Genomic DNA, 56,432 nt, shown 5'->3' with positions numbered 1-56,432 from the left:
GCATCCCATCGTCCACCTTCCTCAGTGACGCTGTCGCAAAGATCGTCGCCGACCCTACGATCGGGCTCCTGCAACCGCGCGTCGAAGACGCCGAGGGCAAAGAGAATCCACGCCGGTGGATTCCACGCATTCGCAAGGGTGACCCACAACATCCGAGCAACGTCTTCTCCGTATGGGAAGGCACAGTGCTCATGCCTCGCCCGCTGTTCGACGAGATTGGCGGATGGGGCGACCCCTACTTCTATGCCCACGAAGGCATAGAACTCGCGTGGCGAGTGTGGGGCGCCGGAAAACGCGCGTGGTATGCGGGCGACCTGATGGCCAATCACCCTGCTATCGACCCCGCACGGCACAGCTATTACTACCGGCTCAATGCCCGCAACCGCATCTGGTTGGCAAAACGCAACCTGCCAGTCGTGCTCGTACCGATCTACGTTGCCAGCTGGACCACAATTCAGGTTCTGCGATCAGCCCGCAACCCCGTTGGCATGCGTGCCTGGTGGGGTGGCTGGTTCGCTGGGTGGAGAGAGAACCCGGGAGGCCGCCGCAGCATCAGTTGGGCGACCGTCGGACGGATGGCTCGCGCCGGCCGCCCTCCCGTGATCTAGGTTCGCTAACGCCAGTTAAATGGCTCTACGGCAGCCTCCACGTTTCCGCGATGAGACTGCCGTTGAGGCAATGAAATTTCTAGTAGCGCGGCTTGCGCGTCGGGCGATCTTCGTAACGGCTGCCGCTGTCGCGTGCAGCATCGTCACGAGGGCCCGAATCGCGCTTGTTGTAGCCGCGCGACTCTTCGCGTTCGCGGTTAGCGCGGGCGCCACCTTCGAATGAACGGTCGCGGCTGGGGTACTTACCGTCAGCGCCGCGTGCTCCGCCGCCATTTGCTTTGCGGTCGGGGCTGATCTCGATCAGCTTGCCGCTGATGCGAGTGTCGCGCAGGCGCTCAAGCACGTCCTTTGACATGTCGACAGGCAACTCAACGAGCGAGAAGTCGGGACGAATCTGGATGTGCCCGAAGTCATCGCGGCTCAGTCCACCCTCGTTGGCGAGTGCGCCAACGATCTGGCGGGGCTCAACGCGCTGACGCTTGCCGACCTCAATGCGGTACGCAGTCATCGGCTTGGTGGAACGGGGGCGACGCTCTTGGCGCTCCCCACGGTCACCGCCGCGGTCTCCGCCACGCTCAGGACGATCGTTGCGTGAGCTACGGTCATCACGCTCGCTGAAACGCTGGGCACGCTCTTCTTCAGCCGACAGCAGCAGGGGAGTCTCACCCTGAGCCACAACCGCAAGAGCGGCAGCAACATCCGCCTCTGGAATATCATGGTGCTCAACATAGTGCGCGATGATCTCGCGGAACGCAGAAATGCGAGGCTGCTGGTTGAGCGCCTCAGTGATTGCGTCATCGAAGCGGGTCAGGCGTGTGGAGTTGACGTCTTCAACCGACGGCAACTGCATCTGGGTAAGCGGCTGGCGGGTGGCCTTCTCAATTGCGGTAAGGAGGCGACGCTCGCGTGGGGTGACAAAGCTGATTGCCGAACCGCTGCGACCGGCACGACCGGTGCGACCAATGCGGTGCACGTACGACTCGGTGTCGACGGGGATGTCGAAGTTCACGACGTGGCTGATGCGGTCAACGTCGAGTCCGCGAGCAGCAACGTCAGTTGCTACGAGGATGTCGAGCTTGCCCGACTTGAGCTGGTTGACGGTGCGCTCACGCTGGGCCTGAGCCACGTCACCGCTGATTGCGGCAGCCGAGTAACCTCGCGCGCGCAACTTCTCAGCCAAGTTCTCAGTTTCGCTCTTGGTGCGAACGAAGACGATCATTCCCTCAAAGTTTTCGACTTCGAGGATGCGGGTCAGCGCATCGACCTTCTGCGGGTACGAGACAACGAGGTAACGCTGGCTGGTGTTCGCCGAAGTGGTGGTCTGCGACTTAACCGTGATCTCTTCAGCATTGTTCAGGTACTTCTTGGAGATGCGGCGAATCTGCGCCGGCATCGTGGCCGAGAACAGTGCGACCTGCTTGTCGTCTGGGGTGTCGGCGAGAATTGTCTCAACGTCTTCGGCGAAGCCCATCTTGAGCATTTCGTCGGCCTCATCCAGCACGAGGTACTTGAGCTCAGAAAGGTCGAGGGTGCCTTTGGCGAGGTGGTCCATGATGCGGCCGGGAGTACCGACAACGACGTGAACGCCACGACGCAGTGCAGAAAGCTGCACGCCATAGGCTTGGCCGCCGTAAACGGGAAGCACGTGCACGCCACGCATGTGGGTTGCGTACTTCTCGAACGCCTCACACACCTGCAACGCGAGTTCGCGGGTCGGGGAGAGCACGAGAGCTTGTGGCTTGCTCTGCGAAACGTCGAGGCGGGACAGGATGGGCAGCGCGAATGCTGCAGTCTTACCTGTTCCGGTCTGGGCGAGGCCGACTACGTCGCGCCCCTCAAGAAGAGTAGGAATGGTGGCGGCTTGGATCGCGGAAGGCGTCTCGTAGCCGATGTCACGGACCGCTTTCAGGACCGCATCGCTGAGCGCGAGGTCGGAGAAAGTGATCGCGGTCTCGGTGGTGTCAGACGGTGCGGTTGAATCAGAATCGGTCATTCTATCAATCGTACCTTCTAAACCTGCGAAAACCTGCGGCTTCCAGTACCCTGCCCCCTCGAACGCGGTATGGGCGAGGGCGGGTACTATCGAAACAGCGGCCCAATTTCACGCCACCGCATCAGCATCGGCTCGGTAACGGTGTGGTGGGAAGTGCGTTGCACCGGCCCTCCACCGATTTGATTGAGACCATGGCGCTTCTGAAAGATTTCAAGACCGCTCGCAAAGTGGTGCGCACAATGCTGCGTTCGCGCCGCAATCGGCGTCGCGTCGCGCACCTTGTCGGGGAGCATCCGCTGCCGACGCCCGGGTCAGTGAGCATCGCCGTCTACTTTGCAGACACCAAGGTGAATCTTTACCAAATGCGCCAGTGGTACGCGCCGCTCGCCGAGTTGTCGAAGCGTTTTCCGGTGACGATCATCGCGCGCTCACCAAGTTCTGTGCTAGCGCTGTGGGATGAGGCTCCGGTTCCGACCTTCTACCTGCGCAAAGTGTCAGAGCTTGATCAGTTTGTGTCTGAGCAGCCGCTGAAGATTGTTTTCTACGTCAATCAGAACTCCAAAAACTTTCAGATGTTCCGTTACGGGCGCATGTGGCACGTTTTCATCAACCATGGTGAGAGCGACAAAATGTACATGACCACAAATCAGTTCAAGGCCTATGACTTCAGTTTTGTTGCTGGCGAGGCCGCGCTCGAGCGTTTGAGCCACAAGCTGTGGGATTTCGATCTCGAGAAGCGGGCTATCCCGATCGGGCGTCCGCAAGCCGACCATTTTGCCGGTGAGTTGCCGTACACGCCAGACGACCGCATTGTTGTTCTCTATGCCCCAACCTGGGAGGGTGACCGTGAGGCTGCGGCCTACGGCTCAATCGCTACTCACGGTGTCGCGTTGGCGAAAGCTGTTCTGGCCAGTGACAAGCACCGCTTTATTTACCGTCCACACCCTCGCAGCGGTGTTGTCGACGACGAGTACAAGCGGGCGAATATCGCGATCATTGCGGCGATCGCCGAAGCCAATGAGACCGATCCTTCGGTTCAGCACATTTATGACGATGGCAAAGAGTTGGGTTGGCAGTTGGTGGCGGCGGATGTCGCGATCACTGACGTTTCGGCGATGGTCTATGACCGGCTCGCCACGGGTAAACCGCTCATCGTTGCTCGACCGGTGTCGGAATCGGCAGATATCGACGAGGCAGGCTACCTAGGAGCGTGCGAATGGTTGCGCGCCGACCAAGCCGACGACATCCTTTCGATCGTCAACCGTGTGCAGTTCGATGCTGAAGCGAAAGAACGTTTGGGATATTGGGCAGAGCGTCACTTTGGCGATACCAGCCAGGGATCGGCGACAGCGCGCTTTCATGATGCTGTCGAATCGCTCGTTGCGCGGTGGCATCGGCATGCACAACTCCACATTGGTGACCGTCACGGTAGTGAAGGCGATCCTTTTGAGGATGACGACGACGAGTCACCCGCTGCCGAATAGCTGAGCTACTCGCGTTCGTCGCGTTCGGCCTCGGACGTGAGGTCAGCCGCAACGTCAGCGGCGAGGTCAGGCTCGTGCTCGTGCTCGTGCTCGAGTTCAGCTGTGCTTTCGATCGCGATTAGAGCGTCGATATCGACATGGTTGTCGAGTTCCGCGAAGCTCTCGAGTTCAACCCAGCCCTGTCGTTTGCGCAGTTTGGGCAGCCGTGGCAATTGCGGCATCCGTTTGCGCTCAGCAAGTTCTTTGCGCACGCCGCGTTCCTTCGGCGCCCTGTGCGTTTTCGGCGTTTTCGGCGACTTAGGTGCCTTGACGACGAGTACAGGCTCAAGCCACGAGGGCAGAGTGGCAGGTGCAGGCCCGAAGCCTTGACGTGCTGTGCGGATGATTTGTCGCCCCAGGATGTGGTTGCCGCCGCCGCCGATTACGGCGCCAATGCCAAAGGGAACCAGTCGGCCAACAATGTTGGTGCCCTGGGCTGCCGCAAATTTCTTCAAGAAGGTGTGTTTGATGCGGTCGGCGAGGGGCCCCATGAGCGCGGTGGGAATGCCTTTGGCCAAAGTCTCGCCCCAGTAAGCGGAACGGGCAACGCCTGAGCCGGTGGCCTGGGCGGCAAGCTGCTTCACGAGGTCGCTGCCGGCAGTGCCGAGCACCATCGTCATTACGAGGGCCCGCGCGCGGTCCGGGTCGTCGACGACGATTCCGTGAACTTCGGTAACCGATTGAGCGAAGAGTGCACTTGCTTCAAGGAAGCCCGCCGTTTCAACACTCGAGAGTGCCAACGATGCTCCGGTGCCCACGGCAGGGATTGCTGCACTTGCGCCGACAAGCGCGCCACCGGTCGTCACCGCAGCCAAATAGCGGCGCTCGAGGATGCTGATGATCTCATCCGAGCTCGCGTTCGGCTTGCCCTTGCGGATGCTGCGAATGTGGGCGAGCACCACGGGGCGCTGCACCGTGAGCACACGGTCGATGCCGCGCACAACCATAGGGTGCGAGGTGTTCAGTTCGCTTGAGGCCATGCGTTAAAGCGTACCGGAGCGATCTGACGCCACCCCGAGAGTTGGGCAGCCGTTCAGGAACCGTAATCTGCGTTGTAGCGGGCCAATACGTCGCCGATGGGGCCGTCGAGAACTAGCTCGCCCTTGTCGAGGTAGAGGCCGCGGCTACAAAAGCGACGCAGGTCGCGTTCGTTGTGCGAGACGAAGAACAGCGTTCGGCCGCCCTCGAGCAGATCTTCAATGCGGCGGTAGCACTTCTCGCGGAACGCTTTATCGCCAACAGCAAGAACCTCATCCACCAAAATGATGGGTTCTTCGAGTCGTGAGATTACGGCGAACGCGATGCGCACCTTCATGCCACTCGAAAGATGCTTGTACGGGGTATCGATGAAACGCTCGATCTCGGCGAAACTAATGATTTCGTCGAAGCGATCGCTGATCTCGCGCTTTGTCATGCCGTGCAGGCCCGCCGTGAGGTACACGTTGTCGCGCACACTCAGATCTTCGACAAAGCCTCCCGTGATTTCGATGAGCGGGGCCACACCCTGAATGACTTGCACGTCGCCCTCGTCGGCAAGCATGACTTCGGCAACAAGCTTGAGAAGCGTCGACTTGCCTTGGCCGTTTCGCCCAACAACGCCGATTGCTTCGCCGGCGGTCACATCAAAGTTCACATGGCGAAGTGCCCAAAACTCATCGGAACGAGCTCGACGTTTGCGACCGGCAAACAGGTCTTTGAAGTTACGGCGTGATCGTCGATTGAGTCGAAAGCGGATGCCGGCATCCCGTACCTGAATCACAAAATTGTCGGCCACTAGATCTCCTTCAGCACGGCACGTTCGGTGCGCACGAAGACGAGGATGCCGATGGCAACCAGGATGAAGCTCATGAGCGCCGCAATGAGTACCGCGTACCAGTCAAGCTGGTCGGGAAAGAATGCTGCCCGGTAAAGCGAGAAGATTCCGGCGAGCGGGTTGAACGCGGCCACGCCGTCGAGCCCTAGTCTCTGCAAGTCGGGGATCCCGTAAATGATGGGGGAGGCATAGAAGAGAAACCGCAACGCCAGCTTAGTTGCGCGCTCTAGATCGCGGAAGAACACGACGAGGGGAGCAACGATCAGACCGACGCCAACAGTGAGGATCGCCTGAAGCACAACGCCGAGCACAAAGTAGACAGCTTCCCAGTGCAGCACCGCACCATTAACTATCGCGAAGAACGCGAGCACCGGAAGGCTGGCGATGAACTCGATCCCCTTAGAGAGCACGAGTCGCGCAACCCAGATGGTGCGAGGGATCTTGGTGGAACGGATGAGTTTGGCTTCGCGCAGATAGGCGCGGGTGGCATCCGAAACAGCACCGTTGAACCACATCCACGGCAGCAAAGCCGTCAGCAGGAACACGATGTATGGCTGCTCGCCGACCGGGCGGTCAAAGACCTGAGTGAAGACGAACCAGTAGATGCCCGCCATGACCAGAGGGTCGAGGATACTCCACACGTAGCCGAGGGCTGAGGTGGAGTACCGCACACGCAGGTCGCGGACAGTCAGCAACCAGAGAGTGCGGCGGTATCGGGTGATGGGTGACCATGCAGGTCGGCCTAGTGCTGTGTTCGCCACGCCCCTATAGTAGGCGCGCAAATGATGAAACGTCGGCACTGCGCTGATGCGCGTTACCGACGTTTCGTGTCTGTGGGCGCTAAAGCCGCGACAAAGCCTGCTTAGACGAAGAGGTTTGCGCGCTCGAGGTCTTCAGCAAAGTCGACCTCAATGGCATAGAGGTCAGAAATGTCGATGGGCTCGATGAGCAGGCGATCATCTTCAATAGCGAGTTCAATGCCACGCTCGAAGTAGTCCTGGTCGCCAACCTTCTTGAGGTGGCGCAGCAACGTTGCCTTAGCGTCCCGTGAAATGTAGTTGATGCCAACGGCTTCGCCCAGGCCACCCTTGACGGTCTTGGAGAGTTCCTTGATGAAACCCTCTGCGTCGGTCGTGTACTTGACCTCTTCATCAGAAACCTTGGCGGTATTGACGCTGACAAATGACTGGTCGCGAGCAACCATGACTGCTGCGCGCTCGAGTGCGGTCGGGTCGAAAACGACGTCGCCGTTCATCCAGAGCACTCCACCCGGAGTGGATGCCTGCAGTGCACGCATGAGGCTCTTGGAGGTGTTGGTCTGGTCGTACTGCTCGTTGTAAACGAACGATGCTTCGGGGAAGGCCTCGATGATGTGCTCAAGCTTGTAGCCGACAACGATGGTCACCTTGACGTTGTTGCCAAATGCGTGGTGGATGTTGTCGAACTGCTGCTTCATGATGGTGCGGCCATCGCTGAGCTCAGTGAGCGGCTTCGGAAGCGAACGGCCCAAACGGCTGCCCATGCCAGCAGCTAAAATAACGACTTGTGTAGTCATGGTGGTCTCCTCAGTAGTTCTGGGATCTGGGGATGAGGCGTCGTGGTTAACCTACTATTCACCCGAGATTGGTAAAATCGACACACCTTTGTGCGATAGTCAGGCTAGCTGTGCCCGCCGAGAACTCCATAGATTTTGCGGGGTTGTTGTCTATTTGTGATACTCGCTGATGCGCCCAGCATCTGATTGGTAGGTTTGGACAGTGGAAAACGCCCAAACACCCGACGAGGGCAAGAAGACTGTGGAAACGCCGGCAACGAAGCCCGCAACGAGCCCCCGGAAGCCCGTTGCGCCCCGAGGATCTCAAGCAAAATCGAGCACCGCCACGCCAACATCCTCTGCCACTCGCAAGTCCCCTGCCCGGAAGCCCGTCGTACCAAAGACTCCTGCGGTGAAGAGTGCGGCAACTCAGGCTGCGGCCCTCAAGGCTGCGGCACCAACGGATGCGGCCCCGGAAGCTGCGGCAGCATCGGCGGCCACGCCAACGGCTGCCCCAACGGCTGTGGATGGCGTGAAACCAACGACGCCGCGTCGAGCAGCAGCACCTCGGTCGACGACTCCGCGGGCGACGGCGCCCAAGTCGACTGCGCCCAAGTCGACTGCGCCCAAGTCGACCGTGCCTACACCGAGCGCGCCCAAGCCCGCCGCGGTTGCTGAGCCAGCAGCGGCTGCTATGCCGATCGCAGCGCCAGCAGAGTCGTTCGAAGCTGAGCCTCCCAAGCCCGCAGAAAAGCCGGATGCCGTACTTGCGGGCCTCGCTCGCTTGCGCGCGCTTGCGGCTCAGTTCACTGTTCCCGCCGCCGCTCCCGCCGCCGAGATTGCGCCTGACCCGCAGGCGGCAGACGTTGTGGCAGTACGCGACGCTGAGGGTGAAGTTGCGCCTGCGCCAGCACCGAGTTCCGCAGACAACAACGACGTAGCGGCTGACGCCCTGGCCGAACCGGTGCCAGCAACCGAGCCCGCAGCGGTCGCAACGCCTGAGATGGATGCCGTTACTGAGTCCACTCCGGTCACGGTGCCACAACGAAAGCCCAAAGCTAGGCCGAAGCGAGAAGCGGAGCCAGAGCCCAGAGCTGACCCCGCAGCAGAGCCGGCGCTCGAGCAGGAGCCCGAGCCACAATCCGACCAAGAGCCTGAGCTCGCGGGCAACGCAGTCGTTGCCGTGCGGCCGACGCTTTCGCACCAACTTGAGGCGACATCCACCGATATTGTTTTGAAAGTTCGTGGGCTTTCGAAGGGCTTTGGCGACACAGTTGCGGTCAACGACATTCACCTGAACGTGCGGGCGGGTGTCTTCTACGGCATCGTCGGCCCGAACGGTGCCGGAAAGACGACAACGCTTTCGATGATTACGGGCCTGTTGCGCCCCGATTCCGGAACCGCCAGTGTCAATGGCATCGACGTGTGGGATTCCCCCGAGATTGCCAAACGATCTATTGGGGTGCTCCCCGACCGCCTGCGTATCTTCGACCGGCTCACGGGTTCGCAGTTGCTCTACTACTCGGGAGTGCTTCGCGGTCTCAAGGCCGCCGAAGTGCGCAAACGCTCGGCAGATTTGGCGACTGCCTTCGGACTCGACGATGTGATGGGTCGCCTCGTGAGCGACTACTCCTCCGGCATGCTCAAGAAGGTGGCGCTCGCGGCCGCAATGATTCACTCGCCGCGACTGCTGGTACTCGACGAGCCGTTCGAATCTGTCGACCCCGTTTCAGCAACAACAGTGACCCGCATCCTCAAACAGTATGTGAACGCGGGCGGAACTGTGCTGCTCTCCAGCCACCGCATGGAAATCGTGCAGCGCGTCTGCAGTCACGTCGCCGTAATTGTCGAAGGCACGCTGCTGGCTGACGGAACAATTGATGAAGTTCGAAATGGAATGTCGCTCGAAGATCGTTTCGTGCAGCTGACCGGCAAGAACTCCAGCGGGGGAGGGCTCGAGTGGTTGAGCAGTTTCTCCGACTGAAACTGACCCTCCTCGCGAACACGTTCCGTCGAGGGCCACTCGTTGCAGCAAGCGTGGCGTTGGTGCTGCTCTACAGCGCCGTTCTGTTCGTCATCGCGGTCAGCGCCGTCGCAAACCTTCGCGAAACGACCCCAGAAGTCGCGGGCAGCACGCTCGTCGTCTTTGGCTCAATCGTGCTCGCCGGCTTTCTCATCATGCCCCTCGGCTGGAACGCGGATGACGCACTAGACCCACGCCGATTCTCGTACCTTCCCGTCAGTAGGCTCCGCCTAGCACTGCTCTTGCTCCTTGCCGGCGCCATCAGCATTCCCGCGCTGATGCTGGCTGGCCTGGCAGTTGCGCAGATCGTTGTCTGGTCAGGAGCTGTTGCATCCGCCCTCGTCGCTGTGCTTTCCGGCCTCATCGTGATCGCCACCGCAGTTATTGGTTCGCGACTGGCCAGCCTTATCGCGGCACGCTACTTGAGCACCCGTCGACTTCGCGAGAGCTTCGGCTTCGTCGCCATCGCCCTGGTCGTTGCATCGCTTCCCGTGGCAGTGCTCTTGGCACTCTCGGACTATCAATCGCAGGTGTTGCCTGTGCTTCGGCGCATTGCGTCCGTGCTCGAATGGTCGCCGCTGGGAGTCGCTTTTAGCGCACCAGCTGCCAGCGCTTCCGGGGATGCGAATGACGCCGCCGCTAAACTCGCGATCGCTTTCGGATTCCTCGTCGTGCTCGCCGCGGGCTGGTACTTCATGCTCGGCTACGTGCTCTCGCGCCCCGAACGAAGTGCCGTCGAAACGTATCGCTCAGGGCTGGGCTGGTTTCGGCTCATGCCGTCAACACCGCTCGGGGCGATTGCTGCGCGCAGCCTCAGCTACTGGGCTCGCGACGCCCGCTATTTTGTTGCGCTGGCCGCGATCCCGATCATCCCAATCGGAATGGTTGCAGCGCTGCTCGTCGGCGGAATCGGTGCCGATGTCATCGCGTGGATCCCGGTACCCGTCATGTGTCTGTTCCTCGGCTGGAGCGCCCACAATGATGTCGCGCACGACAACACGGCCCTCTGGACCCACGTCTCCGCCCACACGCATGGTGCCGACGATCGTTGGGGTCGAATCGTTCCTGGGCTGCTCGTCGGAATCCCGCTCGCCGTTGTCGGCAGCATTATCACCGTCGTCATCGTGGGCAACTCCGTAGCGCTGCCCGGGCTGATCGGACTCAGCCTGTGCCTTCTCTTTGCCGGGCTGGGAGTGTCTAGCGTCAGCTCTGCAGCGTTCCCGTACGCGGCGCCGCTGCCTGGACATGGCGCATTCATTCAACCGCAGGCGCTCGTCTCCAACGCTGCAACAGTTCAGTCCATCACCTTTGCGCTCACTCTTCTTTTTGGTGCGCCAGTGTTGGCCGTCGTGTTCTTCAACCCCTTCGTTGAACTCGAACCGCACTGGGCTGCGTTCCTCGTAGGTGTTCTCCTCGGGCTGATTGTGTTGTTAATCGGAGTGTCTTGGGGCGGTCGAATTATGGTGCGCCGCGGCCCAGAACTGCTCGCGCAGTCATCCCAGAACTAAATCAAAAACCACGACGTAGAATTGACGCATGGCTGACACCGATCACACTGGCGGCGGAACCGACACGCTCGACCGCGAACTTGAAGAACTGCTCAATCAGGAGCAAGTTGAAGAGGGCGACCACGAACGCTTCTCGCACTACGCGCCCAAGAACAAAATCATGGAATCGGCGCTCTCGGGCAAGCCAATACGTGCTCTGTGCGGAAAACTCTGGACGCCAGGGCGTGACCCGGAGAAGTTCCCTGTCTGCCCGACGTGCAAAGAAGTTTACGAAAAGATGAAGCGCTAGCGCCTCGTTCGCGGCTTCTGCCTCCGCCGTTTTTCTCCAGGGCGGTCGGGGCGAATCAGGTGCGTTTCGAGCTCGGTCGACTAGAGGTGTCGCGCTTCCGTTGAGAAACCGGGGGAATACTCCGGGCTGGTAGCGCCTTGTTAGACTGGGGACGCCGCTACTCGTGGCCTCCGTACATTCGGGGCAGTACCCGCGTAGCCCGCGCTCACCCCACCGAGTTCGTTAGGTGTTTCTTTCATGAAGCTAAGATTTTTCCCGGCTGCCGTATTGTCCGTCGTTGCGCTCACCCTCGCCGGGTGCTCCGGCTCGACCCCAGACAGCGATGTGGCCTCCGGCACCGACGACTCACTGAGCAGCGTGCTCGACTCCGGCACCCTCGTGATCGGCACCGAGGGCACCTATCGGCCGTTCTCGTTCCACGCAGAAGGCTCCGGCAACCTCACCGGCTACGACGTCGAGGTGGCACGCGCAGTTGCCGCTGAGCTCGGCGTCGACGCCGTGTTTGAAGAGACCCAGTGGGACGCCATTTTCGCCGGCCTCACTGCCGGCCGCTGGGACACCATCGCCAACCAGGTCTCGATTACCCCGGAACGCCAGGCCGCTTACGATTTCTCCACCCCGTACACCTACTCCACCGGCGTCATCGTCGTTCCCGCCGACAACACGTCGATCACGTCCTTTGCGAGCCTGAAGGGTTTGACCACGGCTCAGTCGCTGACCAGCAACTGGTATACCCTGGCCACTGAGAGCGGCGCGACTGTCGAAGCCGTCGAGGGCTGGGCCCAGTCGGTAGCCTTGGTCGAGCAGGGGCGAGTGGATGCCACGGTCAACGACAAGCTGACCTTTCTCGATTACCAGAAGTCCAACGGCGCTGACAACCTGAAGATTGCTGCCGAGACCGAGGACCGCTCGGAGAGTGCGTTCGCCTTCGCAAAGGGCGGCACCGCGCTGGCCGATGCGGTGAGCGAGGCGCTCGCGACCCTCACCGCCGATGGAACGCTCGCCGAGCTGTCCGACAAGTACTTCGGCGCCGACGTCAGCCAGTAAGCCGACGATTCGATGATTCAGCCTAATTGGGGGTTGTTCTTCAGCTCGTTCTGGCCGCTGCTCGACGGCGCGGTACGGGGCACGATTCCGCTTGCCTTGGCGTCGTTTGCAATCGGTCTGGTGCTCGCCCTGATACTCGCTCTTATGCGGTTGTCGACGAAGCGCTGGCTCGCCGGTATCGCCCGCGGCTATATCTCGATCGTGCGCGGCACCCCGCTGCTCGTGCAACTGTTCGTGATCTTCTATGGGCTGCCGTCGATCGGAGTGACGATCAGCCCATGGCCGAGCGCCGTCGTTGCCTTCTCGATCAACGTCGGCGGATATGCCGCCGAGGTGATCCGCGCCGCGATTCTTTCGGTACCCAAGGGCCAGTGGGAAGCCGCCTATATGATCGGAATGTCGCACCGCCGAGCCCTCACCCGCATCATCCTGCCGCAAGCGGCCCGGGTTTCGGTGCCACCCCTGTCGAACACGTTCATCAGCCTAGTCAAGGACACCTCGCTGGCCTCCCTGATTCTGGTCACCGAACTGTTCCGTGAGGCACAGCAGGTGGCAGCGTTCAGTCAGGAGTTCATGCTGCTCTACCTCGAAGCAGCATTGATCTACTGGGTCATCTGTCTGGTGCTTTCCACCGGGCAGAGTTTTCTCGAGAAGCGATTGGACCGCTATGTCGCCCGCTGATCTTCCGGCCGAGCCGTTTTACCGAGCGGATGACGCGGCATCGGCTGTCCTCCTGCGCGTTCGTGGACTGCAGAAGAGATTCGGCAACAATCTGGTGCTGGAGTCGGTCGATCTGACCGTGCACCGTGGCCAAGTGCTTGCCCTGATCGGCCCCTCCGGCTCGGGCAAAACCACTATTTTGCGTTGCCTCAACGGGCTGGAGCTGCCCGACGGCGGCACGATCGAGGTCCTTGCGACCGTTGATGCCGACCGCGCTGGCGCCGGGACGGCTGAGGGTCGGGGTGCCAATTCGGCCGAGACGGTGAGCATCGACTTCGCCGCCAAGACCACGCCCAAGCAGCTTGCGGCCCTGCGTGACCGGTCGGCGATGGTGTTTCAGCACTACAACCTGTTTCCGCACAAGACCGTGCTTCAGAACGTTATCGAGGGACCGGTCGTTGTGCAGCGCCGCCCGGTCGCCGAGGTGACGACCGAGGCGCTCGCCCTATTGGACCGAGTCGGCCTGACCGCCAAGCGTGACAGCTACCCGTTCGAGCTCTCCGGTGGCCAGCAGCAGCGCGTTGGCATCGTGCGGGCGCTGGCGCTGCGGCCGCAACTGCTGTTGTTCGACGAGCCTACCTCCGCTCTCGATCCGGAGCTTGTCGGCGACGTTTTGCGCCTGATCAAAGAGCTGGCCGATGAGGGCTGGACAATGGTGATCGTCACCCACGAACTCGAATTCGCCCGCGAAGTCGCGCACGAGATCGCTTTCGTCGATGGCGGCAACATCGTCGAGCGTGGCGATCCCCAACAACTGCTGAGACATCCCCGCCACGAACGCACTCGCCAGTTTCTGCACCGGCTGCTCAACCCCTTCGAGTAGTACAGTCGCGTTTATGGGTTGCGTTCGATGAGATGCTTCGGGAGCGAGTGGGACCTGATCGCCGGCTACTGCAACTTGATGAAGCTATTCAGTATGCGAACTAGGGCCGCTCTCGCAGTTGCACCGCCGCCAAGAACACGCCTCACAGTGAGATTATTCAACCGCTAACCCACACGGTTAGCGATAGATGGTCGGCACGACAGGTTCGCCACGAGACAACCGGAAAGCGTTCAGCGGCAGCTCTGCGAGAGCCTGCTCGCGGTGGTTGCGTGCGGCGAGAGTTCCGTCGTGACCCAGCCAGCGGGCATCCGCCGATCCATTCGTCATGAGCTCGACGATCAGATCGCGCCCCTCAGCATCGGGACGACCGTCGGATGCCTGATAGATCAACTCTGACGTGGCAAGGCCGCCTTCGAGAGTTCGCATCGCAGCCTTATGCCCGCCGATGCTGGCTTTGGCCGTGGATTTTTTCGCGACTGACACCCACTCGCCGGCGTCGTTGTGGTGAGCAACGAGTTTGTACACCATTCCCGCAGCGGGATGACCGGATCCGGTTACGACAGAGGTGCCGACGCCGTACGAGTCGACAGGGGCAGCCCGCAGAGCGGCAATCGCGTGCTCATCGAGGTCGTTGGTGACGGTTATACGCGTGTTGGTGGCACCCAGCGAATCCAGTTGTGCTCGCACGGAGGCGACTTGCACGGCGAGGTCGCCCGAGTCGATTCGCACCGCGCCGAGTTTGGTGCCGGCAACCTTCACCGCAAGATCGACAGCTTTCTCTACGTCGTAGGTGTCAACGAGCAGCGTTGTCGACGGCCCGAAGGCATCAACCTGCGCCTGAAACGCTTCTGCTTCTGAGTCGTGCAGCAGAGTGAACGAGTGGGCTGCGGTGCCCATCGTGGGTACGCCCCAACTGCGGCCAGCCTCAAGGTTGCTAGTGGCACTGAACCCGGCGATATACGCGGCGCGGGCGGATGCCACGGCAGAACGTTCTCCGGTGCGGCGTGATCCCATCTCTGCGATGGGTCGAGCATCGGCTGCAGACACCATGCGCGCAGCAGCGGAGGCGACTGCCGAGTCATAGTTGAGCACACTCAAGGCAAGAGTCTCGAGCAGCACGGCCTCAGCAAATGATCCTTCGACAATTAGCACGGGGGAGCCAGGGAAATACGCATCGCCTTCGCGGTAGCCGGTGATGTTTCCGGTAAAGCGATAGTTGGCAAGCCAGTCGATGGTGTTGGAGTGAACAATCTTGTTCTGCTGCAAGAACGACAGTTCTTCGTCGCCGAAACGGAACTGCTCGATCAACTCGAGCAGGCGCCCGGTGCCAGCGACAACGCCATAGCGGCGGCTGTCAGGAAGGCGGCGGGCAAACGCCTCGAACACACAGGGGCGTTCATGGCGGCCACTGCCGATTGCGGCATCGAGCATGGTGAGCTCGTATTGGTCAGTTAGCAGAGCGGTACTCACCTGATCAGCGTACGCGACAGACTCTGAAGGCTGTCAGGATCATCGCGCGCATCGACCGCTACGATTGAGGACGTGACTGATGCACCCATTGGCGTTTTCGACTCCGGAGTTGGCGGCCTCACCGTAGCCCGGGCCATCATCGACCAATTACCGCATGAGTCGATCGTTTATGTCGGCGACACTCTGCACTCGCCCTACGGACCTAAACCAATTGCGGATGTTCGGCGCTACGCCCTCGAAGTGATGGATCGTCTCGTCGACGATGGCGTCAAGCTGCTCGTCATTGCGTGCAACACTGCTTCTGCCGCGATGTTGCGGGATGCTCGGGAACGCTATACCGAGGCGTACGGCATCGAGGTAGTCGAAGTTATCCAGCCAGCTACGAGGGCGGCAGTGCGTCAGACCCGCAATAGTCGCGTCGGAGTGATCGGCACCGAGGGCACGATCAAGTCGCGTGCCTACGAGGATGCCTTTGCTGCGGCATCCGACATCGAATTGTTTACGCAGGCGTGCCCACGATTCGTCGAGTTTGTAGAGGCCGGCATCACGACCGGGCCTGAAGTTCTTGCGGTCGCTGAAGAGTATTTGGCACCGCTAAAGGCTGCCGAGATCGACACCCTTGTGCTGGGCTGCACCCACTACCCGCACATTTCCGCCGCGATTCAGTATGTGATGGGTCGTGACGTGACGCTCGTGTCGAGTGCTGAGGAGACCGCCTACGACGTGTACAGCACGCTCGTGGCACACAAGCTTTTGCGCGAATCGACCGAACCGGCTAAGCACATCTTTGAAGCCACCGGGCCAGACAAAGAAGGCTTCACCCGTTTGGCATCCCGCTTCATGGGGCCAAACATTGTGCGCGTCGAAACCTTTGATACTGGCGTCATTAGCTTGCCGACGCTGCCCAACTAGCCAGACTTTCCCCAGCCTGATTTATTGCAAGTCCGATTCACCACTAGCCAGAATTACCCGATAGAGAGAAGAGACATGACACGTCACGATGGTCGCGAAAACAACGAACTGCGCAAAGTCACGATCGAGCGCGGCTGGAGCGACCAGGCGGAAGGGTCAGCCCTGATCTCCTTTGGCAAGACCAAGGTACTGTGCACGGCATCGTTCACGAATGGCGTTCCACGCTGGATGGCAGGCAAAGGCAAAGGCTGGGTCACCGCCGAGTATTCGATGCTGCCGCGCAGCACAAACAGCCGGATGGACCGTGAAGCGGTCAAGGGCAAAGTGGGTGGCCGCACCCACGAGATTTCGCGACTTATCGGTCGCAGCCTGCGCGCTGTTGTCGACATGAAAGCTCTCGGCGAGAACACCATCGTGATCGACTGTGACGTTCTCCAGGCTGATGGCGGGACCCGCACAGCAGCCATCACCGGTGCGTATGTCGCGCTCGCCGACGCCATCGAATGGGGTCGCGAAAAGAAGTTCATCGGCAAAAACTCGAAGGCACTCTTCGATTCGCTCGCCGCAGTCAGCGTCGGAATCATCGATGGTGAGCCCATGCTCGACCTGGCCTACGTCGAAGACGTACGTGCCGAGACCGACATGAACGTTGTCGTCACCGGCCGCGGACTCTTCGTTGAAGTTCAGGGCACCGCCGAAGGCGCACCCTTTGACCGCCGCGAACTCGACTCCCTGCTCGACCTCGCCCTTGGGGGAGCAGTCGACCTCACCGCAATGCAGGTTGCGTCGCTCGCTGACGGCACCGCTGGATCCACCACCGCAGGGGTCGGTTCACACTAATGCAGGTCGTACTTGCCACCCACAACGCCCACAAAGTTCTTGAGCTTCGCCGCATCCTCGGCCCAGCCCTCGATGGACTCGAGCTCGTCGCCTACGACGGCCCTGAGCCGGTTGAGGATGGCGAGACCTTCGCGGCAAACGCGCTGATCAAGGCGCGAGCGGCATCCGCCCACACGGGGTTGCCGGCGCTCGCCGACGACTCCGGTGTTTGTGTTGATGCGCTGGGTGGTGCCCCCGGCATCCATTCGGCTCGGTATGCGGGCACGCGCAATGACAGTGACAACCTCGAACTGCTGCTGAAGAACCTTGAGGGGGTGGATGACCGTGCCGCGCAATTTGCGTGTGCGGCGGCTCTCGTGGTGCCGGCGGGTGTTGCTGCGGGTGCGTCGGATGTCGCTGGCAGCGCTGAGTCGCGAGAGTTCGTTGAGCTTGCACTGTGGCCTGGCACGATCGCGGCGCACCGCAGCGGTGCCGCGGGTTTCGGCTATGACCCCATTTTCTGCCCGGATGGGCAGCAGGGTACGTCGGCAGAGCTGACGGCTGAAGAGAAAGATGTGCTCAGCCATCGAGCTCAGGCATTCACCGCGATTATGCCAATTGTGCGTGCTCAACTGCTGGGCAATGGCTAGCGAACGCATGTCGGTCGGCACTCGCAGCGCAACAACGTAGGGTTGAGGCGTGTCTGAACATGATGATCCCCACGCAGTAGATCTTGACCTCCCCATCGCAGCCCGCATCGCGGCAGCTAGCGAACGACATGGCGAAGCCGTTATTGTCGAGCGCGCCGTATCGCTGATCCAAGGCAACAACGAGGGCAAAGAGTTTCTCCTGATTGTCGGTGGCGAGCACGCTCAGGGCATCCTCGACGGTGCCCCTGTGCTGTACTGGCCTGAACTGTGGGGAACTCGCGCACTGCTGCACGCGTGGGATAACAGCGCTGCGGATGCCGTACGCGCCGCCCTCAGTAACCAGGCGTGGCGTGTGCGAGAGATGGCAACGCGTGTTGTTGCTACTCGCCGACTCGACGCTCGCGAGCAGCTTGTAGTGCTCCTCGAGGACGAAACTCCCCGCGTTCGCGCGGGTGCCGCTCGCGCCTTGGGCACTGTCGGAACCGCTGATGACATTGAAGCGATGTCAGCGCTCGTTAAAGACGAAGATATTGAAGTTCGTCGCAGCGCTCAGCAGTCTGTGGCAGCTCTCCGCAAGCGTTTGGCGCAGTAGAACTCGCTAGCACCCGCTCGCACCCGCTCGCACCCGCTCGCACCCGCTCGCACCCGCTCGCACCCGCTCGCACCCGCTCGCACCCGCTCGCACCCGCTCGCACCCGCTCGCACCCGCTCGCACCCGCTCGCACCCGCTCGCACCCGCTCGCACCCGCTCGCACCCGCTCGCACCCGCTCGCACCCGCTAGCACCCGCTCGCACCCGCTCGCACCCTGAGCGCAGAAGCGACCGCTGTCGATGCCTGCTCCAGATGCCTGCTGTCGACGCCTGCTCCAGCTGCCTGCTCTAGACGCCTGTCGGGCTAGTCGTCGAGGTTCTGATCGAAGTCTTTGGGGTGCAGCGAAAGCTGTTCTGCTTCGGCATCGCTGATCGCCTCTGCCCGGCCCCCTTCGCGCGCCTTCCTTGCTTTGTAGGACGAGCGGATGAGGTGGTAGACAGTGGGAAGTACTGAGACCGTGACGGCGGCGAGAAGAATCAGGTCGATGTATTTGACGATGAAGTCGCTGAGCCACGGAATGTAACCCAAGAGATAACCGCCGAAGGTGAGGCCTGAGCCCCAGAGCAGTGCGCCGATCGCGTTGTAGAACGAGTACTTGCGGTAGTCCATGTGGCCGACTCCGGCGGCGACTGGGGCAAATGTGCGCACGACGGGAACGAAGCGCGCCAGGATCACGGCGAGGCCGCCGAACCGAGTGAAGAACGCGTTGGTACGTTTAACATTCTCGACGCTAAAAAGACCTGTCTCTTTGCGTTCAAAGATTCTTGGGCCCACTTTGTGCCCGATTAGGTAGCCGACCTCGCCGCCGAGAAATGCGGCAATACTGATCGCGAGACACACCCACCAGATGTCAAATTCAATGCCGCCTGGAGTAAAGGTCAGAATTCCCGTGATGACGAGCAAGGTGTCGCCCGGCAAGAAGAAACCGGCGAGTAGGCCAGTCTCCGCAAACACGATGAAGACGACGCCGAGCAGGGCAAAAGTTCCGAAACCTTCAATAAGGTTTTGGGGATCGAGCCACGGAATAAGAGCGGTGCCTATCAAGGGGGTCTCCAGAATCGTCGGCTAGGTGCGCGAAGTCGGCGACGTTAGCAATGAACTAGAGAAGAGTATCGCGAGTTGCGGGGTTCCCGCTGTGGGGACCCCCCCCGGACCCTCTTGTTGTGCGGAAGGCGGTGCCTGGTTTCTAGACATAGTTCACATATGTCTCCAGACATCATTCACAGTGTTGAGATGTGTCGAAAAATCGAATCATCGTGACCTCAGTCGTTATCGAAGGCCGCACGAAAGCTGCTGTGGCCCGCGACTACGGTGTGACCTACCGCTGGGTCCACACCCTCGTAACCCGCTACCTCACCGGCGGATGGGACGCGATCGAACCACAATCTAGACGCCCCAAAACCTCGCCCAGTCGCATCAGTGCCTCGCTGGAAGCCGAGATCCTCCAGCTTCGACACGAACTCACCGCGGCCGGTCACGACGCCGAGCCCCACACCATCGCCACGCACCTCCACCGACACCACGGAACAACACCAGCAGTCTCCACCGTCTGGAAAACTCTCAAACGCCACGGACTCATCACCGCGCAACCCAAGAAACGGCCCCGCTCTTCCTACCTCCGGTTCGAAGCAGAACTCCCCAACGAAACCTGGCAATCAGACTTCACCCACTGGAAACTCGCTAACGGCACGGGCATGGAGATCCTCACGTTCCTTGATGACCACTCCCGACTTGCACTCTCGGTAACCGCCTACCGGGTCGTAACCGTCACCCACGTTCTGGCCGAATTCCGAACCACAGTCGCCCAATACGGGCCCCCAGTATCCACCCTCACCGACAACGGCCTCGTATTCACGACCCGCGTTCGCCAGGGCAGGAACACCTTCGAGAACGAACTCAACCTCCTCGGAATCGATCAAAAGAATGGCCGCCCGAACCACCCTCAAACCCAAGGCAAAGTCGAACGCTTCCAGCAAACCCTCAAAAACTGGCTCACCAAACAGCCCCGAGCCGACACGATCGAAGAGCTGCAGCAGCAACTCAACACGTTCACCGACTACTACAACACCGTCAGGCCGCACCGTTCCTTGGACCGCACAACCCCCGTCGAGGCCTACACCGCGCGCGGAAAAGCAACGCCCGCTGGCACCGACGGCCACTGGCGCATCCGAGATGACCGCATCGATGAATCCGGAGTCGTCACGCTGCGCTACAACTCAAGACTCCACCACATCGGAATCGGCCGCGCCCACAAAGGGGAACGAATCAGACTCCTCATCCACAACCGAGACATCCGAATAATCAACACCCGAACCGGTGAACTACTCCGCGAACTAACCCTCGACCCCGAGATCGACTACCAACCCCAGAAAACACAAAACGCCCTCCCGAAGGAGAGCGAAATGTGAACCATGTCTCGAGACATGACATTGTGCGGAAGGCGGGACTTGAACCCGCACGCTCGAAAGCACAGGAACCTAAATCCTGCGTGTATACCAATTTCACCACTCCCGCTGGCCGGATAATCTTATCGCGTCTCTGGCCACTCTGGTTTCGCCTTTGAGATTGCTTGATCTTTGCTGTGGGCAGCCCTGTTTGGCCCCGCCATCCTCGTCTTTTGGTGGTCTGAGGGTGTAATTTGAGATATGTCTTCCCTATGGAGACGAAGTCCGCGATCGCGCCTGCCAAGAGCCAATCAAGCCACTGCTTGCGCGCCGCACGAAGCAAGGAGAGCGACATTACCGTTCACGAGCTCCAATCGAGCCTGTTCACTCTCGATTCGGCCAACGCCGAAGCGATCCGTACCGCTGCAGAGCGTATTACCGCTCACCCTAATGAGAGCCCTGATGACTTCGGTCGCCAGGCTCTTGCTGCAGCGTTCAGTTTGCCTGAAGAGGTCCGTGCAGCTGTTCTGAATTTTGCTGAAGTCGGCTCTGAGGCCGGCATCATGGTTGTGCGTGGTCTGTATGTCGATGAAGACCTGTCAGACACCCCGCTAGACAACAAGAGCGGACTCGGTGCTCGCACCGTTTTCGCTAAAGAGATGGCAATGCTTGCCCACCTTCTCGGAAGCATGGTTGCTTACGAGGCTGAAGGCAACGGCCACCTCATCCAGGACATGGTTCCGAACCCGAAGCTTGCTGTCACCCAGCAGTCGCAGGGCTCGAAGGTTGAACTTGAAGCTCACACCGAGCAGTGCTTCTCTGACTTCAAGCCTGACTATGTCATCCTCGGTGCACTCCGCGGCGATGAGAACGCTAAGACTTATGCGTTCTCGGGGCGCAAGCTTGTGCAGCACATGTCAGCAGAAGATGTCGCCAAGCTGCGCCAGCCACTGTGGGCAACCACGATCGACGAATCGTTCCAGCCGTACATTCCTAGCCCGGATGCCGTGCGTGGCCCGTTCCCGATCCTCACCGGTCCAGAAGACGACCCATACATTCTTGTCGACCAGGACCTCATGCACGGCATCACCGCTGAAGCTCAGCGCCTGCTCGGTCGCGTCGTCGAGACGTACATCGAGAACCGCGACGCCCACGTGTTGCAGCCGGGTGACCTGCTCATGCTTGACAACTTGCGCGCCATGCACGGCCGCTCGATGTACACGCCTCGTTTCGACGGCAAGGACCGCTTCATCGCGCGCGGCTTTGTGGTGCGCGACCGTCGCAAGCTCTGGCCTCAGTTGCTCGAAGACCGCCGCACACTCGCAGCGGTTCACAGCTAAAGCAACTCAGCGAAAAGCTAGCTAGTTCGTTACGACGCGGGTCGTCTGCTCAGGCAGGCGGCCCGCGTTTGTGCGTCGCGGGACAATTGCGAGGAACAACGCGACAACAGCGCACACCTGACCGAACATCCCGAGCAGGGGGCCGGAGCTGGCAGAGTCGCCTCCGCCGACGGAGAAGGTGTCCGCGAGGCCCATCCCCATCGAGAAACCGGCGATCCAATGGAAACCAGCGGTGAGGCTCACGATCGCGAGGCCGCTGACGAGCATCCCGCGCATCCTGATGATCTGCGCAAACACGGGCGACACTGTGAGCGCACCGAAGGCAAGAGCGACAAGCGGCCAGAAGATCGCCCACACCCAGCTGAAAAAGTCTTGGGGGAGCTCATGGGCGGCCGTCATTGCGGCATAGATTTCGTCGAGCGAGAGATTTGGCATCTTGCTCTGCGGGTTCCACGCGTAGATGTGCAGAATCCCGATAGCAACTACGCCAACGGTGGTGAGGAAAGTGGCGGCGCTCACAAGTAGCCGAGACCGCTTGCTGGGCGGTTCAGGAGTCGACGCTGTCATAAGGGAAGGTTCTGGCTCGGGCATCTCGTGCGGCAGCGCCGAGAGGCGTCGAGAAGCTCGCGTGTGCGCGACGATAGCGCCTACGGTCACCATGACAGCAAAGGTCAGCAGGATGAGCGACAGAATTCCGAAGGCGGTAGTTGCAGTAGCCATTAGTGAACTAAACGGCGATCGCTGACCATCGGGCGCAGGATACGTGCCCCAAAGGAACTGATTCACGCCGAGGACTGCCGCACCCAGATAGGCGGCTGTTGCCCAGCGGGCGCGGTGAGAAGCGGGTGGTGAGAGCTGGGCCATGGATCAACTCTAGGCGCGCGGCATCCGAAGTCGAGAACTATTCAGCCGAGCGGGCGAGCCGGGTAAGAATCCCACCTGCTCGGCTGAACGTACTACTTGCTGTGACGACCGCGTAGGCGAGCGAAGAACCCGCGAGGTGCCGGCGCCGGAGCTGGGGCGCCGATCTCGTCATCGCTGGCGCCCGGAAGTACCCGCAGAATATTCATGAGGCTGAGTGCTGCAACGAGTGCGTGTGCCGAACTCGGTTCGGTTCCTGCGATCGCCGAGAGTTCCTTCGCCGACAGCGGTGCGTGGCTCAGGATTGACGTCATGCGCAGCTGATCGGCGTCATGCGGCAGGCTCGTGATGTTGGGCCAGCGGCGCAGGCGGTAGCGTGCGCCGTCGGTGAGCCAGGGGGCAGGAGAGTGGGCGTAGCCGTTGAGGCCGACCATCCACAGCAGGGCGCTCAAATCGAAACCGGCGCCGGTAGGCATGATCACGTGTTCGCGGACGTGGCTGCGGATGTTGATGCTCACCGGGGTGGCGGGGAAGCCCGTGATTTCCGCCTTCCACCAGTACGAACGCTCGAACACATCAATGACGAGCATCGGAAAGCTGGATGAGGTGATCGCCAACACGGTCGGCTGCTTGTTGCTTGACGCGATCTTGATTGCCTCAGCAACCTGCGCCCATTCCGAGGCGACAACAGTGAGGTCACCCTCGTCCTCGACAGAGTCGCGGAAGCCGACCGTTGGGTCGCCAGCGGTGGTCGAGTCAACAGCTTCTTCGGGCAGCGGCGCTTCGAGCTGGCGCAGCGTGCTCGTGAAGGTTGTTTCAGGAGGAACGGCGCCACCCGTCGTCGCCGACTCGGGTTCGGCAGCGGCGTGTGTGGTGGCGTCGTCCTCAAGCAGGATGGGGTCGGCAAAGTCAACGATTTGGTGCACGAGTGGTGCACGCGCTCCAGAAATCTGGTCGGTCCACGTGTGGTTGTCCCACCAGCGCAGCTGGGGGAGTCCAAGCGGGTCGGGGTACCAGCCGGCGGGGATCTGAGTTGTGTATGTAGTCATCTTCACGCCTCCTGCGTGAATTGCTGTGCGGTGCCGAGGGTGCACCGCGGTCATGCTTGCGGGTAAAATCCTCGATTCAGCTGGCGATCTGTGGGTTAGACGGGTGATCGTTCGCTGTTCGTATTTCCTAGTTCTGCTTCGGGTTGTTCGGGTTGTTCGGGTTGTTCGGGTTGTGCTGGTTGTTCGGGTTGAACGGTGGGGTCCTATTCGACCGTGAGAAAAACGGTGAGCCTTCGTGCGGTTCGCCGAGCAGCAGCAAGTGACTTGCCGATGGTTTGTTTGTCGGTGAAGAGGGCTGCGAGTACCAGCGGGTGGCCGTCTACTCGTACCTGCACGACGTGGCCCTGCTCGGCCGCGACGATCACAAACTCGTTGTCTCCGAGTTGCAATTCCCTTGCGACAGCATCGGCGAGGGCCTGAGTCGAACTGGCCATGCTCGCGAATCGATTGCTGTCGAGTTCGTTGCCTTCCACGCTGACTACGCTGAAACCGTCTTCGGTGAGGATGGTGGCGTAGCCCAGCGATGGGGCAAGATCTTTGAGACCGCTGAGGGCAAGTTCACCGCGCGATATGTAGGTGGGGTCGAGGTGGGTCGCGATAGTCATCGTGCCCTCCCTGATGTGAGGCGCGGGTTGGCTGTGACGGCCTGTCTGAGCTCGACATTCGCGACCAGCGTCATTAGCAGCACGTTCATGTCAGCGTTTGAGCGGGCATCCACCGTGAATACGGGGATTAGAACGTCAGGCATTTCGTCTGCGAGGGCGTTGGCGTACTCCTCGATCAGTGTCTGGGGCACAAGGTCAGCGCGAGTGAGGCCGATGACAATTCCGCCACGCTCATAGAGCGCGAAGAACTCTTTGACGAACTCGATCGCAGTCTCGACAGGGTTCTGGGCGTCCGCGTTGACGAGCAGCACTAGGCCTTCGGCGCGTTCGGCGAGAATGCTCCACATGAAGTCGAAGCGTCGCTGACCGGGGATGCCGTAGAGGCGAACTTTCTCTGCCGCGTTGACGCTGATTTCGCCGTAGTCGAGAGCGACGGTGGTGGTTGCCTTGTCGGCAGAAGCGCGGTCGCTGTTTGTGGCCTCAGTGCTGACGACTTCGATCTCGCTGAGGGCACGGATGGCAGTGGTCTTTCCTGCACCCATGGGTCCTGCAAACAGGATTACATGTTCTGACATCTGATACCTCCCCCCAGAAGTTGTTCTTATGCTTCTTTCTTACTGAAGCATGCAAGCCCCCGATGCGGGGTAGTAGACCCCCGTTTGGGTGTCGGTGGAAATCGCCCTTATAAACACTGGATAGAACGTTCTGTCTGTCCCCTCAAAACGTGGCAAGTTTCCCGGTAGTTCGGGCGATTTCTAGACCATTTCAGCGGGGTACACCGGGGTACGTTTTCTCGAGTACGTTGCGCTCCGTGACGGAATTTGGGCTCCGACAATTGCGGTCAAAGCGAGAGCGAATCCGATCAACTGCAGGGTGTTGAAGCGCTCCCCAAGAATGATCGTGCCGAGCGCAGCGGCCGTCAGCGGTGAGAGCAGTCCAAGCACTGCGACCGATGTCAATGGGACGATGCGGATGCCCCTGAACCAGAGGGTGTAGGCCACGAGTCCGCCGACAATGCCGAGCCACGCGTAGCCGGCGACAGCTGGCGCATCCAAACTTGAGGGAAAGCCTTCGGCGAACACAGTGATGGGCAGCAGGACAATCCCGCCTGCGGTGAGAAGCCACCCCGCGTATCCGAGCGCTGACACCTCGGGCGGCTTGCCCCAGTGCTTCGACAGGGTCACGCCGACGGCCATGGATGCTGTGCCCGCGAGCCCGGCAATCAGGCCGAGGGTGTCGAGTTGGGCAGTCGCTCGCAGCACAACTAGGGCTACGCCGAGTGCTCCGACTACGCCCCAGATCACGAGTCGCCACGGTGCGCTTTGGCGCAGGATAGTGACGACGAGTACGGCAACGATGAGGGGTTGGGCGGCGCCGAGGGTTGCGGCAACTCCGCCGGGGAGGCGGTAGGCGGCGATGAAGAGCAGGGGAAAGAACGCGCCGATGTTGAGCACGCCGAGCACGAGTGATTTCCACCACCAGGCGCCGGTTGGCAGCTGGCGGGCGAGCGCGAGGGCGATGAGGCCGGCGGGCAGGGCACGCACGAGGGAGGCGAATAGCGGATGCCCGTCGGGCAGTAGCTGCGTCGTGACGATGTAAGTCGTGCCCCAGGCGATGGGGGCGATTGCGGTAAGCAGGGTGGCGCGAAGCTGTAACATGATTCCTCAATGCTAAATAGTTGAACGTTAAACAATCTAGACAGTTATGCTGGGTTCGTCAAACAATTCAACGTTGAGAGATCGGAGAGAGTTATGGCAGACAGCGTCGACCGCATTCTCGCCCAGTGGGCAAACGTGCGCCCCGAACTCGACGTCTCGGCCATGGGCGTGCTCGGTCGGCTCTCCCGACTCACCCGGCTGCTCGAGCGAGCGCAAAGCGACGTCTTCGACACGCACGGGCTACAACCGGGGGAGTTCGACATTCTCGCCACCCTGCTGCGATCGGAGGCCGGACCGCGCGGTCTTACCGCCGGAGCGCTGTCGGGCAGCGCTATGGTGACCTCGGGCGCCATCACCAACAGGCTCGACCGACTCGTCGCCAAGGAGCTGATCTCGCGCGAAGTCGACCCCGAAAATCGCCGCACCGTGCGCGTCGCTCTCACCGCGCGAGGCGCTGAGGTGGTCGAGGCGGCGCTCGCCGATCACGTCGACAATGAAGAGCGGCTACTGGAGTCGCTCAGCGTTGCTGACCGGCGCCAACTCGAGAGGCTACTGCGTGGGCTGCTCGTCGTGCACGAGGCTGATGCGACTCAGGCTGAGTAGAGCGCGTACTGCTCCCGAATCACCGGACGGTGGTCGGATGCCGGATCTGCAACGGTAGCGATGCTCCACTCTGGCCGGACACCGGCCAACACCCACGCGGCTTGAGTCGCGGCACCACGGGCCACATACTCGCCGGGTTCGGGGACAACCACGGGAACGTTGAACACCTGCGAGGCGATCGTAGAGACGGCGGGATTCTGCGCAGCACCACCGATCAGCAGGATGCGCGTGGCTGAGACTCCTTGCTTGCGGAGGGCGTCGAGGCCGTCAGCGAGTCCACACAGTAGGCCCTCGATCGCGGCGCGTGCTAGTGACGAGCGGGTCGTCGAGGCGAGAGTCATCCCGAACAGGGTGGCCGTGGCATCCGGAAGGTTAGGGGTTCGTTCGCCCTCGAAGTAGGGCTGGAGTACGAGACCGCCTGCGCCCGGTTTTGCGTCGAGCGCGAGCGTGCCGAGTTCGTCATGCGTGACCCCGAGCAGCGCTGCGGTGCTGTCGAGCACGCGTGCCGCGTTGAGTGTTGCCACCAGGGGAAGGAAGTTGCCGCTGGCATCCGCAAACCCGGCGACAGTTCCTGTGGGGTCTGGCACCTGCACTTCGGCGACAGCGAAAACGGTACCGCTGGTGCCGATTGAGACAACGACGTCGCCGGCGCGAGCGCCAAGCCCGAGTGCGGCAGCAGCATTGTCGCCGGCGCCGCAGGCAACAACCACTGGGGATTCGGCGAGAGTGCCGACGGTCTCGCCGGGGGCAACAATGCGAGGCAACACCACGTCAGGCGCGGCTGAAGCCCGCCCGAGTGCGGCAGCAAGAATCTCACGGTCGTAGCTATTGCTCACCGAGCTGAAATAGCCGGTGCCGCTCGCGTCAGAGCGATCGGTCGCGAGCTCAGCCAGCTGGGCGTTCTCCGGACCGAAGCCTCGAAGTCGCCACGTCAGCCAGTCGTGCGGCAAACACACCGCGGCAACGCGGGCAGCATTCTCTGGCTCATTGTCACGCAGCCAGCGCAGTTTCGTCGAGGTGAATGAAGCGACCGGCGTCGAACCGGTGCGCTCGGCAAGATCGGGGAACTCAGCGATGAGGGCGTCGGCTGCGGCGGCAGAGCGGGTGTCATTCCAGAGCAGGGCGGGGCGGATGACGCGGCCGGTGACATCCAGCACGACCATGCCATGCTGCTGTCCTCCGACCGATACCGCGGCAACGTCGTCGAGTCCTCCAGCTTCGGCGATGGCCTCTGTGAGGGCCGACCACCATGCCTCGGGATCAACTTCGGTGCCTGCGGGGTGGGACGCGCGACCGGTGCGAACGAGCGCTCCGGTCGCGGCATCCACGATGACAACTTTGCAGGATTGGGTTGAGGAGTCGACGCCCGCTACGAGTGCGGTCATGTGGGGCTCCCGAGGGTTCTTGGCGACATCGACAATAAGTTTTCTCAAACAACATACTGCGGAGTTCACTGCGACGTCAATTGCGTCGCTGACGGCAAAATAGCAGTCCGCATCATTACGCTGGTGAGTATGGCTGACTATCGAGACTCCGGGCTGGTATTTCCGCCGAACTTTGTGGTTGGTTCAGCGACGGCCGCCTATCAAGTTGAGGGTGCTGCTCGCGATGGTGGCCGCACCGAATCCATCTGGGACACCTTCAGCCACACCCCGGGTAAAACCTGGAATGGTGACACCGGCGACGTGGCCGATGATCACTACTACCGCTTCGAATCAGACCTCGATCTCATGGCCGAGCTGGGTCTCGACGCCTACCGCTTCTCCATTTCGTGGCCACGTGTTCAACCCGGTGGCGCCGGTGCGATAAACTCCGAGGGAGTGTCGTTCTACTCGCGACTGGTCGATGGTTTATTGAGCCGCGGCATCCGCCCCATCGCCACCCTGTATCACTGGGATCTGCCTCAAGAACTTGAGGATGAGGGCGGCTGGCCAGAGCGCGACACGGCGCTGCGGTTTGCTGACTACGCCGAACTCGCGGCCACCGCGCTTGGCGATCGCGTTCACACCTGGACGACCCTCAACGAGCCGTGGTGCTCGGCCTACCTCGGGTACGGTTCTGGCGCGCATGCTCCTGGTCGCACGGATGGTGCTGACGCCCTTGCCGCGGTGCATCACCTCAATGTGGCGCACGGCTTGGCGGTTCCGCGCATCCGTGCCGCCGCCAGTAATTCGCCTGAGGTGTCGGCGACTCTCAACTTCCACGTGATTCGGGGCGAAGATGCCGAAGCGAAACGTCGTATCGATGCACTCGCGAACCGGGCGTTCACGAGTCCGATTCTGTTGGGTCGGTACGACGATGACCTCATCGCTGACACCAGTGACGTGACAGATTGGTCGTTCGTTCATGAGGGCGATCTGGCGAGCATCCACCAGCCGCTCGATTTCTTAGGTGTCAACTACTATTCGACCGTCACCGTGCAGATGTGGGATGGCTTGACAGTGCGCAGCAACAATGACGGCCACAAAAATATGGGCGGATCACCGTGGCCCGGCAGCCGTGACGTCGAGTTCTTGGAGCAGCCTGGCCCATACACCGCAATGGGGTGGAACATCGCGCCCGACGGCCTCGAAGAGTTGCTCGTTGACCTTCACGAACGCTTCTCGGATCTGCCGCTGATGATCACCGAGAACGGTGCCGCCTTTGATGATGAGGTGACGGATGGGCGGGTGCACGATCCCGACCGGGTCGACTATCTCAACCGGCACTTCACCGCCGCCCACCGCGCGATCGAGCGGGGCGTCGATTTGCGGGGATACCTCGTCTGGTCGCTGCTCGACAACTTCGAGTGGGGCTTCGGCTACTCGAAGCGTTTCGGCATTGTGCGCGTCGACTACGACACTCAGGAGCGCATCCTCAAAGACAGCGGGCGGTGGGTTTCGGAGGTCGCGAAGTCGAAGGTGACGCCAACGCTCGGTTGATGTGGTCAGCGCAGAGCCAGCATGCCGGACGTGGCAGGTAACCGGCTTCACGCGTGCGACTTCCGGCGAGCGACTGCGTCAGCCCTGCGCGGCGTCGCTCGCGGGCATCGACCGCCGGATGTGCGACCGTCCATGCTCAATCGCGGGCTCGAGCTCCGCGAACAGATGGTTGGGGTGTCTCAGCGAGCTGATCACTCCGAGCCGTTTCAGCACATCCAGATGTTCGGGGCGGATGCCCTTGATGATGACGGTTACGTGGCGCTTCTCGAGGGCGGTGATGAGTTCGGTGAGGGTGTGGGCGCCGGTGGCGTCGATCAGATGTAGCTGGGAGAGGCGCACGATCGCGACTTCGAGTCCTTCGTGTTCGTTGATGCGGTCGATGAGGCGCTCTGCGGCGCCAAAGAATAGTGAGCCGTCGATGCGGAAGAGCGCGATGCGTTCGTCACCGGGTTCGGGGGAGCCGGGCAGTTCTTCGCGGTGCACGCCGCTGGCCTTGCTGAGCGAACGCAAGGCGAAGAAGGCGGCAACGGCAATGCCGATGCCGACCGCGATGATGAGGTCGAAGCTCACGGTGATCACGCCGGTGATAACGAACACGGCAGCTTCGGATTTGCCCGTGCGCAGCATTGTCTTGATAAGGGTGGGAGAGACCATTCGGGCGGCGGTCGCCATGAGAACGCCCGAGAGTGCTGCCAACGGGATGACTGCGACGACCTGCGCGGCGAGGTAGACGACGGTGAGCAGTGCGAGGGCATGCACGACCGCTGACAGGCGAGTGCGACCCCCGGACCGCACGTTCACGGCGGTGCGGGCGATGGCGCCGGTGGCCGGCATCCCACCAAAGAAGCTGGAGGCGACGGATGCCAACCCCTGGCCGACGAGTTCGCGGTCGGCGTTGTAGGGCCCGGTGTCCGACATGCCAGCGGCGACGCGGGCAGAGAGGAGCGATTCGATTGCGGCGAGGGCGGCAACGGCGAACGCTGGGCCGATCAACGTGGTGAGGTCGAAGTCGAAAGACGGCACGGTGGGCGAGGGAAGCGACGCAGGCAGTTCGCCGATGGTCACGAGGGGCAAGGAGAGTGCTTGCGCGATGATCGTGACGATCGCGATGGCGATGAAGGAGGCGGGGAGGCGCCCGCTGATGCGCGAGAGCAGCAGCATGATGGCGATCACGGCGGCGACGACGGCGAGTGGCAATAGGGCGGCGGGCCACTGGGCGGCGGTGATGAAGGCCGCGGCGGCGAGCACCGCGTTGGTGGAGTGTTCGGTTCCTTCGGTGCCAAGCGCAGAGGGCACTTGCTGCAGGAAGATGATGATTCCGATGCCGACCGTGAAGCCTTCGATGACGGGCCAGGGGATGTAGCTGACGGTGCGGCCGAGTCGCAGCACACCCGCAATGACGACAATGACCCCCGCGAGCAGGGTGACGATCGCGACGGCTTCAACGCCGTGACTGACGACGATGGGTGCGAGCACCACGACCATGGCGCCGGTCGGGCCAGAGACTTGAACGTTGGAGCCGCCGAAAACCCCCGCGACGATTCCGGCAACGATGGCGGTGATGAGCCCGGCTTCGGCACCAACTCCGGAGCTAACGCCAAAAGCGAGAGCCAGTGGGAGGGCGACGATGCCGACGGTGATGCCCGCGAGCAGATCTCCGCGCCAGCTCGTGCGCAGCTCGCGGTAGTCCTTGAGGCTCGGTAGAAGTGACCGCCATGACTTCTTCATTGGGCATCCGGAATCGCAGGGAGGCCGGCAACGAGGGCGCGCTGGGTGTCGGTATCGGTGAGAATCTCGCCAAGCAGCACGCGAGCAACGCGCAACAGCTCGGCAATCTGGGGGAGTGCGAGGTGGTAGTAGACGACACTCGCGCGGCGTTCGGAGACGACGAGACCGTAGCGCCGCAGCACGGCGAGGTGCTGCGAGAGGTGGGAGGCTTCGAGCCCGGTGGCGGTCAGCATTTCCGTTACCGACGCTTCGTCGTTGCTCGACAAGATTTCGAGCACACGGATGCGGTACGGATGCGCGAGCCCCTTGAAGAGGTTCGCCTTGATTTTGTAGAGCGGCCTGCGCTCGTCGAGAACGACCATTGCTGTGCTCCTGATCGGTGCGTGCGATGCGGTTGTGACAGCTCGTGATCCTTCACTTGCTGAATTGATGTAATCATCATATCAGTGATCGTGATGCGACGAGCCTGCCGGTGGCGCGAGCAATTCCCTCACGATCACAGCGCCACCTGTGGACAACAAACCAGCAACTAGGCGCCCACTCCGCACAATATGAGCATGTCTAACGCCTTGACGACCATCGCCGACCAGGTTCGCCAGCGGGTGCGCCGTGACGGGGTTGATCTTTCGAGAGACAGCGAACTTGCGTCGCGGTATGTGCGCGATGAGGTGCGACGCTACAGCGAGCGTGCTCTTGGCGGCTCAGTGCCGTTGCTCGCGGATGAGGCTCAGGCCACCCGCGAGGTCGTGGCGGCGCTGACCGGGTACGGTCCGCTCCAGCCGTTCTTCGACGATGACACGGTCGAGGAGCTCTGGATCAACGGCCCCGAGCACGTGTTCGTTGCTCGCAATGGTGTGCCTGAGTTCACCGGCATCCGTCTCACTGATGGTCAAGTGCGTGACCTAGTCGAGCGGATGCTGCAAACCTCGGGTCGTCGCGTCGACCTCAGCTCTCCGTTCGTTGACGCGTCGCTGCCCGATGGTTCGCGATTGCACGTCGTTATTCCGGATGTCACGAGGCGCCACTGGGCGGTGAACGTGCGCAAGTTCAGCCAGCGCATCCGCGATCTCGATCGCCTCGTTGAGCTCGGCAGTCTCACCCAGCACGCGGCCGACTACTTGCGGCTGTGTGTGCTGTCTGGACAGAACATTGTGGTGTCGGGGGCGACCCAAAGTGGCAAGACAACGATGCTCAATGCGTTGTTGGCGGCGGCGCGACCGAACGAACGCGTGGTCACTGTCGAGGAGACCTTTGAACTGAGCGTGCCCAGCCACGACAATGTCAGCATGCAGTGTCGCCAGCCCAGTCTCGAGGGCACCGGCGAGATTAGTTTGCGTCGCCTCATCAAAGAGGCATTGCGGATGCGCCCCGATCGCCTCGTTGTCGGTGAAGTGCGCGATGCCGAATCGCTCGACCTTCTCATCGCGCTCAATAGCGGGCTGCCGGGCATGTCGAGCATCCACGCCAACAGCGCTCGTGAAGCACTGGTGAAGCTCTGCACCCTTCCGCTGCTCGCCGGCCGCAATATCGACTCCAGTTTTGTGGTGCCAACGGTAGCGAGCTCGGTGGATGTTGTCGTGCACTGTGAGCTGACCTCGAACGGCACCAGACGGGTCGTCGAAATTGCGTCACTCAGTGGTGAGGTCAGTGACGGGGCGGTCGAAAGCAGTGCTCTCTTCCGCACGGTGCGGGGCACACTCATTCACACGGGAGCGGTCCCCGCCCGGCTCTCCAAATTCGAGGCCGCCGGAGTCGATCCGGTTTCCCTGCTCTTAAAGGCTGTCGCGTGAGTCTTCTGCTGGGCATCGCGCTCGCGGTAGGCACAGTGCTTATCGCCGCGACCTTCATGTGGCCGGTTCGACGGGAACGACAACAGCGAGGTCAATCCGCGTGGTCGCTCCGGATGCGGGAACGACTAGTGCAGGCAGGGCTGCCCACGACAAGTCCCGTAATTGTCGTAATCGTGTCACTCGTTTTCGCCATCGCTGTCGGAGCGCTCACCGTCGTCCTCACGTCGGTTCTCGCGGTAGTGGTGTGTGCAGCGGCGACTGCACTCCTAGCTCCGATGCTCGCCATCAGTTGGCGCGCGCGAGTCCGGCGCAGAGCGACCCGCGTGGTGTGGCCAGATGTCGTCGACCAGCTCGTATCGGCCGTGCGTTCGGGGCTGGCGCTTCCCGACAGTCTTATGACGCTCGCTCAGACTGGTCCGGCCGTGACTCGCAGTGCATTCGTCGCGTTCTCCCAGCGCTATCGCTCTACTGGCAACTTCTCCATCGCTGTCGACGAACTGAAGATGGGGCTCGCAGACCCGGTCGCGGACCGCATCCTTGAAACGTTGCGGATGTCGCGCGAAGTTGGCGGCAGCGAACTCACCAACGTTCTGCGCAGCCTCAGCGTCTATTTGCGTCAAGAAGCAGCGATTCGTTCCGAGATCGAGGCACGGCAGTCGTGGGTGATGAACGCGGCCCGCCTGGGGTTGGCGGCCCCCTGGGTGGTGTTGTTCTTGCTCACCACACGCCCCGAGGCGGCACTCGCGTATAACTCACCCGGCGGTATCGCGCTTATCGTCGCGGGTCTTGCCCTTTCTGTTGTGGCCTATCGGATCATGGCGGGCATCGGCCGACTTCCTGAACAGCCGAGGTGGTTCGCATGAGCGACTCTCTCGCCTGGGCGGTCGTCGCGGGCATCGCTGGTGGACTGGGGCTCTGGTCGATTCTCAGTCTCATTCCCCGGCTAAGTCGACCGACTCTCGCCAATCGTGTTGCGCCCTACGTGATCGATGTTTCGGCGGGAGCCCGCGAGCACGTCGCTCCGCGTTCGGTCGGGCCTCTGCCAGTGCTGGGCGTGCTGTTCGTTCCGGCCGTTCGCTGGCTGCGCGAGACCCTCGCGTCAGTTGCGGGCGGCGGCGATCAGATCGCGCGACGTCTGCGCCAGGCAGGCTCCGAGATGAGCGTGGAGGCCTATCGTTCGCAGCAGTTGCTCGCAGTGCTTGGCGGAGCGATGCTCGGGGTCGTCTTCGACGTCACAATTGCGAACGCGCAACACGTTCCTCTCATTGCGCAGGTCGTTCTCGTGATTGTGGGTGGCGTGCTGGGAATCACGGCCCGCGACTATTTGCTTCAACGCTCAGCCAAGAGCCGCATCCGTCGTCTCACCGCCGAACTGCCTGTCGTACTCGAATTTCTCGCGCTCAGCCTTTCCGCCGGTGAAGGAATCTTGGATGCCGTGCGCCGCGTCTCGCAAGTGAGCGGCGGCGAACTCTCCCGAGAACTCGCCCGCGTCGTCTCCTCCGTCAACACTGGCTTGCCGTTTGGCGAGACCCTCGGCGTGCTCTCGCGGGAACTTGAGCTGCCGCCATTTGGGCGCTGCGTCGACCAGATCTTGGGAGCGCTCGATCGGGGGTCCCCGCTGTCAGAGGTACTGCAGGCCCAGGCTCAGGATGCTCGCGAAGAGTCCAAGCGCGAACTGCTCGAGCTAGCGGGTAAGAAAGAGGTCGCGATGCTCTTCCCCCTTGTTTTTTTGATATTACCCATCACGATCGCGTTCGCGATCTTCCCCGGCATCTTCGTGCTGCAGGTAGGGTTCTAGCGCCGAGCTACCTGGAGTGCAGCGGACACCTCGCGCGCCTGATCTAGCGCTGCTGACACTGGTGCCACTACGGCGCGCTGCACAACCTCATCCACCGAGGTCAGCAGTCGTTTGCGGGCACGGCGTCGGCGACCGACGGCAGTGAGGGCACTGAGCGCGGCAGACAGCAAGCCAAGCAACACCCCAACCAGCACAGCCGCGATCAGTAGCAGTGTCGGGATGGCCCAGCCTTCAAGCGGCCCGGTCTCGACCGTGGGGATGAGCAGCGCAGGTAGCCCGAAGGTTGGCAGCAGCGCCACCCCGACCAGCCACAGCGCGCCAGCCAAACCGGCCACGACCGTTACCCACTGCACGATGCCGACGAGCACCCACCACCAGGAGCCGCGGGCGGGCAAGTTGGTGCGGGCGATGGCAAGGTCGAGTTCGGAGGGCAGAGCGTCGAGAGCCTGCTCGGCCGTCGTGCGCACGCTGGCCCGCCACGGGGCAGAGACCCCGGAAGCCGCGTCATCAGCGAAGGCGCGTACCGCCATCGACATGCCGGCCTGTGCCCCGGCGCTCAGCAAAGGCATGCTCGTGCGGTGTACTTCGGGATCATCGCCACGACGCTTCGGGCCGAGCCCCAATCGCGTGAGCGGGTCGGCGCGCAGACGCCCGATCCACGATACGAGTGGCCAGCCAGTGGCTTGCCCGGCGCGCTTGCGGTACGAGCGAGCGACAGCGGATGCCACGATCTCGACCCCGGCAGCGGTGCCCACTTGGTCGCGCAGACGAACCGTATTCTTCGCGTTCAGTCGGGGCGGCGAACCCGGATCGTCGATGCGCGCGGCGAGCGTTTGTACGTCGGCGGTGAGCCGAGCATCCCGAACCGCACGGGAAGCGGCGAGGTCACCGATCGCTGTGCGGAGAGCGTCAATACCCTCGAGTGTGCGAGCACTCACGGGCAGCACCCGAGCACGCTGCAGGCCATCGCGCTCGATGATTGCCTGCAGCGACTTCACTACAGCGGTGCGATCGGCGGGGCTCAGTAGATCAACCTGATTGAGCACCACGAGGGTCACCGCGGCGTGCCGAGCGTGGGGCGCAATGAATTGGGCATGCAACACGTCATCAGCATATTTCTGCGGGTCAACGACCCAGATGAGGGCATCCACCTGACCCGCCAGCCGCTCGGCAACCGCACGGTTGCTGGCCTCGACCGAATCGACGTCGGGCAGGTCGACGAGCACAAGTTTGCTTGCGCGCTTGTCGATCGGCGTCGAGCGCTCGACACGCTCGCGCACATCGAGCCAGTCGAGCAGCTCGGTGGAGCCCGAGGCATCCCACGTGACGGCAAGGGGCTGCGATGTGGTCGGGCGCCGCACGTGGGCGACCGCCACGTCCTCACCCACGAGGGCATTGACCAGACTCGATTTGCCCGATCCGGTCGCGCCGAAGACGCCAACCACGGTGTGCTCCGGTGAGCGTGATCGCCGCGCCTCGGCCTGGCGCAGAAGCGCCCGCGCTTCGTCGGTGATCGCGCTGGGGATACGCCCAGCGCCCGCCTCGGTCACCGTACGCAGAGCGGCGATGCGCTCGTCGAGCGTCGGCTTGGCGGCGCTCACGAGTCGTCCCTCGCCGCGCGCGCAACGTCGTCAATCAGCACCTGCGATTCGCGGCGCAGCGATTCGGGGTTTGCCCCGAAACGCAAAGGCTCCAACGCGGAGCCCAACCGCGCCACTTCGGTGTCGAAGAGAGTGCGCACGCGCTGCTGCAAGTCGAGGCGCGCTTCGCTCGCGAGGTGGCGCACGGCATCCTCGCCGAAGACGGTCTCAAGAAGTTTCTGGCCGAGCACCGCTGAACCACCAGCGATCGCAATTTCGCCCCCGGTGAGTCCACCGGTCGAGGCAAAAACGACGATCATGAGCGCCACGGTCACCACATTTAGGCCGAGCGAGAGCACCCGGGCCCGGATGCGCTTATTGCCAGCGTTGTCGTGAATGAGCTGCATGAGTGCACCCTGCCACTCGCGAATCATCGCGGTAGTTGCCTGACGCAGTTCCGGGCTTTCTCCTGAGAGTTCGGGATGCTGCTCAGCGATCGTGCGTCCAGAAGCGGTGCGCTCAAGGTCTGCCCACACGGCCGCCGCAGCGCGCCCGGCCTGGTCGACTATGACGGCGTGCAGGCCCGTCTCGATCTGTGTCTCTACCTCGACCACGGGGCTCGGCTTGCCCGTTATCCACGCTGTTGCCCTGTCGCGCGTGCGCGAGAACCACGAATCAACTTTGCGAAAGAAGTCGGATGTTCCGACGAAGTCTTGCCAGCGCGCCAGCACCTCACCGCGCATCAGTGCGCCGTTCTGGGTCGCGGCATCCACCGCATCAATCGCGGTGTCGTAGTGCGCGGCGGCGGCGGCGTGCGCGGAGTCGAGCCAGTCGAGTTGCTGCTGGCGGGCATCCGCAATGAGGGTCACCTGGCGGTCGAGGTCGCTGATCGCACCGCTCAAGGTGCGCGCGGCGATGCGAGTGCGGGCCGCGCGATCCCCAGCGATTCCTTCGAGCCACGCACGCGGGCCTTCGACGGCGCTACCGGGAAGCATGCCGAGCGCGTCGAGTGGCTGCTCGTCGATGGAGAACACGGGGGCGTCGGCGAGGCCACGGTCTGCGAGCATGGTGCGCAGGTCGGGCAACACCTCAGCCGCAGCACCGGGCGGTACACGATTGAGCACGATACCCACGGTGATCGATCGGGCCGCGGCATTTTCGAGCAGGCGCCACGGCACGGCGTCGGCATAGCGGTTGGCTGTGGTGACGAACAACCACAGGTCTGCGGCAGCGAGCAATTGGGTGGCAAGGGCACGATTCTCGTCGGCTACCGAGTCAATATCGGGCGCGTCAATAATCGCGAGCGAACGAGGAACGCTTTCGTGCTCCAATAACATGAGCTCGCCAATGCGAGACTCCTCAGGGGCGGCTCCTGCGCTCGAGGCCGGCGTGCCTGGCGAGCTTATCCGCCCGCGCACTCGCGCGAGTCCGGGCAGAATGCGATCGCTCGCAAACCACCCCGCATCAACGGGAGCGTGCACAAGAATCGGCTGACGAGTAGTGGGGCGGATGACTCCAGCCCGAGTCGTGGCGACCCCGAGCAAGGCGTTCACGATCGTCGATTTGCCCGCCCCGGTAGACCCGCCGACCACCGCAAGAAGTGGCGCATCGAGGTCAGCTAAACGCGGGCGAATGTAGTCGTCGATCTGGCGGACTGCTGCAGCCGCGGCCTCGCGCTGAGCCACGATGCCGTCGAGCGGCAAGGTCAGCCCCGCATCAGCAAGAGCGGCCCGCAAGCGCTCGAGTGACATTATTGCGGGCGCACTGTTGTCAGTCACGCCTTAAGCATGCCGGGTGCGGGGCCAGTTCGCTAACTTTTGTTGTGTGGAAAGACGACCGGTACTAGAGCGCAGCTCGGGTTCTAGACTGGTCGAGGCCTGCGGCAAGCGGGTGGCACGCACAACGACAAGGACCCTTTTGTTCCCCACCACGTTCCCTGCCCCGATCGTTCCCGCTGCTGACTCGGTTCCTGCACTGCGCTGGGGCATCATCGCTCCCGGTGGAATCGCCGCGACGTTCGCCGCCGCCGTGCAAGCCCACACTCACCAGCAGCTCGTCGCGGTAGCATCCCGCAGCCTCGATCGCGCCCAGGACTTCGCCAACACCTGGGGCATCGCCAAGGCCTACGGCGACTACGCAGAACTGCTCGCTAACCCAGACATTGACGCTGTCTACATCGCAGCACAGCAACACGTGCACCTCGACCTTGCTCTACAGGCCATCGCCGCAGGCAAGCACATCCTGGTGGAGAAGCCCTTCGCCATGAACGGCGCCGAGGCTCGCGAAATTGTGGCCGCAGCACGCGCCGCCGGCACTCTCGCAATGGAAGCAATGTGGACCCGCTACCTGCCGCAAACATCCGTGATCAGCCAACTTATCGCCGATGGCGTGCTCGGCGACATCCAACTCGTCACGGCAGACCACGGGCAGAATATGCCAGATGGCCACCGTGTGCGCTCGCTAGAAAGCGGGGGAGGTGCTCTACTCGATCTGGGAATCTACCCGATCGCCTTCGCCTCACAAATCCTCGGCACCCCCACCGCCATCCACAACGTTGGCTCCCTCATCGAGACCGGTGTGGATGGGCAGTCGCTGCTGACATTCAGCTACGCGAGCAGGGCCCAAGCGCAGCTCAACACAACCCTCCTTGCGCGCACTCCCATCACCGCATCCATCGCGGGAACGGATGCACTGCTTCAGGTCGGCGGAGCGTTCTTCACGCCCAGCAGCATGACTCTCTCCCAGCCTGGATTCAATGGTGAGTCGATCCATTGGGCAGACGAATCCGGAATCGTTGCGCATCGGGGCCTCAGCTATCAGGCAACAGCCCTCGCCGGCTACGTAGCAGCCGGCCTGACTGAATCACCCGTGCACTCGCTCGATGAGACCGTCGCGATCCTCGACACCATCGACAGTGCGCGCTGGCAGCTGGGCTACCGCTTCGAGTCCGAAAAATAGCGAGCGCGAGGTTCGCGGCGAACACCAGTTAGTCATCGTGCGATCTGTATTCTTGTAAGCCTCATATGAGTCTCAGACACAGACTCAGGCGATCGGAGATTACAGTGACCGCAGGATCGACCCTTCCCACCAAACCAGGGGTGCCGGGGCGACCCAAAGCAACGCGTCTGTTGGCGCCGTGGGTGTTCTGGCCTGCGGCTGGGCTGATCATCGTGGTCACCGCGTTCTCGATGATTGCACCGAAGATCGCCAAGACAGTATTCGACACCCTGCAGTCGAGCGTCATCAACTCGTTCAGCTGGTACTACGTGCTGATCGCTGCGTTCTTTGTGGCGTTTGCGCTGTGGCTCGGGTTCAGTCGCTACGGCGACATCAAGCTCGGTAAGGATGATGACAAGCCCGAGTTCTCGATGATCTCCTGGATCTCATTCCTCTTTGCCGCAGGTATGGGTATCGGGCTCGTCTTCTACGGCGTTGCCGAGCCGCTCAGTCACTTCGCGAACCCTCGTCCCGGTGTTACCGGTACCGAGATTGAGCTTGCGCAGAAGGCGATGAGTCAAACCTTCCTCCACTGGGGTGTCCACGCGTGGGCCATCTATGTGGTTGTCGGGCTCGCGCTCGCTTACGCAATTCACCGTCGCGACCGCCCCATTTCCATCCGCTGGACGCTCGAGCCGCTGCTGGGCAAGCGGGTGCACGGCGGTTGGGGCAACCTCATTGATGTCATCGCCCTCGTCGGCACAGTCTTCGGCGTTGCTACCTCACTCGGTCTCGGAGTTCTCCAAATCTCTGCTGGCCTAGAGAAGACCGGCATTGCCGAGTCGAACCTCACCACTCAAATCATGGTCATCGTCGTGATTGTTGCGTTCACGATCCTGTCGCTCGTTTCGGGTATCGGCCGCGGCATGAAATGGCTCTCGACCACCAACCTTCTCTTGGCCGCCGTACTGCTGGTGTTCTTGCTGATTGTCGGACCAACGGCGTTCCTGTTCCGCGAATTCGTGCAGTCAATGGGCAACTATCTGCAAGGGTTCATCGGGCTCAGCTTCAACGTCAGCGCATATGCCGGTGAGGCTGGCGAACAGTGGCAGGCCGGCTGGACTACCTTCTACTGGGGCTGGTGGATGTCGTGGGCACCATTTGTCGGCGTCTTCATCGCGCGAGTTTCCAAGGGGCGCACCGTGCGAGAGTTTGTCGGCGGCGTGATGCTAGTCCCGACCGTTCTCACGTTCCTCTGGTTCAGCGTTCTCGGCGGAAATGCCATCTACCGCGAGCTCTACGGCCAGGGTGGCCTCATTGCCGCAGACGGATCAGTCGATGCCGATTCGGCTCTGTTCGATCTGCTCGCCGGACTGCCGGCCGGCACCGCTCTCACGTTCGGCGCCATCCTTCTCATCGGTATCTTCTTTATCACCTCAGCAGATTCGGGCGCGCTCGTGATGTCGATGATCGCTACCGGTGGCTCCGCAGAACCGCCGAAGCGTATCCGCATCTTCTTTGCACTGCTGGCTTCGTTCTTGGCTATCGCACTGCTCATCACTGGTGGTCTGCAAACCTTGCAGACGGCGGCAATTCTTTCTGCCTTGCCATTTAGCGTGGTGATGCTAATGATGTGTGCGGCTACCGTGACGGCGTTCAGTCGTGAGCGACGCGCCTATGACCGAGCCCAACGTGCCCAATTCGTCGATCACATTGGTGACTTCTACGGGCTCGAAGTCGAGGAGCCACTTCTTCGCGAGCCGGTCCACCCGCTTCGTGCTGCTCTCGATCGCCTACGAAAGAAGGCCGCACAAACTGGCGGCGGAATCTCGCAGGGCACAGAAGACGCAATCCTTGCCGACACCGAATTGCCCTCGCCAGACAACATCGCTCAAGCTGATGCGATTGTCGAAGACGAAGTGCAGAGGTTGCAGGCTGAGCAGGATGGCGACGCCAAGTCCGACTAGCTGTGGAAAAACTGCACACGCGTTTGGGTTCCGCTCGATGATTGCAGAGTGAAATCATCTCAACTGAATCTGAAGAGCGGGCTTACCCGAGGCACCAGAACGCTCACCTCAGAGCGCGGAGACGTGCCGGGCTGGGTGCTGATTACGCTAATGACCGCAGGCCTCGTGATCATTATTTGGGGTCTTGCGGGCCCAGCACTCAGCTCGGTATTTGAACAGGCGATTGATCGCGTAACGGGGTTCTAGTGCGCACGCCTCGTCCGGGTGTCGAGTCTGCGCTGTGGCTTCGGCAGCGGCCTAGGCAGCGTCTTTGGCGGTGTCCCCGGCAGTGCGCTCGGTCGACCGGCGCGCGGCTGCGCACAGAGGAGTCAGGTTCCGCCGTAGTCGAATTTGTGCTCGTCTCCGCTTTGCTGACCGTGCTCACTCTCAGTGTCATTCAGCTGGGGCTTGCCCTCCACATCCGAAACACGGTGTTGGATGCCGCAGCAGAAGGTGCCCGCTTTGCATCGCTCGCCGACACCTCACTCAACGACGGCGTCACGCGCACCCGCGACCTCATCTCGACCGCACTATCGCCCGGCTACGCCGCCGATGTGACAGCAAGTTCTGCGGATTATCTCGGGCATCCATCGGTCATCGTCACCGTTCGCACACCCCTGCCGTTATTCGGGTTGATCGGTATCGACGACGGCTTGGAGGTGTCTGGCTATGCCCCAATCGAGCAGGTTCGTTAGCGTTAGCAGCAACGTGCGGCACGCCGTCGCTCGTCTCCGCGAAGATCAGGGTTCATCATCGCTGGAGTTCATCACCGTCGGCATGATCATGCTGATCCCGCTGGTGTATCTCGTTCTCACAATGTCGGCGATCCAGGGCGGAGCATTGGCGGCAGAGGGCGCAGCCCGCCAAGCCGCACGCGTCTTTGTGCAGGCCGATACCCTTTCTGAAGCCGAGGGCTCAGCCGAGCGAGCAATCGAATTCGCCCTCAATAACTACGGAATAGATCCCACGGATGCTTCTGTCGAGATCCTGTGCACACCTGATCCGGCAGACTGCCTCATGCGTCACGGCTACGTCACCGTAAATATTGCTGTCGTAATAGATCTACCGCTTGCTCCTCCCGTGCTCTCCGGCAACTTTCCCGTACAAATCCCTCTCGATGCCACTGCGACCCAGCAGGTGTCGCAGTTCAGGGGGTCGCGATGATGCCGAGCACACCTAACCGACCGAGCAGCTCCCACGAGCACCGCCTCGCCCTCGAAGACGAGCAGGGGTCCGCGCTCCTACTCACGATCTTCTACGGGTTCCTTTCCCTCGTTCTCATCTTCTTAGTGGTGGCCGCCACCTCGCTCTACCTCGAACGCAAACGGCTGTTCACACTCGCCGACGGAGCGGCACTTGTCGGCGCCGAGTCGTACGACCTTGATGACGTCGAGCTAACCCCGAACGGCTACCGGCCCAAACTCACCGCGGACAAAGTCGCCTTAGCGGTTGCCGACTACGTAGCTGCAAGCCAAGGCGATGGATTCACTGAACTTCAGATCGAAGAAGCGACCACAAACGACTCTGCAAGCTCAACAGTGTCCCTCTCTGCCTACTGGAAACCTCCTTTCGTCTCGCTGCTGGTGCCTGAGGGCATCCGAATCGATGTGACAGCAACGGCCCGATCCATCTTCTCTTAGCCCACGCCCAGCCCGCGCCCCAACAGCATCCAGCAAATGTTCGTGCAGCAAACAGGGAGCTTCACTTCGTAGCGTGGGTTGTGCACTTCACGTCAGTGCACAACCCACGCATAAAGGAGATAGCCATGAAACGAATCGTTATCGTCGGCGGCCACGGCAAGATTGCTCTGAGCCTCGCAGAGCTACTCAGCGGCAGAGGTCACCACGTGCACTCCCTCATCCGCAACCCTGACCAAGAATCTGACATCAGTGCCACCGGCGCAATGCCCGTCATCGCCGACATCGAGGCGCTCAGCACTGAAGAGCTATCCGAAATTTTCACCGGGAACGACACCATTGTGTTCGCCGCGGGTGCTGGCGGAGGAAGCCCAGAGCGCACCTACTCTGTTGACCGCGATGCGGCCATTCGAACAATGGATGCCGCAGCTCACGCCGGTGTCGACCGCTACATCATGCTTTCTTACAGGGGCGCTGGCCTTGACCACGGTGTGCCAGAAGATAATTCCTTCTTTGCTTACGCCGAATCGAAGGCGGCAGCCGACGAGCACCTTCGCAAAGGTCCGCTGCACTACACAATCGTGGGCCCTGGTTCGCTTTCGAGTGAAGCCGCATCCGGAAAGATCGATGTTGGCGACGCGGCAACTGCCGAGCATGCAGCCCGCGACAACGTGGCGCACGTGCTGGCCGAAGTCATCGACGCCGACAACACGATCGGTCACACCATCGAGTTCATGGATGGTTCAACGCCGATCGCCGAAGCCGTCGCCGCTATTGCTTAGCGTGGGGGATAAATAGCGAACCGATGCCGAGCCCGATGAGGGCGAAGCCGCCAACGGCCGAGAGATTCGTGATGCGGTGGGGTGAGCTTGCGAACCAGTCGCGGGCGAACCCCGCTGCCACTGCCCACGCTGTGTCGGTGACTACAGCAATTCCCATGAAAATCATTCCGAGTGCCAGCAGCTGAAGTTGCACGCTGCCGGATCCGAAGCTCACAAACTGGGGCAGCACAGCCACAAAAAACACTGTTGCTTTGGGGTTCGTAATGCCGACAACGAAACCTTGGCCAAAGATCCGCCAGCGGGAGCGCGTCTTGGGGGCTGCGTCATCCGCTGTCACATGCGCGTTTCGGTGGCGAATGGCCTGCACGCCGAGGTAGATGAGGTAGGCGGCACCCAGGTACTTCACGACAGTGAACGCAATCGCGGATTGCGCAATGATCGTGCCAACACCGAACGCCACACCGAACACGAGCACCACACCGCCGGTGGCATTGCCGAGAGAACTCACAATCCCACCCAGCTTGCCGAGTGACAGCGAGCGGCCGATCAGGAACAACACGCTCGGTCCGGGGATCAGGATGATCGGCAGTGCAACGAGCACGAACGCGAGCAGATTCGTGGAGGGGATCACTTCTGCGGCTTCTTGATGTAGCGGGGCACGTACCGCAGCATAACGCCGGCACCGATGAGGCCGAGCACGCCAACGGCTCCCGCGGCGAGTGAGAGAGATGCCACCGCGGTGACGCCCGCGATCATCAGTGGCGATGTGGCTTGGCCAACGCCCCCGGTGAACCGCCAGGCGCCGAGGAATGGCGCCGGATTCGTCTTGGGGGCGAGATCTGCCCCCAGCGTCATCAGGATGCCGCTGCCGAGCCCGTTCGCGAGCGACAAGAACATCGCCGCAAAGATAAACCACGCCGTGTTGGCGCTCAGGTCGTGGGTGAATGAGAGCACGATGTGGCCGATGCCGAGCCCGACCAGCGAGGGCACGGCAGTCCACAGTCGTCCGAAGCGGTCCATGATTTGGCCGCCGGTGTAGAAGAGGGCGAAATCGACGGCGCCAGCGATTCCGATGATGATGGCCGTGTTGGCATCCGCAATTCCGATGCTCACCGCCCACAGGGGCAAGATGACTTGCCGGCTGGCCCGCATGGCACCGATGATTGCGGCACCCAAGCCGAGGCGAGAGAGCAGCCCGCGGTTGCGGCGAATGGTGGCAAAGAGTCCGTGCGATTGCTGCTCGGCGACCACTTCACCGTCGCGCAGGGTGCGGTCATTCACACGCGACGTGTGCACGGCACCGAAGGTCGTGGCAGGGTCGGGCAGCAATAGCAGTACGAGCGCGGCAGCCACGCAGGCGACAACGTGAATCCAGAACGCGACAATTGCGGCACCCGAGAGGTGGATGATCAGGGCGGAGATGAACGGACCGATGAACGTTCCGAGGCGAAATGTGCCACCGAGGGTGGAGAGCGCCCGAGCGCGATAGGCGATCGGTACAAAGCTCGTGAGGAAGGCGTGACGAGCCAACGCGAACACAGCAGTGGCGAGGCCGATGAGCAGCACACCGAATCCGAGTGCCGCCGGGTTGGGCGCGAGAATGCAGATCACTACTCCGATGATCGAGAGTGCACTTGCGCCGATCATGGCCGGGCGTTCTCCGATGCGGGAGACGAGCCATCCACTCGGAATGTTGCCGAAGAGCTCACCGATAGTCAGCAGCGCAGCCACGAGCCCGGCGATCGCCAGCGTCGCACCAAGATTGTCTGCTGCGATAGGGATCAGTGGAATGATTGCGCCTTCACCGATGGAGAACAGCAGCGTCGGCAAGAGAACCGGCAGCCCGATAGAGCGCCAGCTAAAGGGTTGTTCTGTTGTGCTCATCGCCGTCCATCGTATGTCGTGACTGCACTCACCAGCGGCAGCGCGGGCAACCAGATTAGACATCCCCAACACGTGCAGCCTGAGCTTCGCGGGTAGTCTGGTTGATGACATGGATGAACTGGACTTTTCTGACGACATCGCGGCGCTGCGCTCCACATTTGCGGACATTCGCCAGGTGGTCGACACCGAACGACTTGAGTCAGAGATCGTGAGACTCAGTGAGCTTGCGGGCGCCCCCGACCTCTGGGACGACACCGATAAGGCGCAAAAGGTCACGAGCGACCTCAGCCATCGTCAAGCCGAGCTTGCCAAGATCACCTCAATTTCGAACAGACTCGACGACCTCGAGATCATGGTTCAGCTGGCCAATGAAGAGAGTGACGCCCAGGCTGCTGCGGATGCTCGAACCGAGCTTGCTCGTATCACCAAGCTGTTGGGCGACCTTGAGGTTCAGACCCTTCTCAACGGTGAGTTCGATCAGCGCCCTGCCGTTATCACCATTCGCGCCGGAGCTGGTGGTGTCGACGCCGCAGACTTCGCTGAAATGCTGTTGCGAATGTACCTCCGTTACGCCGAACAGCACTCGTACCCGACCCGCGTTCTTGACACCAGCTACGCCGAAGAAGCGGGCATCAAGTCGGCCACGTTCGAGGTCGACGCACCCTTTGCGTTCGGAACCCTCAGCGTAGAAGCTGGCACGCACCGCCTCGTGCGCATGAGCCCCTTCAACTCGGCAGGCAAGCGCCAGACTAGCTTTGCTGCGGTCGAGGTTGTTCCTCTTATTGAGACGACGGATGTTGTCGAAGTTCCCGAGAACGACATCCGTGTCGATGTTTTCCGCTCCTCCGGTCCCGGTGGTCAGTCGGTGAACACCACCGACTCGGCTGTTCGTATTACTCACTTGCCGACAGGCATTGTGGTGAGCTGTCAGAACGAGAAGAGTCAGATTCAGAACCGTGCCGCAGCAATGCGTGTGCTTCAGTCACGCTTGCTGTTGCTGCAGCGCGAGCAGGAGGCGGCAACGAAGAAGGAGATCGCGGGTGTGATCACTGCGAGCTGGGGTGATCAGATGCGCAGCTACGTTTTAGCTCCGTATCAAATGGTCAAGGACCTTCGCACCGAGTTTGAGGTTAACAATCCTTCGAACGTCTTCGACGGCGACCTCGATGGTTTCATCTCGGCTGGTATCAAGTGGCGCAAGCGCACCATCGAGTAAGACTGCGGCGCCGATCCCGTCGATCCCTCCGATCCCGTCGATCCCTCAATGTAGGCAACGCTGCCGTGTGACCTGAACTGGGCCACCCTGTGAGTCTCGTCACCCGGTGCGTCGCTGCCATGTTCCGTGCTGCGCGTACTTAGGCTGTCTTCAAATGATTCGTTTTGATGATGTTTCGAAGTCGTATCCGGGCACTACTAGACCGGCACTGAACTCGGTCGATCTTGAGATCCTCAAGGGCGAGTTCGTCTTTCTGGTTGGCGCTTCTGGTTCGGGCAAGTCGAGTTTTTTGCGGTTGATCCTCAAAGAGGAGAACCCGACTAGAGGGTCGATTCATGTGCTGGGTCAGCACTTGAATACTCTGTCGAGCCGCAAGGTGCCCTATTTCCGCCGCCATCTCGGCGTGGTCTTCCAAGATTTCCGCCTGCTGCCGAACAAGACAGTCTTCGACAACGTGGCGTTCTCGCTTCAGGTGATCGGCAAGAGCCGTGGCTACATCCAAGAGGCAGTTCCGGATGCTCTTAAAATGGTGGGTCTTGCGGGAAAGTCGAGTCGTTTTCCCCACGAACTTTCCGGTGGTGAGCAACAGCGTGTAGCTATTGCGCGTGCCGTGGTGAATAAACCCGCGATTATGCTTGCGGATGAGCCGACAGGAAACCTTGACCCGGCTACTTCTGCGGGCATTATGACGCTGCTCGAGCGAATCAACTTGAGCGGCACCACCGTTCTTATGGCAACCCACGATGCGGGCATTGTCGATCAGATGAAGCGTCGAGTCATCGAGCTCATTGGTGGTCAGATTGTGCGCGATGAGCGCCAAGGTGGCTACCAAACACAGACAGTTCCCACGCAGGAACGCATTCCGCATCCGGCAGCAAGCCAACCCGCCGGCCCGGCGTCATTCGGTTCCGCGCAGTCTTCCCACGGTCAGGGGCTCGACGCATGAGGCTCGGTCTAATTCTTGGAGAGGTTGGCAGCGGGCTCCGTCGCAACCTTTCGATGGTGGTTTCTGTTGTTTTGGTGACCTTCATCTCGCTCACTTTTGTGGGGGCATCGATTCTGCTGCAAATGCAGATCGGTCAGATGAAGGGCTATTGGTATGACCGCGCCCAGGTAGCGGTCTACATGTGCACCGATATCGATACGACGGGCAACTGCACGCTTGCAGAGGCGACCGAAGACCAGATTGATGCGGTGCAGCAGCAGCTAGATTCCGCGACGCTTGCGCCGTACATCAATGAGGTCGAATTCGAGACACATGAGCAGGCGTACGAGAACTTCACGGAACAGTTTGCCGACACCACCTTTGCCGGAATCATTACTCCGGAGACGCTGAACGAGAGTTTCCGGGTCAATCTTGTTGATCCCGAGCAGGCCGATGTGCTGATCGAGAGTCTGTCCGGGCAGGCTGGGGTGGAGAGCGTGCAGGATCAACGCGCCTATCTTGATCCGATCTTTTCAATCTTGAACGCCGCGAGTTTCACTGCCATCGGGGTTGCCGGGCTCATGCTCGTAGCCGCAGTTTTGCTCATCGCAACGACCATCAGGCTCAGTGCATTCTCTCGTCGTCGAGAGCTCGGAATCATGCGGCTTGTTGGGGCGTCGAACCGGTTCATCCAAACACCGTTCATCCTTGAGGGAGTGTTTGCGTCCCTCATAGGTTCAGTGCTCGCTGGCGGAGCGATCGTTGCGATCGTTCAGTTCTTCGTGCGGGGCTATTTGGCATCCACGTTGCCGCTGAATACCAGCCTGCTGGGAATGGATGAGGCACTGCTCGTCGTGCCGATCCTTATTGTCGCGGGTGCCGGGCTTGCAGCGATTTCTGCTGGCGTCGCGATCAGTCGATATTTGAAGGTCTAGGCTGCGGTCACCTCTCGCGCTAGACTGGTCTGCTGCACTGTCGGCATCCGCCGCAGCATTGCGGCATCCAACGTATTCGAAAGAGAAGTGAACTATGCCCAAGGAAGGTGACCGGAAGGTTGTTGCAAGCAACCGTAAGGCGCGCCATGACTACAGCATCGAAGACACCTTTGAGGCTGGTCTTGTGCTGTCGGGCACCGAGGTGAAATCTCTGCGGTTGGGGCGTGCAAGTTTGATCGATGGCTACGGCTACATCGACGACCATGCTGAAGCTTGGCTGGATGCCGTGCACATTCCTGAGTTCTTCCAGGGCTCGTGGAACAACCATCCTCCGCGTCGCAAACGCAAGATGTTGCTGCACAAAGAGCAGATCCTTAAGATCCACAACAAGATCAAGCAGGGCGGTTACACGCTCGTGCCATTGTCGATCTATTTTTTGGATGGCCGAGCCAAAGTCGAGCTCGCGGTTGCCAAGGGTAAGCGTGAGTATGACAAGCGTCAGACGCTGCGTGAGCGTCAAGACAAGCGCGAGTCAGATCGTGCGATCGCCGCACGCAAGAACATGGGGGAGTAGCCGAGCGATTTCGCTCGCACCAACTTCTGTTTCGGGCGCGCAAAAGTGCGGTTCAGCTTGCGCTAAACCACACTTTTAGTTGCGTTGAATGCTGACTAAATTGCGCCGAGCTCTTCAAGCTTCGCTTTGAGCTCGCGGTCGCTCGGCTCCACCTGGAAGGTTCCGTCGGTGAAGTGAACCACGGGAATGCTGAGGCGGCCGCTGATGGCCTGGGCGCGGTCGGCAGCGCTGGGGTCTTTCTCTACGTCAACCTTCTCCCAGTCGAGATTTAGCGAGTTGAGGAGGGCTTCAGAGCGCACGCAGTCGCGGCACCAATCTGCACCAAACATTGTGATCTTTGTGGGCAGGGCTTCTGTAGTTTCGCTCATCCCTCGAACCTACTTTGCTCCGGCTGAGTGAAAGCTCAAGTTCGCTCGCAGCGTTCACTCCACGTGGACTGCCTTCTTGGATAGCGCGATGGTTTCGAGCGGCCGGCCTCGTTCAGCGGCGAGTTGATCGGTCTAGGCGCCGGCGAGCCAGAGGTCCGGACCGAAGATTTCGTAGTGAATGCGATGCGCAGGCACGCCAGACGCGAGTGCTTGCGACCGAAGGCTGCGCATGAACGGCAGCGGGCCGCAGAGGTATATCGAGGCGTTTTCTGGGATCGTGACGTCGTCGAGGGACATAAAACCCTCGTGGGCGCCCTCGCTCGGGATCTCAAGCCATAGTTCCAGCTCGGCGGCCTCCAGAAGCGCGACATCCTCGTTCATCTGCTCGCGCAAGGCCCATCCTCCAAGGTTGTTCTCGGCGTGCAGCACTTTCACCTCACGCTGTGACTTGCCTAGGGCGAGTGAGCGCAGGATCGATGCGCTTGGCGTGCAACCGATGCCGGCGGAGGCAAGGATCAGGGGAGTGTCGCCCTCGGCAAGGGTGACGTCGCCGCAGGGGTTGGAGAGCAGGAGCGTGTCGCCGAGCTGCGCGTCGCGGTGCAGGGCGGGGGAGACTTCGCCCTCGGCATCCAACTTCGCGGTGAAGACGCGAGTCGTAGCCGTGCCCGCAGACAGCGAGTACTGGCGAACCTGGCGGATACCGTCCTGCATTGCCACGGTGACGCTCACGTACTGGCCGGGCAGGGCCAAAGCGGGTGTCGTGTCGTCGGCAGGCTCGAGGGTGAAGGTGAGCGCGTCGGTTCCCGCCGGATCCTTGCCGATGACGATCCACGGTGCCAGTGGTGTGTTGTTGCCGGCGCCGGCGTACAGGCCCTTTTCGAGCTTGATTAGAGCGTGGGCCATGAGCCAGTAAACCTCAGTCCATGCGCCGGCGATTTCCGCGGTGATGACGTCGCTAAGTTCGTCGGCGATTGCCTCGAACAGATACTTGTAGACGACGTCGTACTGCTCGGGCTGGATGTCGAGGGAGACATGTTTGTGGGCAATGCGGGAGAGCATGGCCTCCGGCGTGGTGTCGGGGTTTTTTACGAGGTGCGTCGCGAAGACAGCGATGCTGCCGGCCAGGGCTTGCTGCTGCGAGCCGTTCTTCTGGTTCGATCGGCTGAAGAGCCCATCGAAGAGTTCGGGGTGAGCTGCGAACATCCTGCTGTAGAAGTTTTTTGCGATCTCGGGCATGCGCTCACCGACCAGGGGAAGTGTGGCTTCAATGAGGGGGAGGGACTGGGTCGAGAGCATTCTGTCTCCTTGTTCTGGGGCGTTCTCCTAAAGTAGCATTTGAAATGCGTGTTTTCTGGCAAGGGCCTGTGCGCCACCCGGTCGAGGTGGGGAGAGGGAACGCTCAGTCCGGCGGGCGCAGGCCCAGCATCAGGGAAACAGGCTCATTCGACCGGCTCCGGGGGAGCGAGGAAATCACGACGTCATCGAGTGCGACGTAAAAGGCTTCTCTGGCGCGTCGCAGTGCAGCCCGCAGGCCGCAGCCGTCAATGAGGGGGCAGACGCCGTCGGGCGTTTCGCAGTCCGCAAGGTCGGCGCGTGTGTCGAGCTGGCGCAGGACCCAGCCAACAGTGGCCAGGCGGCCGGCATCGCTGATTCGCACTCCGCCGGAGCGTCCGCGCACGGCCTCGATCAGGCCAAGCTCCCGCAGCCGGATGATGGCCTTGCTGACGTGGTTATACGGGGTCTCAACCTGTTGGGCGATGACGCGGGTGGTCTTCAACTCAGACTCTGACGTGGCGGAGAGGAGCATGATGATGCGCAGGCACACATCCGAAAAAGCATTGATCCTCATGGACCAAGAGTAGGGGGCTACGCGGAGGTTTCTGAGGAGTCAATGCTTGGGCTGGCTAGTGGCCTGATTCTGAACTACAATTGAGGGCTGCCTGTTCATTGGGCAGATTTGACAACTCCACAGCGCGACAACGACCTTCTCAGGGGGATGATCGGTTTCGACATTGCCTGCAAAACGATGAGAAGCGGGTCGAGAATGCAGCCTTATCTCGTTAACGATGACTGCAAACTATAAGTGCCAATTCAAAGCGCACTGACTTCGCCCTCGCTGCCTAAGCGAGCGCACTAAAGAAGTCCGTCAGATCGGGAATGCTCTCTACCCGGATACTGGCGCAATTTAGAGAGATTGCTGCGTAGTTACGCTTGAGGGCTACGTGGGACTTGCACTCTGGCTGGGCTTGTTGATCTAGGTGCTTGTGGCAAAGATCAAAGCCGAGTAGAACGTCTGCACAAGCTACACCCGTAGAAGGCATGGAATTACAGCAGTGGACGGGGGTTCAATTCCCCCCATCTCCACCACCGGTCGTTGTCGCGTTGTGAGTTTTCTCGTGCCGCCTATTCGGTATTGTTGCGCTCGGCGCCCGTCGACGGTGTCACAGTGAAAGTCACGGGCTCGGCAAATCCGCGAGCGGCGAAGGCTTCCTTCACCGCGTTCTCGATTTCGGCGACGCTTTCGTAGGGGACCAGCGCGATTGCTGCTCCGCCGAATCCTCCTCCGGTCATCCGCGCTCCGATTGCACCGTGTGCTTGTGCGGTCTCGACGGCAAGGTCGAGTTCGGGGATCGAGATCTCGAAGTCGTCGCGCATTGATAGATGCGATGCATCGAGGAGCGCTCCGATTGCGAGGGGTCCTTCTTCGTTCAGCACTCGAACCGTGTCAAGCACTCGCTGGTTCTCGGTGACAACGTGGCGGACGCGTCGGAAGGTTACGTCGTCGAGCAGTTCGCGGGCACGGTCAAGATCGGAGACGTTCACGTCGCGCAACGACGTAGCTCCCATCGCGGCTGCGCCTGCTTCGCAGGCCGCGCGGCGTTCTGCATATCCACCCGTTGCATGGGAGTGGGATACACGTGTGTCCATCACGAGGATGCTCAGCTCAGCTTGAGCCAGTCCGAGCGGAACAACCGCTACGTCGAGCGAGCGGCAATCTAGGAACACAGCGGAATCTGATTCACCGAGGAGCGACGCCGACTGGTCCATGATTCCGGTGGGGGCGCCGACTACTTCGTTCTCTGCGAGTTGTCCGACCTGAGCAAGTTTTTCTCGTGAGAAGCCGAGGCTCCATAGAGCGTTGAGGGCCAGAGCCACTGAACTTTCGATTGCTGCAGAGGATGACAGCCCTGCGCCGACTGGCACGGTGGAGTCGATGATGATGTCTACGCCCGGAACGGTGGTGAGATCTGCGCCATGCTGTCCGAGAGCCCACGCGACTCCGAGTGGATACGCGCTCCACCCCACAATGTGCCCGGCGGTATGCGCAGCGTCGAGTTCGGTCAGTTGAAACTCAACGGAGGTGTCATCGAATGTGCTCGTGACCCGGATCACACGGTCAGTGCGTAGCCCGACAGCAGCGCGCGTGCGCCGATCGATGGCGAATGGCAGCACGAAGCCTTCGTTGTAATCAGTGTGCTCACCGATGAGGTTGACGCGGCCTGGCGCTGACCACAGGCCATCCGGCTCGCGGCCGGTAAGGCTGATAAAACGTTCGCTTAGCTGCTGCGCTGTGTCGCTCATACTCGTTCAATTGCCTTTCGGATGTTCTCAGCCGCGGCCTCGGGGGTGACATCACCGATCCACGCGCCCATCGCCGATTCAGAACCGGCGAGGTATTTAAGTTTGTCTGCCGCGCGACGAGGCGAGGTCAGCTGGAGGTGGAGGCGGAACGTATCGCGTGCGCGATTCACCGGAGCCTGATGCCACGCTGCGATGTATGGCGTGGGGGAGTCGTAGATTGCGTCGATGCCGCGAAGTAGCTTCAGGTAGAGAGTTGCCAGCTCGTCGCGCTCGACGTCTGAGGTTGCGGCAAAGTCAGGAATTTGGCGATGTGGCAACATGTGCACTTCGATGGGCCAGCGCGCCGCGAAAGGCACGAAGGCGGTCCAGTGTTCCCCACTCAGCACGACGCGATCTCCTCCGCGCTCGAAGTCGAGGATTCGCTGGAACATGTCAGGGCTGGTTCCCTCGATCGAATCAAGAGTCCGCTGCGTCTTCGGCGTGATGTAGGGGTAGGAGTAAATCTGTCCGTGCGGGTGGTGCAGTGTCACGCCGATGGCTTCACCGCGGTTCTCGAAGGGGAACACCTGCTGCACGCCCTCCAGCGCAGAGAGCGCTTCGGTGCGATCCGCCCATGCTTCGATCACGGTGCGGGCACGGCTGACTGTCTGCGTTCCGAACGAACCTTCGTGGTCGGGGCTGAAGCATACGACTTCACACCGCCCAATGGAACTGCGGGTGCGGCCGAGACCAAGGTCAGCGAGGTCGTCGAGGCCGGTCGGGCTGTTCTCGCTCCCGGCGAGGGCTGGTCCAAACGAGGGTGAGCGATTCTCGAAGACTGCGACGTCATAGAGCGCCGGCACTTCGGATGGATTTTGCGGAGTTTGTGGCGCGAGCGGGTCTTGATCCGCGGGCGGAAGGAATACGCGATTCTGGCGGGCCGCCGCGATGGATACCCATTCCCCGGTAAGGATGTCTTGCCGCATGGTCGCAGTGACAGGTCGTGGGTCGAGGGTTCTGCTGTCGACCGAATGCTGTTCACCCAGTGTGGAGTCGGCATCATCAAAGTAGATGAGCTCTCGGCCGTCAGCGAGAGTGGTGGGACGTTTGGTGATTTTCGATGTCATTGTGCACTTCCATTTTCTGCACGAAGGCGGGCTTCCCAGGCGCTGCGAACCATTTCTTCAGCGGTGTGGCGCATTTTCCAGTCGAGATCGCGGGCGGCGAGATCGCCGTTGGCAACGATGCGGGGCGGGTCGCCGGCGCGGCGCGGTGCTACTTCTGGGGTGAAGTCGATTTCGGTAACGGTGGCGATGGCAGTCATGATCTCTGCGACGGAGAGCCCATTTCCGCTGCCGAGGTTGTAGGCGGGTTCGATCGTTTCATGGGCTTCTAGCCGACGGGCGGCAGCAACGTGGGCGGCGGCGATGTCGGCGACGTGAACGTAGTCGCGCACATTGGTGCCGTCAGGGGTGGGGTAGTCCGTGCCGTTTATCCGTGGTGTCTTTCCGGCGACGAGCGCTTCGAATACCAGGGGGAAGAGGTTGTGTGGGCTGGTGTCGTACACGGCGGGGTCGCCGGAGCCGACGACGTTGAAGTAGCGCAGCGAGGTGTGTCGCAGCCCGGTCGCGACGGCCTGGTCGCGCAGCAGCCACTCGCCGATCAGCTTTGACTCTCCATAAGGGGAGAGTGGGTCTTTCGCTGTACTTTCGGTGACCTGGTCAACGTCTGGGGTTCCGAAGACCGCGGCGCTCGAGGAGAAGACGATCTGGTCGATCTCGCATTCCTGCATGGCTTCGAGCAGTGAGACCGTGCCGGTCACGTTCTGCGCATAGGTGTGCAATGGTCGCTGCACTGAAACCCCGGCGTACTTGAAGCCGGCAACATGGATGACGCCAGTCACGCCGTGCGTACTCATCGTCTCGACGAGCGCGTTTGTGTCCAGGATATCGGCCTGCACGAATGGCACCCCCTCGGGGATGAAGCGCGTGAATCCGCTGGAGAGGTCATCAACGATTACGGTCTCCATGTCGGATCTCACTAGCGCTCGAGCTATGTGGGCGCCGATATACCCAGCGCCGCCGGTTACCATCCAAGTCATTGCACTTCCTCGTGTCCGGGCAGCGGTCTAGCCACGATTGCAGCTGTTCACTCTGCGAGCAATTTCAATTGTATGACTATTAGTTTGTCGCGTCCAACTTAGGCACCTCGATGCAGTTTGCAGACTACGTGCGGGTTCGCATGCTGTGTTTCGCGGCTGTAGTTAGTTTCGTGCGAACGAGATGAAGTTCGCGGATGTTCGGATCAAAGTCCATCTCGCGCACTGTGCCGTCATACATAAAGCGGTTTCTGGAATAGAAGGAGCGCGCACGGGGATTCTGCTCGAGTACCCACACGCTTGCCGCCGCCCGGCCGAGTGCAGAGTCGATAAGCGCCTGACCGGCGCCGGTGCCGTGTGCTTCGGCCAGCACGTAGATCATCTTGAGTTCCTCAGTGGGCAGCGCTGGTTCGTCACGGTTGTGTTCTGCGTGAGCGAATCCGATGATGCGCGATTCAACCTCAGCCACGACTGTTGTGACGTTGCTATCAGTGAGTAGTTCGTTCCACATAGCCAGACGCCGCAGGCGCGCCTCATCACTCCACGCTTGTTCGGGAAACAGTCCGGTGTAGGTCTCTTTCCACGACTGTGTGTGCACGACGGCGAGTTCCTGGGCATCCTCGAGGCGCGCTGCGCGGGTGGAGAAACTGGGCATAGAGCCATCTTCTCCCGGAACGACCTATTCGCGCTGGGGCGGTCGCACCGTTATGACGCATCCTCAGCCGCTCTCTAGTTGCACAGGCACCGGTGTTTTGTTGGGTGTGGGGTCTCGACACGCCCGGGATGGGGGAGGGTTTGGTGGGGGCGGGGAATCCCCGTAAAGTTCTTTCTTGTCACCCCAAAGGTGCGGAAGTCCCGGGCAGTTCTG

The 56,432-nt window shown here is 61.3% G+C and carries 56 protein-coding genes, 1 tRNA gene and 1 other RNA gene (1 of these 58 running past the window's edge); 31 read left to right on the top strand and 27 right to left on the bottom strand.

The window, feature by feature from the left end; genetic code table 11:
* A protein-coding gene (locus ABD112_RS01085) for a glycosyltransferase family 2 protein (protein WP_343922400.1) crosses the window boundary here: on the top strand, positions 1–608 show its 3' portion. Its footprint begins 259 nt before the window's first position; 608 of the gene's 867 nt are visible here — the last part of the coding sequence; its start codon lies beyond the left edge, outside the window; its stop codon occupies positions 606–608.
* Between the two features lie 79 nt (positions 609–687).
* On the opposite strand, the gene ABD112_RS01080 is transcribed toward ABD112_RS01085, so the two are convergent.
* Positions 688–2,601, bottom strand: a complete 1,914-nt coding sequence (locus tag ABD112_RS01080) for a DEAD/DEAH box helicase (RefSeq protein ID WP_343922398.1) — start codon at positions 2,599–2,601, stop codon at positions 688–690.
* A gap of 191 nt (positions 2,602–2,792) precedes the next feature.
* On the opposite strand from ABD112_RS01080, the gene ABD112_RS01075 reads away from it, so the two are divergent.
* Entirely contained in the window at positions 2,793–4,085 is a 1,293-nt protein-coding gene (locus ABD112_RS01075) for a CDP-glycerol glycerophosphotransferase family protein (protein WP_343922396.1), read from the top strand.
* A 5-nt stretch (positions 4,086–4,090) separates the two neighbouring features.
* Here the strand turns inward: ABD112_RS01075 and ABD112_RS01070 are convergent, their stop codons facing one another.
* From ABD112_RS01070 to ABD112_RS01055, 4 genes are all read right to left on the bottom strand, one after another.
* A complete protein-coding gene (locus ABD112_RS01070) occupies positions 4,091–5,104 on the bottom strand; it encodes a hypothetical protein (RefSeq protein ID WP_343922394.1) in 1,014 nt (337 codons plus the stop codon).
* Between the two features lie 53 nt (positions 5,105–5,157).
* Positions 5,158–5,898 carry an ABC transporter ATP-binding protein gene (locus ABD112_RS01065; protein WP_343922392.1) on the bottom strand — a complete coding sequence of 247 codons (741 nt, stop codon included), beginning with the start codon at positions 5,896–5,898 and terminating at the stop codon, positions 5,158–5,160.
* Complete coding sequence (locus ABD112_RS01060) at positions 5,898–6,698, bottom strand: ABC transporter permease (protein WP_343922390.1); 801 nt, start codon at positions 6,696–6,698, stop codon at positions 5,898–5,900. Before ABD112_RS01060 ends, ABD112_RS01065 begins: the two co-directional genes overlap by 1 nt.
* Positions 6,699–6,799: 101 nt before the next feature.
* Complete coding sequence (locus tag ABD112_RS01055; protein ID WP_343922388.1) at positions 6,800–7,492, bottom strand: phosphocholine cytidylyltransferase family protein; 693 nt, start codon at positions 7,490–7,492, stop codon at positions 6,800–6,802.
* 391 nt (positions 7,493–7,883) lie between these two features.
* Between ABD112_RS01055 and ABD112_RS01050 the strand changes: the two genes are divergently transcribed.
* From ABD112_RS01050 to ABD112_RS01025, 6 genes are all read left to right on the top strand, one after another.
* Positions 7,884–9,455: an ATP-binding cassette domain-containing protein gene (locus ABD112_RS01050; protein WP_343922386.1), complete on the top strand. Its 1,572-nt coding sequence runs from the start codon at positions 7,884–7,886 to the stop codon at positions 9,453–9,455.
* Positions 9,431–11,002 carry a hypothetical protein gene (locus ABD112_RS01045; RefSeq protein WP_343922384.1) on the top strand — a complete coding sequence of 524 codons (1,572 nt, stop codon included), beginning with the start codon at positions 9,431–9,433 and terminating at the stop codon, positions 11,000–11,002. The genes ABD112_RS01050 and ABD112_RS01045 overlap by 25 nt, the downstream gene beginning before the upstream one ends.
* A gap of 28 nt (positions 11,003–11,030) precedes the next feature.
* Complete coding sequence (locus ABD112_RS01040; protein WP_343922382.1) at positions 11,031–11,291, top strand: DUF3039 domain-containing protein; 261 nt, start codon at positions 11,031–11,033, stop codon at positions 11,289–11,291.
* Positions 11,292–11,528: 237 nt separating this feature from the next.
* The gene (locus ABD112_RS01035; protein ID WP_343922380.1) at positions 11,529–12,338 is read left to right on the top strand and encodes an amino acid ABC transporter substrate-binding protein; all 810 of its coding nucleotides are present in this window, start codon (positions 11,529–11,531) and stop codon (positions 12,336–12,338) included.
* A gap of 12 nt (positions 12,339–12,350) precedes the next feature.
* Complete coding sequence (locus ABD112_RS01030; protein ID WP_343922378.1) at positions 12,351–13,019, top strand: amino acid ABC transporter permease; 669 nt, start codon at positions 12,351–12,353, stop codon at positions 13,017–13,019.
* Positions 13,006–13,881, top strand: coding sequence for an amino acid ABC transporter ATP-binding protein (locus tag ABD112_RS01025; protein ID WP_343922376.1), 876 nt, complete (start codon positions 13,006–13,008; stop codon positions 13,879–13,881). The genes ABD112_RS01030 and ABD112_RS01025 overlap by 14 nt, the downstream gene beginning before the upstream one ends.
* A gap of 177 nt (positions 13,882–14,058) precedes the next feature.
* Here ABD112_RS01025 and ABD112_RS01020 read toward each other — a convergent pair whose 3' ends face one another.
* Positions 14,059–15,312, bottom strand: coding sequence for a nicotinate phosphoribosyltransferase (locus ABD112_RS01020; RefSeq protein WP_425563784.1), 1,254 nt, complete (start codon positions 15,310–15,312; stop codon positions 14,059–14,061).
* A 111-nt stretch (positions 15,313–15,423) separates the two neighbouring features.
* On the opposite strand from ABD112_RS01020, the gene murI reads away from it, so the two are divergent.
* The 4 genes from murI (at position 15,424) to ABD112_RS01000 (ending at position 18,324) form a co-directional block, all read left to right on the top strand.
* Positions 15,424–16,263, top strand: coding sequence for a glutamate racemase (gene murI / locus ABD112_RS01015; RefSeq protein WP_343922374.1), 840 nt, complete (start codon positions 15,424–15,426; stop codon positions 16,261–16,263).
* A 75-nt stretch (positions 16,264–16,338) separates the two neighbouring features.
* Complete coding sequence (gene rph, locus ABD112_RS01010) at positions 16,339–17,103, top strand: ribonuclease PH (RefSeq protein WP_343922372.1); 765 nt, start codon at positions 16,339–16,341, stop codon at positions 17,101–17,103.
* The gene (gene rdgB / locus ABD112_RS01005) at positions 17,103–17,732 is read left to right on the top strand and encodes an RdgB/HAM1 family non-canonical purine NTP pyrophosphatase (RefSeq protein ID WP_343922370.1); all 630 of its coding nucleotides are present in this window, start codon (positions 17,103–17,105) and stop codon (positions 17,730–17,732) included. Before rph ends, rdgB begins: the two co-directional genes overlap by 1 nt.
* A gap of 49 nt (positions 17,733–17,781) precedes the next feature.
* A complete protein-coding gene (locus ABD112_RS01000; protein WP_343922368.1) occupies positions 17,782–18,324 on the top strand; it encodes a HEAT repeat domain-containing protein in 543 nt (180 codons plus the stop codon).
* Positions 18,325–18,627: 303 nt separating this feature from the next.
* Here ABD112_RS01000 and ABD112_RS00995 read toward each other — a convergent pair whose 3' ends face one another.
* On the bottom strand, positions 18,628–19,368 hold the full coding sequence (locus ABD112_RS00995; RefSeq protein WP_343922367.1) for a DedA family protein: 741 nt from the start codon (positions 19,366–19,368) through the stop codon (positions 18,628–18,630).
* Positions 19,369–19,559: 191 nt separating this feature from the next.
* Between ABD112_RS00995 and ABD112_RS00990 the strand changes: the two genes are divergently transcribed.
* The gene (locus ABD112_RS00990; RefSeq protein ID WP_343922366.1) at positions 19,560–20,732 is read left to right on the top strand and encodes an IS481 family transposase; all 1,173 of its coding nucleotides are present in this window, start codon (positions 19,560–19,562) and stop codon (positions 20,730–20,732) included.
* 24 nt (positions 20,733–20,756) lie between these two features.
* Here the strand turns inward: ABD112_RS00990 and ABD112_RS00985 are convergent.
* Positions 20,757–20,838, bottom strand: a tRNA-Leu gene (locus ABD112_RS00985).
* Between the two features lie 142 nt (positions 20,839–20,980).
* Between ABD112_RS00985 and ABD112_RS00980 the strand changes: the two genes are divergently transcribed.
* Complete coding sequence (locus ABD112_RS00980) at positions 20,981–22,048, top strand: TauD/TfdA family dioxygenase (protein WP_343922365.1); 1,068 nt, start codon at positions 20,981–20,983, stop codon at positions 22,046–22,048.
* 21 nt (positions 22,049–22,069) lie between these two features.
* On the opposite strand, the gene ABD112_RS00975 is transcribed toward ABD112_RS00980, so the two are convergent.
* From ABD112_RS00975 to ABD112_RS00955, 5 genes are all read right to left on the bottom strand, one after another.
* Positions 22,070–22,912 carry a hypothetical protein gene (locus ABD112_RS00975; RefSeq protein WP_343922363.1) on the bottom strand — a complete coding sequence of 281 codons (843 nt, stop codon included), beginning with the start codon at positions 22,910–22,912 and terminating at the stop codon, positions 22,070–22,072.
* A gap of 92 nt (positions 22,913–23,004) precedes the next feature.
* Complete coding sequence (locus ABD112_RS00970) at positions 23,005–23,958, bottom strand: DUF2510 domain-containing protein (RefSeq protein ID WP_343922362.1); 954 nt, start codon at positions 23,956–23,958, stop codon at positions 23,005–23,007.
* Positions 23,959–24,161: 203 nt separating this feature from the next.
* On the bottom strand, positions 24,162–24,563 hold the full coding sequence (locus tag ABD112_RS00965; protein ID WP_343922360.1) for a roadblock/LC7 domain-containing protein: 402 nt from the start codon (positions 24,561–24,563) through the stop codon (positions 24,162–24,164).
* Positions 24,560–25,138, bottom strand: a complete 579-nt coding sequence (locus tag ABD112_RS00960) for a GTP-binding protein (protein WP_343922358.1) — start codon at positions 25,136–25,138, stop codon at positions 24,560–24,562. The genes ABD112_RS00965 and ABD112_RS00960 overlap by 4 nt, the downstream gene beginning before the upstream one ends.
* A 180-nt stretch (positions 25,139–25,318) precedes the next feature.
* Positions 25,319–26,221 (bottom strand): EamA family transporter, encoded by a 903-nt coding sequence (locus ABD112_RS00955; RefSeq protein ID WP_343922356.1) that lies wholly within the window; start codon positions 26,219–26,221, stop codon positions 25,319–25,321.
* Positions 26,222–26,314: 93 nt separating this feature from the next.
* Between ABD112_RS00955 and ABD112_RS00950 the strand changes: the two genes are divergently transcribed.
* Positions 26,315–26,824: a MarR family winged helix-turn-helix transcriptional regulator gene (locus ABD112_RS00950; RefSeq protein WP_343922354.1), complete on the top strand. Its 510-nt coding sequence runs from the start codon at positions 26,315–26,317 to the stop codon at positions 26,822–26,824.
* On the opposite strand, the gene xylB is transcribed toward ABD112_RS00950, so the two are convergent.
* Positions 26,812–28,209: a xylulokinase gene (xylB, locus tag ABD112_RS00945; protein WP_343922352.1), complete on the bottom strand. Its 1,398-nt coding sequence runs from the start codon at positions 28,207–28,209 to the stop codon at positions 26,812–26,814. The two genes, ABD112_RS00950 and xylB, sit on opposite strands and share 13 nt — an antisense overlap.
* A 129-nt stretch (positions 28,210–28,338) precedes the next feature.
* Here xylB and ABD112_RS00940 point away from each other — a divergent pair, with 129 nt between their 5' ends.
* A complete protein-coding gene (locus tag ABD112_RS00940) occupies positions 28,339–29,745 on the top strand; it encodes a GH1 family beta-glucosidase (RefSeq protein ID WP_343922350.1) in 1,407 nt (468 codons plus the stop codon).
* A 78-nt stretch (positions 29,746–29,823) separates the two neighbouring features.
* Here ABD112_RS00940 and ABD112_RS00935 read toward each other — a convergent pair whose 3' ends face one another.
* On the bottom strand, positions 29,824–31,473 hold the full coding sequence (locus ABD112_RS00935) for a SulP family inorganic anion transporter (RefSeq protein WP_343922348.1): 1,650 nt from the start codon (positions 31,471–31,473) through the stop codon (positions 29,824–29,826).
* Positions 31,470–31,835 carry an ArsR/SmtB family transcription factor gene (locus tag ABD112_RS00930; protein ID WP_343922346.1) on the bottom strand — a complete coding sequence of 122 codons (366 nt, stop codon included), beginning with the start codon at positions 31,833–31,835 and terminating at the stop codon, positions 31,470–31,472. The genes ABD112_RS00935 and ABD112_RS00930 overlap by 4 nt, the downstream gene beginning before the upstream one ends.
* A 195-nt stretch (positions 31,836–32,030) precedes the next feature.
* On the opposite strand from ABD112_RS00930, the gene ABD112_RS00925 reads away from it, so the two are divergent.
* From ABD112_RS00925 to ABD112_RS00915, 3 genes are read left to right on the top strand one after another with little or no spacing between them, the layout of a single operon-like run.
* Positions 32,031–33,263 (top strand): TadA family conjugal transfer-associated ATPase, encoded by a 1,233-nt coding sequence (locus ABD112_RS00925; RefSeq protein ID WP_343922344.1) that lies wholly within the window; start codon positions 32,031–32,033, stop codon positions 33,261–33,263.
* Positions 33,260–34,126, top strand: coding sequence for a type II secretion system F family protein (locus tag ABD112_RS00920; protein ID WP_343922342.1), 867 nt, complete (start codon positions 33,260–33,262; stop codon positions 34,124–34,126). The genes ABD112_RS00925 and ABD112_RS00920 overlap by 4 nt, the downstream gene beginning before the upstream one ends.
* Positions 34,123–35,061 carry a type II secretion system F family protein gene (locus tag ABD112_RS00915; RefSeq protein WP_343922340.1) on the top strand — a complete coding sequence of 313 codons (939 nt, stop codon included), beginning with the start codon at positions 34,123–34,125 and terminating at the stop codon, positions 35,059–35,061. The genes ABD112_RS00920 and ABD112_RS00915 overlap by 4 nt, the downstream gene beginning before the upstream one ends.
* Here the strand turns inward: ABD112_RS00915 and ABD112_RS00910 are convergent.
* On the bottom strand, positions 35,058–36,662 hold the full coding sequence (locus ABD112_RS00910; protein WP_343922338.1) for a GTPase family protein: 1,605 nt from the start codon (positions 36,660–36,662) through the stop codon (positions 35,058–35,060). The two genes, ABD112_RS00915 and ABD112_RS00910, sit on opposite strands and share 4 nt — an antisense overlap.
* Positions 36,659–38,419, bottom strand: a complete 1,761-nt coding sequence (locus ABD112_RS00905; protein WP_343922336.1) for a dynamin family protein — start codon at positions 38,417–38,419, stop codon at positions 36,659–36,661. The genes ABD112_RS00910 and ABD112_RS00905 overlap by 4 nt, the downstream gene beginning before the upstream one ends.
* 112 nt (positions 38,420–38,531) lie before the next feature.
* Between ABD112_RS00905 and ABD112_RS00900 the strand changes: the two genes are divergently transcribed.
* The 7 genes from ABD112_RS00900 to ABD112_RS00870 all read left to right on the top strand — a co-directional run bounded on the left by ABD112_RS00900 (position 38,532) and on the right by ABD112_RS00870 (position 44,003).
* The gene (locus ABD112_RS00900; RefSeq protein ID WP_343922334.1) at positions 38,532–39,599 is read left to right on the top strand and encodes a Gfo/Idh/MocA family protein; all 1,068 of its coding nucleotides are present in this window, start codon (positions 38,532–38,534) and stop codon (positions 39,597–39,599) included.
* 65 nt (positions 39,600–39,664) lie between these two features.
* Entirely contained in the window at positions 39,665–41,545 is a 1,881-nt protein-coding gene (locus ABD112_RS00895; RefSeq protein ID WP_343922332.1) for a BCCT family transporter, read from the top strand.
* A gap of 63 nt (positions 41,546–41,608) precedes the next feature.
* Entirely contained in the window at positions 41,609–41,791 is a 183-nt protein-coding gene (locus tag ABD112_RS00890) for a hypothetical protein (protein ID WP_343922469.1), read from the top strand.
* A gap of 146 nt (positions 41,792–41,937) precedes the next feature.
* Positions 41,938–42,279 (top strand): TadE family protein, encoded by a 342-nt coding sequence (locus tag ABD112_RS00885; RefSeq protein WP_425563783.1) that lies wholly within the window; start codon positions 41,938–41,940, stop codon positions 42,277–42,279.
* A gap of 13 nt (positions 42,280–42,292) precedes the next feature.
* Positions 42,293–42,748 (top strand): hypothetical protein, encoded by a 456-nt coding sequence (locus tag ABD112_RS00880; RefSeq protein ID WP_343922330.1) that lies wholly within the window; start codon positions 42,293–42,295, stop codon positions 42,746–42,748.
* Complete coding sequence (locus tag ABD112_RS00875; RefSeq protein WP_343922328.1) at positions 42,745–43,224, top strand: Tad domain-containing protein; 480 nt, start codon at positions 42,745–42,747, stop codon at positions 43,222–43,224. The genes ABD112_RS00880 and ABD112_RS00875 overlap by 4 nt, the downstream gene beginning before the upstream one ends.
* A 125-nt stretch (positions 43,225–43,349) precedes the next feature.
* Complete coding sequence (locus ABD112_RS00870) at positions 43,350–44,003, top strand: SDR family oxidoreductase (RefSeq protein WP_343922327.1); 654 nt, start codon at positions 43,350–43,352, stop codon at positions 44,001–44,003.
* Here the strand turns inward: ABD112_RS00870 and ABD112_RS00865 are convergent.
* Positions 43,993–44,634, bottom strand: a complete 642-nt coding sequence (locus ABD112_RS00865) for a LysE family translocator (protein ID WP_343922325.1) — start codon at positions 44,632–44,634, stop codon at positions 43,993–43,995. The two genes, ABD112_RS00870 and ABD112_RS00865, sit on opposite strands and share 11 nt — an antisense overlap.
* A complete protein-coding gene (locus ABD112_RS00860; RefSeq protein WP_343922324.1) occupies positions 44,631–45,887 on the bottom strand; it encodes an MFS transporter in 1,257 nt (418 codons plus the stop codon). Before ABD112_RS00860 ends, ABD112_RS00865 begins: the two co-directional genes overlap by 4 nt.
* A 109-nt stretch (positions 45,888–45,996) precedes the next feature.
* Between ABD112_RS00860 and prfB the strand changes: the two genes are divergently transcribed.
* The 4 genes from prfB (at position 45,997) to smpB (ending at position 49,537) form a co-directional block, all read left to right on the top strand.
* Entirely contained in the window at positions 45,997–47,103 is a 1,107-nt protein-coding gene (gene prfB / locus ABD112_RS00855) for a peptide chain release factor 2 (RefSeq protein ID WP_343922323.1), read from the top strand.
* Positions 47,104–47,257: 154 nt separating this feature from the next.
* Positions 47,258–48,049: a cell division ATP-binding protein FtsE gene (ftsE, locus tag ABD112_RS00850; protein WP_343922322.1), complete on the top strand. Its 792-nt coding sequence runs from the start codon at positions 47,258–47,260 to the stop codon at positions 48,047–48,049.
* Positions 48,046–48,963 (top strand): permease-like cell division protein FtsX, encoded by a 918-nt coding sequence (gene ftsX, locus ABD112_RS00845; RefSeq protein ID WP_343922320.1) that lies wholly within the window; start codon positions 48,046–48,048, stop codon positions 48,961–48,963. The genes ftsE and ftsX overlap by 4 nt, the downstream gene beginning before the upstream one ends.
* A 94-nt stretch (positions 48,964–49,057) precedes the next feature.
* Positions 49,058–49,537: an SsrA-binding protein SmpB gene (smpB, locus tag ABD112_RS00840; protein WP_341952455.1), complete on the top strand. Its 480-nt coding sequence runs from the start codon at positions 49,058–49,060 to the stop codon at positions 49,535–49,537.
* A 95-nt stretch (positions 49,538–49,632) separates the two neighbouring features.
* Here smpB and ABD112_RS00835 read toward each other — a convergent pair whose 3' ends face one another.
* The 3 genes from ABD112_RS00835 to ABD112_RS00825 form a co-directional block, all read right to left on the bottom strand.
* Complete coding sequence (locus tag ABD112_RS00835) at positions 49,633–49,905, bottom strand: glutaredoxin family protein (protein ID WP_343922316.1); 273 nt, start codon at positions 49,903–49,905, stop codon at positions 49,633–49,635.
* Positions 49,906–50,037: 132 nt separating this feature from the next.
* Positions 50,038–51,201 (bottom strand): globin domain-containing protein, encoded by a 1,164-nt coding sequence (locus ABD112_RS00830; protein ID WP_343922314.1) that lies wholly within the window; start codon positions 51,199–51,201, stop codon positions 50,038–50,040.
* Positions 51,202–51,304: 103 nt separating this feature from the next.
* Positions 51,305–51,754 (bottom strand): RrF2 family transcriptional regulator, encoded by a 450-nt coding sequence (locus ABD112_RS00825; protein WP_343922312.1) that lies wholly within the window; start codon positions 51,752–51,754, stop codon positions 51,305–51,307.
* Positions 51,755–51,897: 143 nt separating this feature from the next.
* Between ABD112_RS00825 and ssrA the strand changes: the two genes are divergently transcribed.
* Positions 51,898–52,272, top strand: a transfer-messenger RNA (tmRNA) gene (gene ssrA, locus ABD112_RS00820).
* A 36-nt stretch (positions 52,273–52,308) separates the two neighbouring features.
* Here ssrA and galK read toward each other — a convergent pair.
* From galK to ABD112_RS00800, 4 genes are all read right to left on the bottom strand, one after another.
* Positions 52,309–53,487 (bottom strand): galactokinase, encoded by a 1,179-nt coding sequence (gene galK / locus ABD112_RS00815; protein WP_343922310.1) that lies wholly within the window; start codon positions 53,485–53,487, stop codon positions 52,309–52,311.
* Positions 53,484–54,593 (bottom strand): galactose-1-phosphate uridylyltransferase, encoded by a 1,110-nt coding sequence (gene galT, locus ABD112_RS00810; protein ID WP_343922308.1) that lies wholly within the window; start codon positions 54,591–54,593, stop codon positions 53,484–53,486. Before galT ends, galK begins: the two co-directional genes overlap by 4 nt.
* Positions 54,590–55,567 (bottom strand): UDP-glucose 4-epimerase GalE, encoded by a 978-nt coding sequence (galE, locus tag ABD112_RS00805; RefSeq protein ID WP_343922307.1) that lies wholly within the window; start codon positions 55,565–55,567, stop codon positions 54,590–54,592. Before galE ends, galT begins: the two co-directional genes overlap by 4 nt.
* Positions 55,568–55,691: 124 nt before the next feature.
* Positions 55,692–56,219, bottom strand: a complete 528-nt coding sequence (locus tag ABD112_RS00800; protein ID WP_343922306.1) for a GNAT family N-acetyltransferase — start codon at positions 56,217–56,219, stop codon at positions 55,692–55,694.
* Positions 56,220–56,432: the final 213 nt, after the last annotated feature.

The sequence above is a fragment of the Rhodoglobus aureus genome, from assembly GCF_039527955.1.
Lineage (GTDB): Bacteria > Actinomycetota > Actinomycetes > Actinomycetales > Microbacteriaceae > Rhodoglobus > Rhodoglobus aureus.
Note: the sequence above shows the minus strand (reverse complement) of the source record. Positions and strands in the feature narration are given on the sequence as shown.

Bases quoted from the DNA above. Each gene is read 5' to 3' on its own strand.
- ABD112_RS01080 (WP_343922398.1), bottom strand. From the start codon at position 2,601: ATGACCGATTCTGATTCAACCGCACCGTCTGACACCACCGAGACCGCG.
- ABD112_RS01075 (WP_343922396.1), top strand. From the start codon at position 2,793: ATGGCGCTTCTGAAAGATTTCAAGACCGCTCGCAAAGTGGTGCGCACA.
- ABD112_RS01070 (WP_343922394.1), bottom strand. From the start codon at position 5,104: ATGGCCTCAAGCGAACTGAACACCTCGCACCCTATGGTTGTGCGCGGC.
- ABD112_RS01055 (WP_343922388.1), bottom strand. From the start codon at position 7,492: ATGACTACACAAGTCGTTATTTTAGCTGCTGGCATGGGCAGCCGTTTG.
- ABD112_RS01040 (WP_343922382.1), top strand. From the start codon at position 11,031: ATGGCTGACACCGATCACACTGGCGGCGGAACCGACACGCTCGACCGC.
- ABD112_RS01035 (WP_343922380.1), top strand. From the start codon at position 11,529: ATGAAGCTAAGATTTTTCCCGGCTGCCGTATTGTCCGTCGTTGCGCTC.
- ABD112_RS01030 (WP_343922378.1), top strand. From the start codon at position 12,351: ATGATTCAGCCTAATTGGGGGTTGTTCTTCAGCTCGTTCTGGCCGCTG.
- ABD112_RS01025 (WP_343922376.1), top strand. From the start codon at position 13,006: ATGTCGCCCGCTGATCTTCCGGCCGAGCCGTTTTACCGAGCGGATGAC.
- ABD112_RS01020 (WP_425563784.1), bottom strand. From the start codon at position 15,312: ATGCTCGATGCCGCAATCGGCAGTGGCCGCCATGAACGCCCCTGTGTG.
- rph (WP_343922372.1), top strand. From the start codon at position 16,339: ATGACACGTCACGATGGTCGCGAAAACAACGAACTGCGCAAAGTCACG.
- rdgB (WP_343922370.1), top strand. From the start codon at position 17,103: ATGCAGGTCGTACTTGCCACCCACAACGCCCACAAAGTTCTTGAGCTT.
- ABD112_RS00980 (WP_343922365.1), top strand. From the start codon at position 20,981: ATGGAGACGAAGTCCGCGATCGCGCCTGCCAAGAGCCAATCAAGCCAC.
- ABD112_RS00975 (WP_343922363.1), bottom strand. From the start codon at position 22,912: ATGGCCCAGCTCTCACCACCCGCTTCTCACCGCGCCCGCTGGGCAACA.
- ABD112_RS00970 (WP_343922362.1), bottom strand. From the start codon at position 23,958: ATGACTACATACACAACTCAGATCCCCGCCGGCTGGTACCCCGACCCG.
- ABD112_RS00965 (WP_343922360.1), bottom strand. From the start codon at position 24,563: ATGACTATCGCGACCCACCTCGACCCCACCTACATATCGCGCGGTGAA.
- ABD112_RS00960 (WP_343922358.1), bottom strand. From the start codon at position 25,138: ATGTCAGAACATGTAATCCTGTTTGCAGGACCCATGGGTGCAGGAAAG.
- ABD112_RS00955 (WP_343922356.1), bottom strand. From the start codon at position 26,221: ATGTTACAGCTTCGCGCCACCCTGCTTACCGCAATCGCCCCCATCGCC.
- ABD112_RS00950 (WP_343922354.1), top strand. From the start codon at position 26,315: ATGGCAGACAGCGTCGACCGCATTCTCGCCCAGTGGGCAAACGTGCGC.
- xylB (WP_343922352.1), bottom strand. From the start codon at position 28,209: ATGACCGCACTCGTAGCGGGCGTCGACTCCTCAACCCAATCCTGCAAA.
- ABD112_RS00940 (WP_343922350.1), top strand. From the start codon at position 28,339: ATGGCTGACTATCGAGACTCCGGGCTGGTATTTCCGCCGAACTTTGTG.
- ABD112_RS00935 (WP_343922348.1), bottom strand. From the start codon at position 31,473: ATGAAGAAGTCATGGCGGTCACTTCTACCGAGCCTCAAGGACTACCGC.
- ABD112_RS00930 (WP_343922346.1), bottom strand. From the start codon at position 31,835: ATGGTCGTTCTCGACGAGCGCAGGCCGCTCTACAAAATCAAGGCGAAC.
- ABD112_RS00925 (WP_343922344.1), top strand. From the start codon at position 32,031: ATGTCTAACGCCTTGACGACCATCGCCGACCAGGTTCGCCAGCGGGTG.
- ABD112_RS00915 (WP_343922340.1), top strand. From the start codon at position 34,123: ATGAGCGACTCTCTCGCCTGGGCGGTCGTCGCGGGCATCGCTGGTGGA.
- ABD112_RS00895 (WP_343922332.1), top strand. From the start codon at position 39,665: ATGAGTCTCAGACACAGACTCAGGCGATCGGAGATTACAGTGACCGCA.
- ABD112_RS00875 (WP_343922328.1), top strand. From the start codon at position 42,745: ATGATGCCGAGCACACCTAACCGACCGAGCAGCTCCCACGAGCACCGC.
- ABD112_RS00870 (WP_343922327.1), top strand. From the start codon at position 43,350: ATGAAACGAATCGTTATCGTCGGCGGCCACGGCAAGATTGCTCTGAGC.
- ABD112_RS00860 (WP_343922324.1), bottom strand. From the start codon at position 45,887: ATGAGCACAACAGAACAACCCTTTAGCTGGCGCTCTATCGGGCTGCCG.
- prfB (WP_343922323.1), top strand. From the start codon at position 45,997: ATGGATGAACTGGACTTTTCTGACGACATCGCGGCGCTGCGCTCCACA.
- ftsE (WP_343922322.1), top strand. From the start codon at position 47,258: ATGATTCGTTTTGATGATGTTTCGAAGTCGTATCCGGGCACTACTAGA.
- ftsX (WP_343922320.1), top strand. From the start codon at position 48,046: ATGAGGCTCGGTCTAATTCTTGGAGAGGTTGGCAGCGGGCTCCGTCGC.
- smpB (WP_341952455.1), top strand. From the start codon at position 49,058: ATGCCCAAGGAAGGTGACCGGAAGGTTGTTGCAAGCAACCGTAAGGCG.
- ABD112_RS00835 (WP_343922316.1), bottom strand. From the start codon at position 49,905: ATGAGCGAAACTACAGAAGCCCTGCCCACAAAGATCACAATGTTTGGT.
- ABD112_RS00830 (WP_343922314.1), bottom strand. From the start codon at position 51,201: ATGCTCTCGACCCAGTCCCTCCCCCTCATTGAAGCCACACTTCCCCTG.
- ABD112_RS00825 (WP_343922312.1), bottom strand. From the start codon at position 51,754: ATGAGGATCAATGCTTTTTCGGATGTGTGCCTGCGCATCATCATGCTC.
- galK (WP_343922310.1), bottom strand. From the start codon at position 53,487: ATGAGCGACACAGCGCAGCAGCTAAGCGAACGTTTTATCAGCCTTACC.
- galT (WP_343922308.1), bottom strand. From the start codon at position 54,593: ATGACATCGAAAATCACCAAACGTCCCACCACTCTCGCTGACGGCCGA.
- galE (WP_343922307.1), bottom strand. From the start codon at position 55,567: ATGACTTGGATGGTAACCGGCGGCGCTGGGTATATCGGCGCCCACATA.
- ABD112_RS00800 (WP_343922306.1), bottom strand. From the start codon at position 56,219: ATGCCCAGTTTCTCCACCCGCGCAGCGCGCCTCGAGGATGCCCAGGAA.